Annotated in this window: 43 protein-coding genes and 1 pseudogene; 27 read left to right on the forward strand and 17 right to left on the reverse strand. The window is 61.9% G+C overall.

Annotated elements, in window-relative coordinates:
- The 4 genes from G3N59_RS34475 to G3N59_RS34490 all read right to left on the reverse strand — a co-directional run.
- Positions 1-599 (reverse strand): alpha/beta hydrolase (locus G3N59_RS34475; RefSeq protein ID WP_205987316.1); only part of this gene is annotated, 599 nt, incomplete at its 3' end.
- Positions 596-1,624 carry a M14 family zinc carboxypeptidase gene (locus G3N59_RS34480; protein WP_205987318.1) on the reverse strand — a complete coding sequence of 343 codons (1,029 nt, stop codon included), beginning with the start codon at positions 1,622-1,624 and terminating at the stop codon, positions 596-598. The genes G3N59_RS34480 and G3N59_RS34475, both read right to left, overlap by 4 nt.
- 362 nt (positions 1,625-1,986) lie before the next feature.
- On the reverse strand, positions 1,987-2,508 hold the full coding sequence (locus tag G3N59_RS34485; RefSeq protein ID WP_205987321.1) for a hypothetical protein: 522 nt from the start codon (positions 2,506-2,508) through the stop codon (positions 1,987-1,989).
- A 323-nt stretch (positions 2,509-2,831) separates the two neighbouring features.
- Positions 2,832-3,362 (reverse strand): hypothetical protein, encoded by a 531-nt coding sequence (locus G3N59_RS34490; RefSeq protein WP_205987322.1) that lies wholly within the window; start codon positions 3,360-3,362, stop codon positions 2,832-2,834.
- A gap of 734 nt (positions 3,363-4,096) precedes the next feature.
- Between G3N59_RS34490 and G3N59_RS34495 the strand changes: the two genes are divergently transcribed.
- From G3N59_RS34495 to G3N59_RS34585, 19 genes are all read left to right on the forward strand, one after another.
- A complete protein-coding gene (locus G3N59_RS34495; protein ID WP_205987323.1) occupies positions 4,097-5,200 on the forward strand; it encodes a hypothetical protein in 1,104 nt (367 codons plus the stop codon).
- A 194-nt stretch (positions 5,201-5,394) separates the two neighbouring features.
- A complete protein-coding gene (locus G3N59_RS34500) occupies positions 5,395-6,723 on the forward strand; it encodes an HNH endonuclease (RefSeq protein WP_205987326.1) in 1,329 nt (442 codons plus the stop codon).
- 538 nt (positions 6,724-7,261) lie between these two features.
- On the forward strand, positions 7,262-8,116 hold the full coding sequence (gene phnC, locus G3N59_RS34505) for a phosphonate ABC transporter ATP-binding protein (RefSeq protein ID WP_205987327.1): 855 nt from the start codon (positions 7,262-7,264) through the stop codon (positions 8,114-8,116).
- Between the two features lie 65 nt (positions 8,117-8,181).
- Positions 8,182-9,168, forward strand: coding sequence for a phosphonate ABC transporter substrate-binding protein (gene phnD / locus G3N59_RS34510; RefSeq protein WP_205987333.1), 987 nt, complete (start codon positions 8,182-8,184; stop codon positions 9,166-9,168).
- Between the two features lie 65 nt (positions 9,169-9,233).
- Positions 9,234-10,004, forward strand: coding sequence for a phosphonate ABC transporter, permease protein PhnE (gene phnE, locus G3N59_RS34515; RefSeq protein ID WP_241024781.1), 771 nt, complete (start codon positions 9,234-9,236; stop codon positions 10,002-10,004).
- Positions 10,005-10,188: 184 nt separating this feature from the next.
- Positions 10,189-11,025 (forward strand): EamA family transporter, encoded by an 837-nt coding sequence (locus G3N59_RS34520; protein ID WP_205987337.1) that lies wholly within the window; start codon positions 10,189-10,191, stop codon positions 11,023-11,025.
- Positions 11,026-11,598: 573 nt separating this feature from the next.
- Positions 11,599-12,768, forward strand: coding sequence for a porin (locus tag G3N59_RS34525; RefSeq protein ID WP_205987339.1), 1,170 nt, complete (start codon positions 11,599-11,601; stop codon positions 12,766-12,768).
- A gap of 156 nt (positions 12,769-12,924) precedes the next feature.
- On the forward strand, positions 12,925-13,164 hold the full coding sequence (locus G3N59_RS34530; RefSeq protein WP_205987341.1) for a YtcA family lipoprotein: 240 nt from the start codon (positions 12,925-12,927) through the stop codon (positions 13,162-13,164).
- A gap of 18 nt (positions 13,165-13,182) precedes the next feature.
- Entirely contained in the window at positions 13,183-14,244 is a 1,062-nt protein-coding gene (gene mdtN / locus G3N59_RS34535) for a multidrug transporter subunit MdtN (RefSeq protein ID WP_205987343.1), read from the forward strand.
- Complete coding sequence (locus G3N59_RS34540) at positions 14,241-16,364, forward strand: FUSC family protein (RefSeq protein ID WP_205987346.1); 2,124 nt, start codon at positions 14,241-14,243, stop codon at positions 16,362-16,364. Before mdtN ends, G3N59_RS34540 begins: the two co-directional genes overlap by 4 nt.
- The gene (locus G3N59_RS34545; RefSeq protein ID WP_205987348.1) at positions 16,361-17,815 is read left to right on the forward strand and encodes an MdtP family multidrug efflux transporter outer membrane subunit; all 1,455 of its coding nucleotides are present in this window, start codon (positions 16,361-16,363) and stop codon (positions 17,813-17,815) included. The genes G3N59_RS34540 and G3N59_RS34545 overlap by 4 nt, the downstream gene beginning before the upstream one ends.
- Before the next feature lie 35 nt (positions 17,816-17,850).
- A complete protein-coding gene (locus G3N59_RS34550; protein ID WP_205987349.1) occupies positions 17,851-18,444 on the forward strand; it encodes a hypothetical protein in 594 nt (197 codons plus the stop codon).
- Between the two features lie 81 nt (positions 18,445-18,525).
- Complete coding sequence (locus tag G3N59_RS34555) at positions 18,526-20,910, forward strand: arylsulfatase (RefSeq protein ID WP_241024766.1); 2,385 nt, start codon at positions 18,526-18,528, stop codon at positions 20,908-20,910.
- A 109-nt stretch (positions 20,911-21,019) separates the two neighbouring features.
- Positions 21,020-22,291, forward strand: coding sequence for an anaerobic sulfatase maturase (locus tag G3N59_RS34560; RefSeq protein ID WP_241024768.1), 1,272 nt, complete (start codon positions 21,020-21,022; stop codon positions 22,289-22,291).
- A complete protein-coding gene (locus G3N59_RS34565) occupies positions 22,288-22,953 on the forward strand; it encodes a paraquat-inducible protein A (RefSeq protein WP_205987351.1) in 666 nt (221 codons plus the stop codon). Before G3N59_RS34560 ends, G3N59_RS34565 begins: the two co-directional genes overlap by 4 nt.
- On the forward strand, positions 22,950-23,618 hold the full coding sequence (locus G3N59_RS34570) for a paraquat-inducible protein A (protein ID WP_205987353.1): 669 nt from the start codon (positions 22,950-22,952) through the stop codon (positions 23,616-23,618). The genes G3N59_RS34565 and G3N59_RS34570 overlap by 4 nt, the downstream gene beginning before the upstream one ends.
- Complete coding sequence (locus G3N59_RS34575) at positions 23,611-25,224, forward strand: MlaD family protein (protein WP_205987356.1); 1,614 nt, start codon at positions 23,611-23,613, stop codon at positions 25,222-25,224. The genes G3N59_RS34570 and G3N59_RS34575 overlap by 8 nt, the downstream gene beginning before the upstream one ends.
- A complete protein-coding gene (locus tag G3N59_RS34580; protein WP_205987357.1) occupies positions 25,221-25,850 on the forward strand; it encodes a PqiC family protein in 630 nt (209 codons plus the stop codon). Before G3N59_RS34575 ends, G3N59_RS34580 begins: the two co-directional genes overlap by 4 nt.
- 185 nt (positions 25,851-26,035) lie before the next feature.
- On the forward strand, positions 26,036-26,575 hold the full coding sequence (locus G3N59_RS34585; protein WP_241024770.1) for a YSC84-related protein: 540 nt from the start codon (positions 26,036-26,038) through the stop codon (positions 26,573-26,575).
- Between the two features lie 15 nt (positions 26,576-26,590).
- On the opposite strand, the gene G3N59_RS34590 is transcribed toward G3N59_RS34585, so the two are convergent.
- Positions 26,591-28,273 (reverse strand): PLP-dependent aminotransferase family protein, encoded by a 1,683-nt coding sequence (locus tag G3N59_RS34590; RefSeq protein ID WP_205987359.1) that lies wholly within the window; start codon positions 28,271-28,273, stop codon positions 26,591-26,593.
- A 131-nt stretch (positions 28,274-28,404) separates the two neighbouring features.
- Here G3N59_RS34590 and gabT point away from each other — a divergent pair, with 131 nt between their 5' ends.
- Together gabT and gabD are read left to right on the forward strand one after the other, a co-directional pair.
- Positions 28,405-29,697, forward strand: coding sequence for a 4-aminobutyrate--2-oxoglutarate transaminase (gabT, locus tag G3N59_RS34595; RefSeq protein ID WP_205987361.1), 1,293 nt, complete (start codon positions 28,405-28,407; stop codon positions 29,695-29,697).
- 140 nt (positions 29,698-29,837) lie between these two features.
- Positions 29,838-31,289, forward strand: coding sequence for an NADP-dependent succinate-semialdehyde dehydrogenase (gene gabD / locus G3N59_RS34600; protein ID WP_205987363.1), 1,452 nt, complete (start codon positions 29,838-29,840; stop codon positions 31,287-31,289).
- A 125-nt stretch (positions 31,290-31,414) separates the two neighbouring features.
- Here gabD and G3N59_RS34605 read toward each other — a convergent pair whose 3' ends face one another.
- Positions 31,415-31,996: a hypothetical protein gene (locus tag G3N59_RS34605; protein WP_205987406.1), complete on the reverse strand. Its 582-nt coding sequence runs from the start codon at positions 31,994-31,996 to the stop codon at positions 31,415-31,417.
- A 351-nt stretch (positions 31,997-32,347) separates the two neighbouring features.
- Between G3N59_RS34605 and G3N59_RS34610 the strand changes: the two genes are divergently transcribed.
- Entirely contained in the window at positions 32,348-32,578 is a 231-nt protein-coding gene (locus G3N59_RS34610; protein ID WP_205987365.1) for a hypothetical protein, read from the forward strand.
- Between the two features lie 343 nt (positions 32,579-32,921).
- On the opposite strand, the gene pcaF is transcribed toward G3N59_RS34610, so the two are convergent.
- From pcaF to cyoA, 5 genes are all read right to left on the reverse strand, one after another.
- Positions 32,922-34,124, reverse strand: a complete 1,203-nt coding sequence (pcaF, locus tag G3N59_RS34615; protein WP_205987371.1) for a 3-oxoadipyl-CoA thiolase — start codon at positions 34,122-34,124, stop codon at positions 32,922-32,924.
- 318 nt (positions 34,125-34,442) lie between these two features.
- Positions 34,443-34,760: a cytochrome o ubiquinol oxidase subunit IV gene (gene cyoD / locus G3N59_RS34620; RefSeq protein WP_205987372.1), complete on the reverse strand. Its 318-nt coding sequence runs from the start codon at positions 34,758-34,760 to the stop codon at positions 34,443-34,445.
- A complete protein-coding gene (gene cyoC / locus G3N59_RS34625; protein WP_205987373.1) occupies positions 34,760-35,371 on the reverse strand; it encodes a cytochrome o ubiquinol oxidase subunit III in 612 nt (203 codons plus the stop codon). Before cyoC ends, cyoD begins: the two co-directional genes overlap by 1 nt.
- A 3-nt stretch (positions 35,372-35,374) precedes the next feature.
- Complete coding sequence (gene cyoB / locus G3N59_RS34630) at positions 35,375-37,378, reverse strand: cytochrome o ubiquinol oxidase subunit I (protein WP_205987374.1); 2,004 nt, start codon at positions 37,376-37,378, stop codon at positions 35,375-35,377.
- A gap of 6 nt (positions 37,379-37,384) precedes the next feature.
- Complete coding sequence (gene cyoA / locus G3N59_RS34635; RefSeq protein WP_205987377.1) at positions 37,385-38,278, reverse strand: ubiquinol oxidase subunit II; 894 nt, start codon at positions 38,276-38,278, stop codon at positions 37,385-37,387.
- A 620-nt stretch (positions 38,279-38,898) separates the two neighbouring features.
- Between cyoA and G3N59_RS34640 the strand changes: the two genes are divergently transcribed.
- The gene (locus G3N59_RS34640; protein ID WP_205987379.1) at positions 38,899-39,723 is read left to right on the forward strand and encodes an IclR family transcriptional regulator; all 825 of its coding nucleotides are present in this window, start codon (positions 38,899-38,901) and stop codon (positions 39,721-39,723) included.
- A 35-nt stretch (positions 39,724-39,758) separates the two neighbouring features.
- Here the strand turns inward: G3N59_RS34640 and G3N59_RS34645 are convergent, their stop codons facing one another.
- Both G3N59_RS34645 and G3N59_RS34650 read right to left on the reverse strand, forming a co-directional pair.
- The gene (locus G3N59_RS34645) at positions 39,759-40,178 is read right to left on the reverse strand and encodes a carboxymuconolactone decarboxylase family protein (RefSeq protein ID WP_205987386.1); all 420 of its coding nucleotides are present in this window, start codon (positions 40,176-40,178) and stop codon (positions 39,759-39,761) included.
- Positions 40,112-40,585: a MerR family transcriptional regulator gene (locus tag G3N59_RS34650; protein WP_205987388.1), complete on the reverse strand. Its 474-nt coding sequence runs from the start codon at positions 40,583-40,585 to the stop codon at positions 40,112-40,114. Before G3N59_RS34650 ends, G3N59_RS34645 begins: the two co-directional genes overlap by 67 nt.
- A 136-nt stretch (positions 40,586-40,721) precedes the next feature.
- Here G3N59_RS34650 and G3N59_RS34655 point away from each other — a divergent pair, with 136 nt between their 5' ends.
- A complete protein-coding gene (locus G3N59_RS34655; RefSeq protein WP_205987389.1) occupies positions 40,722-41,228 on the forward strand; it encodes an AraC family transcriptional regulator in 507 nt (168 codons plus the stop codon).
- Complete coding sequence (locus G3N59_RS34660) at positions 41,225-41,638, forward strand: VOC family protein (RefSeq protein ID WP_205987390.1); 414 nt, start codon at positions 41,225-41,227, stop codon at positions 41,636-41,638. Before G3N59_RS34655 ends, G3N59_RS34660 begins: the two co-directional genes overlap by 4 nt.
- Before the next feature lie 18 nt (positions 41,639-41,656).
- Here the strand turns inward: G3N59_RS34660 and G3N59_RS34665 are convergent, their stop codons facing one another.
- From G3N59_RS34665 to phnF, 4 genes are all read right to left on the reverse strand, one after another.
- Positions 41,657-42,550: a LysR family transcriptional regulator gene (locus G3N59_RS34665; RefSeq protein WP_205987392.1), complete on the reverse strand. Its 894-nt coding sequence runs from the start codon at positions 42,548-42,550 to the stop codon at positions 41,657-41,659.
- A 104-nt stretch (positions 42,551-42,654) separates the two neighbouring features.
- Complete coding sequence (phnN, locus tag G3N59_RS34670) at positions 42,655-43,209, reverse strand: phosphonate metabolism protein/1,5-bisphosphokinase (PRPP-forming) PhnN (protein WP_205987397.1); 555 nt, start codon at positions 43,207-43,209, stop codon at positions 42,655-42,657.
- Positions 43,206-43,946, reverse strand: a complete 741-nt coding sequence (locus G3N59_RS34675) for a DUF1045 domain-containing protein (protein ID WP_241024772.1) — start codon at positions 43,944-43,946, stop codon at positions 43,206-43,208. Before G3N59_RS34675 ends, phnN begins: the two co-directional genes overlap by 4 nt.
- Positions 43,943-44,698, reverse strand: coding sequence for a phosphonate metabolism transcriptional regulator PhnF (gene phnF, locus G3N59_RS34680; protein ID WP_205987398.1), 756 nt, complete (start codon positions 44,696-44,698; stop codon positions 43,943-43,945). Before phnF ends, G3N59_RS34675 begins: the two co-directional genes overlap by 4 nt.
- A gap of 249 nt (positions 44,699-44,947) precedes the next feature.
- On the opposite strand from phnF, the gene phnG reads away from it, so the two are divergent.
- The gene (gene phnG / locus G3N59_RS34685) at positions 44,948-45,448 is read left to right on the forward strand and encodes a phosphonate C-P lyase system protein PhnG (RefSeq protein ID WP_205987402.1); all 501 of its coding nucleotides are present in this window, start codon (positions 44,948-44,950) and stop codon (positions 45,446-45,448) included.
- Between the two features lie 11 nt (positions 45,449-45,459).
- Positions 45,460-45,777 (forward strand): annotated as a pseudogene (locus G3N59_RS34690) (phosphonate C-P lyase system protein PhnH); the annotation flags it as partial.
- Positions 45,778-45,907 lie beyond the last annotated feature (130 nt).

Here is a 45,907-nt window from a genome sequence, read left to right on the forward strand (position 1 = left end):
GCGGAATTCGTGCGCGCCGACTTTGCCATCGTGTTGCGAATGCCTTGCCGATCGCGCGCGAATTTCGTGCCTTGCTTGCGCTTCACATGCGCGACTCCATGTGTCCGCATGCATTTTCTGATGTCGAGGTCGGCGGCGAGCGTGTCGCGGCGCGCGCAGGTGCGGGCGTGGATGGCAGACTCGGCGATGGTGTTCTCGCCGCGCGCCTGCCAGTGCCACGCCGCGCGCAGCAACGCGGGCCACGCGGCGGGCCGCAGGCGCTCGTAGAAGCGGCTATAGGGCCGCATGCTCGTGTTGATCAGCACGAGTTGCGCGATCTCGTCGGGATAGCGCAACGCCCAGGCGGTAGCGACCATGCCGCCCAACGACATCGCCAGTACCTTGTACGGCGCGCGCGCGCCCAGCCGTTGTACCTCGGCGCGCACGACGTCCACACAGGCTTCGACGGACGACGGCGACCGGGCCTGCGCGAGCGTGCCGTTGCCCGGCAAATCGACCGGCAGCACGGCGCCGCAGCGCGCGGCCAGCAGCGGCGCGAACGCGCCCCAGTGGCGCGACTCGCGCGTGAGCCCGCGCAGCAGTATCCAGGGCGCGCTCACGAGCCGGCCTGCGTGTACCAATGCCCGATGGCGCTTTGCAGCACCTGCTGCCGCGCCACGCCCTCCGGCAACCAGCGTTCGGACGAAAACGCCGCGCGCGTGAGGAAATCGAACAGATTGGCGTGCCGCCGCAGCACGCGCGCGGTGCGATGCTGCATCACCGGATTGAACATGCCCTGGCGCGAGAACAACTGACGCGGATTTTTCTTGATCCACAACCACGAGCCGAGTTCGAGCGTGAGCGGCAAAAACACATTGTTCGCGGGCGCACGGTCGTAGGCGCAATCCCAGAGATCGCCATGCAGCAGATATTGATGGCTCTGCGGCTCGAAAGCGTAGCCGTGGTGCGGATGAGCGCGCTCGAACATCGTCTTGAGCACGTACATTTCCGGCAGGTTGCGCATGAGCTGGCGCGTGCGCGCGTAGGGAAACCAGATGCTGTCGCGCCAGCCGTAGCCCGAGTGGCAATCGAGTGCAAACGCGAGCGGCCGATGCGCCAGTTCTTCGTCGACGATCCTGAGCAGCGCGCTCGCCTCGGTTTCCATCGCCGCGCCGCGCCGGCCGCGATACCAGGGCAGCCACGAACCCAGGCGCTGGCCGCCGGCGAGGAAAGGCACGCGCTCGTCGGCATCCTGCGGGGCGTTGCGCATGAGATCGACGCCGTTGGGATTGGCGCGGGTGGCGAGCCACATGCCGCCGGGGTTGACGATGGGCATCATCACGAGCCGCACCGATTCGAGCTGGCGCATCAGCAGTTCGTCCCATGCGAGACGGCCCACCAATGCGCGCATGTAATCGAGCACGAGTTGCGAGCCGATGCGCTCCAGCCCATGTATGCCGCCGAAAAAGCCGATTGCGGGCGCTTCGGGATCGCGCGAACCCACCGACGCCACATAAAGCGAGAACGGCCGCCCGCGCACTTCGACTTCGCCCGCGCTGCGGATGTCGAACCAGCGTGCGCCTGCATCGAGGAGCGTTTTCAGGTCCTCGTATTCCGCGAAGCTGTCGGGTAGGAAGCTATACATAACGCAATATATGTACGGGAGGATGGGCTGAAAGCCTTACCCGGCGTGGGCACGCACGCAGTCTGCCTTATGTTTGTTGCCGTTGCGCGCACAATGATGTGGCGCCAATTACTGATTGTCGGTGACCTGCCGAACGGAGTCGGGCAGGATTAGCACACTGGCTCCCCTTCGCCTCAGTGAGCGCCCACTGACCCTACGGCTTCGCCTTGATCAAGGGCGGTCGAACACGTCTTGCTGCCTTACACGGCACTATTGACTGGATGGCTCACGGTGCCAAGCGCAAGAACGAGTCTTGCGCTTGCCCGTAAGTGCACGATGTCGAAATGAGCTCTACAAGGGCATGTGACGGTAGCCAATGTCGGTCACTCAAAGTCTCCCGAAGAAGCGTCCACCTGGGCGAACTCAAACCCCTGATCGCCGCACCAAGCACTCAGACGAACCGTGTTCAGGTCCGCATAGCCAGTACCGTCTTCGCGTATGACGAGCAAGGTGTCGTGTCCGATAGGGCGAAGTTCCGTGTCGGTCCTACAGTAGGCGTGAGTGCCGACGAGCTCCGCGACCGCATCGTCAAGAACTACTCCATGTTTCTTGCGAAGAAATTCTGAGAGGGAGAGATCCAGCTTTAAGGGGCGCGGTTGCAAAGTAAGGGCCTTGGCCATGTCAACGGCTGCTGCTGAGAGCTGTCTCGGCTCCCAAAAAGCGCCCCCAGGGCGCACGAGGTCTTTCTCTGAAAAATCGCGCTCACTAAGCTTGAAGACACCCTTTCCGTTTATGGATTCGCCTCGCCCCACGAGGAGTTCCTTAAGGTCCTCATGATTTAGATCAGTGCCGAACGGCATCGGTACGCCGCCGATCAGCGAAATCTTGGTCCAAAGGAATTCCAAGAGGATCCGTGCGACATTGTCCCGGCCTGACGCTAGAAGGACCCATCCCTCATTTTGGGCACGGCACAGGTACGGCTGCCCCGTGCACTTCACCAGACACGAAACGAACGACACCATTCCGCCACACAACAAGAACAGCTCATTGACTGTACCGCGCGATGCGCTCCTTCTTGTCTGCGAAGGCTCGAATCGGTTCGTGCAACGGGTGGAGAATTTTATGAAACCCTTTGTGTAGGTTTCTTGCAATCCTCACAAGCCAGTTCATCAGCCTATGGCCGTCCTGCTGCGTCTACTGGATATGTTGCTTCAGTCGTACTGTGGTATCACCGCTCTCCTTTAGATACCGCTCGTCCACCTCGCAGCCGTTGTCTTCGTAAACGTGGCGTCGATGAAAAAGCCTCGACCCGACTTTTTGACTTTATATCAAAATATGCTCGATTAGAGAATATCGTCAAAAAGGCAAGAAGAAGAGAACAGAAAAAAATTCCAATTCTAAACCAAGTTCCGTCGCTAACCAAAATCTCCATTCCACTTCCATTTTTTTCAAACAAGGAAAGCTCAAGAAATCTATCAACTTTGCTGAATGCATAACCGGTGAAAAACGCAGACACCGTTTTTCCAATGCTCGTCAATCTACTTTTATCTACTGCGTCATATGGAACGGCATACATTCCAAGCGCCCATCCAATCAACGACCCAAGAATCGCAGAAAGAGCATTGAGTATTAATTGAGACGGACTTTGACCGGCGATACATAGCCATGTGATTGCAACGGCAAAAAGCACGGCGAATGCACAAGTAAAATATACAGTAAGATTATAAGATTCTCGTGGATTTGAATCACGTTCTGGCATATGAGCTCCTCACCAAGGTGCATCATCCGAAAGTGTAGATGATTTGACTTCGATCGAAAGTTTCAAAACTCTTGGTTTGCGGGCCACCGAGCAGTGCGATTTCGGAAAAGGCGAAACTGGAGCGCTCCCTAAGGCCCACGATCAGATCTCGAGAGCGTAGCCGCACCTGCCGCCAAAAGCGATGTGGCTAGTGTGTTCACACCTGACGTTGACAAACTTCAAAGCTAAATGACGACCGGATTGCAAAGTAAAGATCGCACAGCCGGTGCTTAACTTGACGTTAGTTAGCGAATTTATGTTCGTCGTTTATCTGCGAACAACTCAATGCTCGGGCCGCCTTCGACGCTCACAGAGCTTTCCAATGATCAGTGAAAAAATGATCTCAACGGCTGGGCATACTCGATTGCAAATTAATTCAATTTGCATGGAATGCGCGTACGTATGGTGCATGCGATACGCCTAACGATTCCAAACTGGCGTCAAAAATAATTTAATATTTACTTATTTCCCCAATAAGATAACGACCTCAAATTAAGCCCATGCAAAAATCACAAAAAAAACTATAGTTTGTGTTGAAACACACACAAACAATGTGAAATCAAACATATCACGCAAAGTATTTTTTTGTCACTATATTTCCGCAGACTAGCTTCTCAGACACAATGAACATGGCTCGACCAAGAATCATGTTGATCGGTTAGTTCGTCGTTTGTTAACAATGATAAGGAGCTGCCGTGAATATATTAAATGAGCGCATCATGCGAAATCTGCTTTCGCTTAGCGCGTCTACTATTTTGCTTTGCTCGTGTTGCGCCTTTAATCCGTCTTCGTGCAAGACATCGGCAACTGAAACACCTCCAGAGTTCTCAAACTTTGACAAATTTGAATCTGTAGTCGCAGAAAAACTAAGCGGAACCTCAGATTCGAAAAATTTTGTCATTTCTCCGACACCAGGCGGTGCGTATCCCATCGGCACACTTTTACCGTATGGACGTACAGTGGAGATCTTTGATGAATGCTCGATCAACCAACCTCCACTTTACAATGCAGATAATCTAAACGTGACATATACGCTCACGCGCGGCGTGGCACTTGATGCAGGTCTGAGCCAAGCGATCGGCCCTCTCGCATCGGCTGGCATAAGCATCGCGGATAACTCGTCAGTCTCTCTGGGTCTAGCAGATGCCAAAATTCAGCAATTGAGCTACGCTCAACTGAGCAATCTACTTTCCCAGCCGGCCTGTCGAACCAAGATTAGTGGTCAAAACTTATTGATCGTGCGAGGGTACGTTCAAGCAAAAAGAGTTTTTTCGACCAAAGCTCAGAAGAGTATTGAAGCTAAAGCTGATATCACAAAAATCGCAAATTTTGACGCGAAATTCGATGATGGAACTCAGACCTTAACGGTGAATGATTCCGCCCCAGCAAGCTTCCTTCAAATCACATCAGTAGTCTTCATTCCCGCTCCCACTGTGGGCACAACTCCGTCGCAGATTTCACTGTCGACGGTACTCGTGAATCCTACAGCGACGTCTATTGATCCACAGCAGAAGGGATTGGTCTATATCCAGATTGACCGAAACGATTCGCCATCCAACGGTGATAAGGTAAAGCAGCTTCTATCCGGAAAATTTACCGTCGCGAAGGATATTGAACGAATCCAAAGTGCCAAAATGCCAACGACGCCTCAAGTTCGCTATTTCAATGCCGCAGACAAAGCCGATGCGGATGCCGCTGTCGAGTTACTAAGAACGGTGTATCCCAATGCGTTTGCCAAGTACATAGGTTTGCCAGCGCCAGCGGGTCAGCTCGAAGTTTGGTTAGCACGTCAAGGCTAAACGGTAACGTCCCCGCATAGACAGAACAAAATCTATATCAATGCGGGGTCGAACAAAATTCGCGCAGTCTTAGGGCTTTCTGAGCGGTATAGTCAGGCAGGAGCAGATGTTGGACACACTGTTGGCAATCGCCGACAATATCCGCACCGACCTGCAATCGGCTCCGCCGCGGAGCATCGATCACCGACCGACACATGGCCACGCCCTCTCGCCCACAGTACTTTGCCATCAACACGGATCGCGACAGCTATCATAAAAATCATCCGCAAGACCCGACAGGAGATCCCTTCAACGTCTGGATAAAGCGCGGCTGCGGCTTTCTTACACCAACGCCCAAAAATCGGACTGACGTCGCGCGCTTTATGTCCGAGATCAAAACCGGCGATATGCTTTTTGCCTACGAGAGCAGCAATAGGCGGGGATTCATCGCAGTCGGTGTGGCGCTTGAACGGTGGGATCAAATTTCGTATCGCGGTCAATGCCGAGAGCTATTCCGCGATCCCGCCGAAACGTATTTCCAGATCAGGGTGGACTGGAACGTCAACTTCAACTGCTCACTCGACGAGCTTCAGGCCGTAGGCTTTGGCCCCCCTGGCGCCACGATCCTACCGATCCGCGCTGAAAAAAACTTCGATTTTTTGTTCCACAAACTCGCAGGCTTAAACGCTCGTCCCCAACTCGAGCGTCATCGTCCGGGAAAGGAACCCGACTCATTATCACCCGTTCTCGTCGACCCACGGAAGTACGCTCGCGAACTCATGGATGCTGCGGCTACCGCAGCGGTGGCGCTGATGGACGAACGCAGCGAAGAGCCTCTGCAGATCGCGTGGCATGAGCAGACACTTCCAGCTACTGCTGTCTTATCCTTGCCGCCCGGTGCAGCGCCCAGCGAAAACGACCTTCACGCAGTCTCGCTCGCTGGCGCGACGCTTCGCTGTTTGCCCGATCCGATCGATCTAGAACTAGACTCTCTTGCACAACGCGACGATATAAGCACAGAAACTAGGCGCGAAATTACCGCCCGCATAGGTCAAGGTCGATTTCGTGCGGCGTTACTGCAGCTTCACGGGCGATGTGCTGTGACCGGAGTCGCCACTCGCACGGTGCTGCGCGCTGCGCATATTCATCGCTGGGTCGACTGCGCTGACACGCCAGCTGCGCGCCTGGACCTTGAAAACGGCCTTCTACTAACCGCTAACTTGGACGCGCTATTTGAAGCCGGGCTTATTACCTTCGATGATGACGGCCTTATCACCATCTCGTCTCGACTCGATGCTGACGCACAGAAAAGTCTTGGAATCCATGCACATATGCGTCTCTATCGCACGCCGTCGCCCATGCAGCGCATGTACCTACAAAAGCATCGCGCGCGAACGCACGCCGCTCGTGAATCCTATGAAAGCGATCCTTGCACCACGGGCGCTGAAGCTCCTCGCATCAATCTCAAGTCGTGCATCGGGTCGCCGGTTGATCACGGCTTCACGCTGCATATTGATGGGTCGGCCGCCAGCCGCGCACTTTGATCGTCGTTCGGCTCATGCGTAACTGCCGTTTTGACTCGATAGCCGCGATCAAGGCAGAGCCAATTCGAAAGACTGACGGTGGTTGTATGCAAGCTCCCCCGCAGAGCGGTTGATGCCGTTGCTAAGCACCACTGCGGGCGACGGCTTCTACTCGGGCTCGACAAGCAAACTCTCAATCTCGGAGGGCCTCGTCTCCCATCGAATATACAAATGTTTCCTAAGCTCAATGCCTGCATGGCGGCGCGGTTCGTGAGTGTTTTGTTGCGCGTCAGTCCCACAATATATCCGCTTCGTCGTGCATTGAGCGTGACACGTGTGCGGCGTCACACAGATGTCACGCGCGCGAAAGGAAAGATGTCACAACAACGACATCGCCCCGCACATCCGATCTGCGCCAGAACGGCCGCGAACGCATCACAGATTGTGTAGTCGTCTAGACGTCGCGACAGCTTCACTCAACCGTCACAGTCGCTTCCTAGAATGGCACCGACTCAACCGTGACTCGCGGCACAGCGCCCGACTCATATGACGAATCGGAATGGAAGCCACGATGGACGCGATACTTATCGAACGCCTCTCGAAGACCTTTAACGGGGGCGCATCTGCCTGCGGCCGCAAGGCGCTCGACGAAATCAATCTGCGCGTGGGCAGCGGCGAAATGGTTGCGCTGATCGGCGCATCGGGTTCGGGAAAATCCACCTTGTTGCGCCATATCGCAGGCTTTGTAGCCTCCGACCCGCAACCTTCGCAGATCGAAATATTGGGCCGGCCGATCCAGCAGAACGGCCGCATCGTGCGCGAGGTGCGCCGCATTCGTCGCGACATCGGCTTCGTCTTCCAGCAGTTCAATCTCGTGCATCGCCTGACGGTGGAGACCAATGTGCTGATCGGCGCTCTCGCGCGGCTGCCGCTGTGGCGCCGTCTGACCGGCCGTTTTCCGCGCGCCGAACGCGATCTGTCCGCTGCGGCGCTGGCGGAAGTCGGCATCAGCGACAAGGCTGGCGAGCGCGCCGCGAACCTTTCGGGCGGCCAGCAGCAGCGCGCCGCGCTTGCCCGCGCACTCGTGCAACGCGCACGCCTGATTCTCGCCGATGAACCCATCGCCTCGCTCGATCCGGAATCGTCGCGCCGCGTGATGGACATGCTGCGCATGCTCAATCGCAATCATGGCCTGACCGTGGTGGTCTCGCTGCATCAGGTCGATATCGCCATGCAGTATTGCCCGCGCACCGTCGCGCTGCGCGATGGCCGCGTGGTGTACGACGGGCCGTCCGCGGCGCTCACGCCTGTGCTTTTGCAACAGCTTTACGGCAGCGCTGCGCGCGAACTGCTCGAAACCGATGCAGATCGCGCAGCCATGCAGCACTTTGGCGCACAGCCGAACGCTGCGTGAACACGATCATTCGTTGTCCATAACACGCAAACGTTTACCTTCTCACGAACCGGATCGACTCTCACATGAAACTGCTCCGTTCCATGCTTTCCTGGTGCGCCACCGGCGCCGTTGCGTTCGCCTCGCTCGGCGCTTCGACTGCCCACGCGGAAGACCTGAATTTCGGCATCATTTCGACCGATTCGTCGGCGGTACTCAAACAGCGCTGGCAACCGTTCATCGACGATATGAACCGTCAGACGGGCCTGAACATCCATGCTTTCTTCGCCACCGATTACTCGGGCATCATCGAAGGCATGCGCTTTAACAAGGTACAGATCGGCTATTTCGGCAATGCCTCGGCGATGGAAGCCGTCGACCGCTCGAATGGCGAGATCTTCGCCAAGGTGCTCTACGCCAACGGCGACGCGGGCTACAAATCGGTGCTCATCACCAACGTCAACAGCCGCGTCAAAACGCTCGACGATGTATTCAAGAATCCTAAAGACCTCACGCTCGGCTGGGGCGATCCGAATTCGACTTCCGGTACGCTGATTCCCGGCTATTATCTGTTCGCGCAACACGGCCTGAGCGTGAGCGCCACGACTTTCAAGACCGTTCTGCCGTCGAGCCATGAAGCCAATCTGCTCGCGGTGGTCAATAACAAGGTCGATATCGCTACGAATAACACCATCGAGCTTTCGTCGCTGGAAAAGAAGCATCCTGAGCGTTTCGCCCAGGTGCGCGTGCTCTGGACCTCGCCGCTGATTCCGTCCGATCCGCTCGTGTGGCGCAAGGACCTGCCCGAAGCCACCAAACAGAAGCTGCGCGACTTCTTCTATCACTACGCGAGGACCGATCCGCACGAAAAGGCCGTGATGGCCGCGATCACCGGTTACGCCGGTTTCGCGCCCGCTACCGACGCACAACTGCTACCGATCCGCCAGATCGCGCTCAACCAGCAGAAAGAGAAAATCACCGCCGACACACATCTCTCCGACGACGACCGCAAGAGCCAGATCGCGGCCATCGACGCGAAGATCGGCGCGCTCAACGCTGCGGCCAAGCCGTAATGAGCACGATGGACTTCGAGGCTTCTTCGACGAAAACAGCGCAATCGCAGGCAGCCGCAGCGGCGATGGCAGCGGGAAAAAGCAAACGTAGCTGGTCCTCTCTCGTGCTCTGGGCGATCGTGTTCATGTTGCTCGGCGCGGCGTGGCAGGGCGCGGACATGCGCCCGCTAGACCTGATCGCCGATTCGTCGAATATGGGCACGTTCGCGCGCGACTTCTTCCCGCCCGACTTCACCGAATGGCGCACGTACGTCCACGAAATGTGGGTCACGGTGGCCGTCGCGCTATGGGGCACGGTGCTGGCGATCGTCTGCGCGGTGCCGTTCGGGCTGATGTCCGCGCACAATCTCGCGCCGCGCTGGGTGCTGCATCCGGTGCGCCGTTTGATGGACGCATGCCGCGCGATCAACGAAATGGTGTTCGCGATGCTGTTTATCGTCGCGGTGGGACTCGGTCCGTTCGCGGGCGTGCTGGCGTTGTGGGTCCACACGACTGGCGTGCTCGCCAAGCTCTTTGCCGAAGCCGTCGAAGCCATCGATCCGCGTCCCGCCGAAGGCGTGCGCGCAACCGGCGCCACGCCGCTCGACGAAATCATCTACGGCGTGCTGCCGCAAGTCATGCCGCTGTGGATCTCCTACGCGCTCTATCGCTTCGAATCGAACGTGCGCTCCGCGATGGTCGTGGGGATGGTGGGCGCGGGTGGCATCGGCGTCGTGCTGTACGAGGAGATCCGCTCGTTCGACTACGCGCAGACCTGCGCGGTGTTGATCATGGTGATCGCTGTCGTGACCGCAATCGATCTGATTTCCGCCCGCCTGCGTGCCCGCGTGACCTGACGCACGCCGCTTTCCATCGCATCTCTTGGCAGGCGCGAACCGCATCGTTCAAGCGGTTCGCGCCTCGTCGCATTTCTGGCAGCGCAATGGCGTTCGCTAAAATAATCGATCAAGTCAACATACCCTTTGCGGACGCCAGCCTTGCGCGCCGCTTTTTGCTCTTTCGTTCTTTCGCTAACGCTCAATGGCAAGCTTCGTCGTTCTGCTGGTTCTGCTCTCTGCACTCATGCACGCGAGCTGGAATGCCTTCCTCCACCTCTCGGGCGACCGCGTCTGGCTGCTCGGCATGTTCTCGATCCCCTATCTGCTGGTGAGCGCTGCCGCCGTGTGCGTGCTGCCGTTACCGGCGGCCGGGGCATGGCCGTATATCGGCGCGTCTGCGCTGCTGGAATTCGCCTATTGCTTCACGCTGATCCGCGCCTATCGCAGCGGCGATTTCGGCCTGATCTACCCGATCGCGCGCGGCCTGTCTCCGTTGCTGATTTCCGCAGGTGCGTTCGTGTTCGCGCACGAAAAACTGCATGCGACCGCCGCTGCCGGTGTCGTACTCGTGTCGCTCGGCATCATGTCGCTGGCGTTGCGGCGCGGCATGCGCTTCTCCGGCGAGAGCGTGCCGTGGGCGCTGCTCACGGGTCTCTTTATCGCGGTCTATTCGCTGGTCGATGGACTGGGCGCGCGCGTCGCGGGCAATCCGCTCAGTTACATCATGTGGGTCTATCTGCTCTGGAACGTGCCGCAGTTCATCGTCGTCTGCACACTGCGCGGCGGCGTGACGCAGATGTTCGTATCGAAGGCCAACGCAGCGCGCGGCATGCTCGCGGGCGTGCTCGCGCTGATCGCCTATTGCCTCGTTATCGAAGCGTTCCGCTATCTGCCGATCGCGATGGTGTCCGCACTGCGCGAAATGTCGTCGATTTTTGCAGTGCTGATCGGCTGGCTCTTCATGAAGGAACAACTGACCGCGCGCCGCATGGTCGCATGCGCGCTTGTGACCTGCGGCGCCGTGCTGATTCGTCTCTAGAGCACGCTATGCTTCCCTGATCCGGCGCTGTCTATGCGCGCCGGATTCAAGCGCACGAAACGCACGCCCCGTTTGTCTGGATGAACGCACATCGCAAAAGGTCTTTGTATAGGGCGCACGCAATAAAACCCCTGCGCGATCACACTATTTTTTAGCATCGATCAAGTTCGGTTAAATCCAGCGCACGCTTATCCGACAGAATTAATGCGAGCGCCTATCCCGACAAGAACCCCTTCTTGTCGATATAGACACCGCATAATTATCGCCATGAGTCAAAACAAGACAATATGCATACGACTCAATGACACTCCATTTCACAAAGAAAAATTAAGTCATTGATTTAACTACATCAATTTAACAAAAGCGTTTTCATTTAACACATGATCGACATAAGTTGTCATCTCAAATAAAGGTAAAATCCGGCCGACAGATTAATCTTATTTATATAAATCTACTTGACCATCTATAGTCGAATTCCGACTGCCTCTCCTGTTTTTCCGCCAGCGCAACCAGGTCAGATTTTTCACAACATTTGCTTGTGATATTTCCACCCTTCAATCAGGACAACTATCGATGAACAAGAAAACTCTCGTCTTTGCAGCGGCTACGACCACCCTTGCGAGCGCCGCGCACGCCCAGAGCAGCGTGACGCTGTATGGCCTTGTCGATGCCGGTCTGACCTATGTGAGCAACGAAGGGAACCGCAATTCGCCGGTCTCGCCAACTGGCAGCCTCACCGGCGGCAAGGCGATGTTCGGCATGACCAGCGGCAATCTGCAGCAAAGCCGCTGGGGCCTGCGCGGCGTCGAAGATCTGGGCGGCGGCCTGAAAACGGTCTTCAACCTCGAAAGCGGCTTCAACGTCACGAACGGCAGTTCCGCGAGCAGCGCGCTCTTCAATCGCCAGGCTTTCGTGGGTCTGTCGAGCGACTACGGCACGCTCACGCTCGGCCGCCAGTACGACTCGATGGTCGACTACATCGCGCCGATGTCGGCAACCGGCACGTTTGGCGGCACCTACTTCGCGCACCCGGGCGACAACGACAACCTCAACGCGTCGTTCAGCATCAGCAACGCAATCAAGTATCAGAGCGCCAATTACGCCGGGTTCTCGGCCAACGCGCTCTATGGCTTCTCGAACCGTGCAGGCGGTTTCGCCGACAACCGCGCCTACAGCGTGGGCGCGGGCTACACCAACGGCGGTCTGCGCGTGGGCGCGGCCTATTTGCAACTGCAAGGCCTGAATTCCGGCAACGGCAACGGCGCAGTCCAGAACCTGCCTACGTTCACCACCGCCAACCTGCCGGGCATCCAGAACCAGCGCACCTGGGGCCTGGGCGCGAGCTATGACTTCGGCCCGGCACTCGTTGGCCTCGTGTTCACGCAGAGCCGCTTCCAGGACAACCTCGCAGACGCTTCGGTCAAGTACAACAACATCGAAGTCAACGGCCGCTACAACTTCACGCCGGCGTTCTACGTGGGCGCGGCTTACACGTACACGCAAGGCCTGCGCAACACGCCGGCTAGCGGCACCTCGAACAACCTTTCCGCGCACTGGAACCAGTTCGGGTTGCTGGCCGATTACTCGCTGTCCAAGCGTACCGACCTCTACGCGGAAAGCGTCTTCCAGATCGGCGCCAACAACCAGAACGGCACCAACATGGCGCAAATCAACGGTACCGATACGCCGTCGACGAGCCGCGCTCAGGCCGTCGTGTCCGCCGGTATTCGCCATCGCTTCTAAGCGTTCGAGATTGGGAGCCTGGGCGTAGCGATGCGATCCATCCCGCTACGCCGCACGCGCTCGCGCTCCACAATCAGGTCACTCCCGGTCCGTCGCGCCACGGCCAGCGCGATGGACCCTCTACCCCATCCGCCCAAGATGAGAAAGCCACTTCTTTTGTCCATCGCGCTTCTGGCAAGCGTGGCCGGCTGCTCGAAAGCCCCATCCATTCCCGTTAGCGGTGCTTACTTTCCAGACTGGATTTTCTGCATCCTCGCAGGCGTTCTGCTGACCTGCGTTCTGCGCGCTGCACTGTCGCGCGTGCGCAGCGGCATGCCTCCCGCTCTGCCTTTGCTCGTCTGGCCGGCCTTGATCGTGCTGCTTTCGCTGCTGTGCTGGCTGATCGTCTTCAACTGATTTTCCCGGATTGCACTCATGCCGAGCACGTCGTCTCCCGCTTCGAAGAGCAAGTGGCCCGCTCTCCTTCTTGTCATCGTGACCGTCGCGTTACTGGTGTTCGTCTGGTGGCGCGTGGACACCGCGCCATCGACCGATGACGCCTACGCCTATGCAGACACGATCGACGTCAGCGCCGAAGTACCCGGCCGTATCGTCGAGATGCCGGTGCGCGACAACCAGGCGGTCAAGAAAGGCGACCTCCTGCTGCGCATCGACCCGCGTCCGCTCGCCGACGAACTCGCGCGCGCGCAGGCGTCGCTCGCGGCGCTCGACGCGCAGATCGCGCTGATGCAGCGCGCCATCGACGCCCAGCGCTTCAACGCGAAGTCCGTGCAGGCGGTGAGCGAAAAAGCGCGCGCCGCCGCCGCGCTCGCCGCAAAAACGCTGCGCCGCACCGAACCACTGCTCGCGCCCGGCTATGTCTCCGCCGAAGACGTCGATCGCGCACGCACGGCACACGCCGCCGCGCAAGCCGACTCAAATGCCGCGCAACTGCAGTTCCAGCAGGCAAGCGCCGCTGTCGGCAGCGTCGACGCGCTGGTTGCGCAACGCAGCGTGATCGAAGCGGAGATCGCGCTCGCGCAGCATCGGCTCGACATGGCGAGCGTTCGCGCGCCATTCGACGGCCGCATCGTGTCGCTGAAAACCACGGTTGGCCAATACGCCACGCCCTTGAAACCCATCTTCACGCTGATCGATACGGAACATTGGTACGTCGTGGCGAATTTCCGCGAAACTCAACTCAAGCGTATTCGCACGGGCACGCCCGCCACCGTCTATCTGATGACCGACAGCGGTAGACGCTTTCGCGGCACGGTCGATTCGATCGGCTATGGCGTATTGCCCGACGATGGCGGCCTCGTGCTCGAAGGCCTGCCGCGCGTACAACGCTCGCTGAACTGGGTGCATGTAGCGCAGCGCTTCCCGGTGAAAATTCGCGTCGATGCGCCGGATAACACGCTCTTTCGCATCGGCGCATCGGCAGTCGCCCGCCTCGATCTGGACGCCGACAAGCGCAATGGCGCGACCGCACGATGACGCGTTTCGCCACGTCTGACCGCAACCGGGCGCCTACGCTCCCCGATTCCTGCCGCGAAATTCTGCACGCGGAACTAGCACCGTACCCCGGCCGCGCCAACTTCATGCTGCGCATGCTGATCGCGAACCTGCTGGTGATCGTGATCGGCATGACCCTGCAATTGCCGATGACGATCCTCGCGGTCGTCTCCGTGATCGGCACGATTCAATCGAACACGGTACTCACGCGCCTGATCGGCGTGCTGACGCTGGTGGCGCTGGCCATGGCGATCGGCACGACGCTCGTGCTCGTGAAGTTCACCTACGACTATCCGCTGCTGCGCATCGCGCTCGCGTCGCTGATCTATCTGGGCTGCATGTACCTGATGCGCGCGATGAAGCTCGGCATCATTTTTTCGGGCGTCGGGCTCGTGGTGATGTACGCGCAATCGATGCTCGATTCGGCGATGCCGCCGGAACTCGTGACGCGCGAAATCCTCTGGGCGATGGTCGCAACGGGTTACGGCACGATCGTCGCGCTGTTCGTCAATCGCTGCGTTTTGCCGCGCTCGCCCGCGAAGCAGATGAGCGACGAAGCGCACGCGCAACTCGCGCAGGCCAATGCGCGTCTCACTGCCTGCGCAATCGGCCGCACAGAAGGTCTCGCGCCGCAGACCCTGCGCACGCTGCGACTCGGCTTCGACAAGCTGCAGAAACTCGCGCAATTTTCCGCCATGGACGCACCGCACGACGATGCGGGCAAGCGGTATCGGCAAAGCTGGCTGGGCGTGGTGTCGCGTGTGCGTTACGGCGCCAATGCGCTCGCTGCGAACATCATCCTGAGCGTTCCCGCTTCGTTGCTGCGCCATCTCGTGCGGCAGATCGAGGCGCTCGATACGGCCATTGCCGCTCAGGCGCCGTATTCGCTCGATTGCACGCCGGAGCAGCGCGCCGCGCTCGAACGCAATCCTGAAACCGGCGCGATCGTGCGTGCGCTCGATGCTTTCGCCCAGTTCAGTTCCAGCGGCAGAAAGCCGCCGGCCGTCGAAGCCAACACCGCCGACGCCATGTGGCTGCCGGACGCCCGCACCAATCCGCACTACCTGCAGTTCGCGCTCAAAGCGTTGATCGCTTCGCTGATCGCCTACGTGTTTTATACGGCGACGCAGTGGGAAGGCATCCACACGATCATGATCAGCGTCTCGCTGCTGCTTTATCCGACGCTCGGCATGTCGCTGCAACGCATGCCCTTGCGCCTTGCAGGCGCACTGTTCGGCGCGTTGCTCGCGATCCTGCTGACGGTGCTCGTGATGCCGCATCTGGACAGCATCGTCGGGCTTTTGCTGATGCTCGCGCCGGTGTTTCTGGTCGGCGGCTGGATCGCAGGCGGGCCCGAGCGCAGCAGCTATATCGGCGTACAGATGATCGGCACGTGTTGCCTGCCGCTGGTGGAAGGTTTCGGCCCGAGCTACGACCTGACCGAAGTGCGCGACCGCGCGGTGGGCATCGTGCTGGGCATCGTCATCAGCGCGGTGGTGTTTTCGTGCCTTTGGCCGGAGAGCGAACGCGCGGCCATGCGCCAGCGTCTTGCGGCGCTGCTTCGGCAGATCGCGGATCTGATGCGCCCGGGTCAGCAGCAACGATCGGCGATCGAGCGCCAGGAGCCGCTCGTACAGGCGTGGACGACGCTCAACGAATGCGAAGCGATGTACGAACGCATCGTCTACGAACGCGATTTCCGCAGCGGTCCGCAAGCCGATCTGGCGCAGCGCGCTCGCACACTGCTCGATCAGGCACGTCTGATCCTGGTCGCGCAGGACGATCTCTACACTGCGCTCGCTGCAATAGGTGTGCTGCCGCCAGACGGCACCACGGTCATCGCGAAGGTGCTCGATCAAACCGGCGATGCGCTCGATCACTACGCCGAGGCCGTCGAGCGCAGCGCAGATGCCCGCGCCGCGCGACCGGATTCATCGATCGTTGCTCTCGCAACTGTCTTCGAAAAACTCAATCTGCCGCAGCAGGAAAAAGACGCGTTGATGGCGCGTCTGCGTCGGCTGCTGGAACGCGTCGCCGGTTTACCGGAGAACCCGCTCAAGTCGCCGGCGGCCTCGCCCCGCGTTGAAGGACCCGCTCAATGATTGTCAGGAACCTGAGTTTGTCGGTATGCGCCGCGGCCTTGTTTGGCGTTTTCGCAGGCTGTGCCTTGATCCGCGACGACAGCGCGCCGCACGCGCAGCTTCAGTTATCGACGCCGATCGCCGCCGACATGCAGTTGCCCGCAGGACCGTGGCCCGCCGCGCAATGGTGGACGCGTTACCACGACGCGCAACTCAATACGCTGATGGAGCGCATGCTCAGCGGCTCGCCCACGATTGCCGCCGCGCGTGAACGCATCACGGCCGCGCGCGCGCAAACCGATCTCGCCGGTTCCGGCCTGCTGCCGCATCTGGGCGCGGGCGCGGTCATCAACGTTCAGCATGAATCGTCCAATGGTTTGCTCGGCCCTTATGCGCAGAATTTGCCACGGCTGGGGATAGACGGTCCCTGGTACACCGAAGGATTGATCGGCGTTGGCGGCAGTCTTGAGATCGATCTCTGGGGACGGCATCGCGCCCAGGTTGACGCAGCGATGGGCATGCAACACGCCCACGAAGCCGAACTGGCCACCGCCGAACTCGAACTGACGGCAGACGCGGCACGGCTCTATTACGCCGTTCAAGCGGGCTATCAGCTGATCGATCTGCTCAAGGCATCGCAAGCGGCGCTCAACTACGCGGTCCAGGCGCATCAGGGCAAGCAGGCGCGCGGTCTCGAAGCGCAGCTGCCGGTACTCGCTGCGCGTAGCGAATTGCTTGGCGTGCAGCGTCAGATCGTGGCCGCGCAGGCGCAGGTCGCGCAAAGCCGCGAGGCGTTGCGCGCGCTCGTGCACGCCGCCAGCGACGATCCCTTCGTGCTGCAACCCGTGCCGTTGCCCGTGCCCGCGGCGGGGCTGCCGCCCGATCTGCCGTATCGACTGCTGGCGCGCCGCCCCGATCTTCAGACCTTGCGCTGGTATGTGCAGGCTTCGCTCAGTCAGGTCGACGCCGCCCGCGCCGCGTTCTATCCCAGTCTCGATCTGAAAGCGCTGTTCGCGCTGGACAGCCTGCACATGAACAAGCTGTTCAGCGCCGCGAGCCAGCAATTCAACCTGGTGCCTGGCCTCTATCTGCCGATCTTCGACGGCGGCCGCCTGAACGCCAATCTTCGCAACGAGCGCGCGGCCAGCAACATCCTGATCGAACAGTACAACCAGGCCGTGCTCAACGCCGTGCGCGACGTCGTCATCAACGGCAATCAATTGCAGGCGCTCAACGCCGAACGTTCCTTGCAGGACGAAAAGGTACGCGCCGCGCGTTTCGCGCTGGACGCCGCCAGCGCGTCGCATGAACGCGGCCTGGCCAGCCAGCTTGTCGTCGAGCAGGCCAGCCTGCCGGTAATCGCCGAACGCATCGCCCTGCTCGCGCTCGACGAGCGTCGTCTTGGCGGCGACATCGCCCTGATCAAGGCACTGGGCGGCGGCTATGACGGCGCCCCGCCGCTTTCCCAATGACCATTCCGGTCGATAACCCTGGAGTAGACGAAACCATGCAGAAGTTCACCTACCACGTTGCGCAGGTCCTGTCGGCAACGGCCGTATTTCTCGCCATCCCGGCCGCGCATGCCGACACGCAACCGCAATCGGCAAGCGCCAATGCCATCGGCGCCGAAGGCGCCATCAACCTCAGCGCGAAGATCACGCAGATCTACCCGGAGACCAACAGCGTCGCCGTCAAAGGCCCCAAAGGGCACACCGTCGTGTTCGACGTCGATCCCGCCACGGCCGACGTGCACAAGCTGAAGGTCGGCGACGAAGTGGACGTCGCCTATCGCGCGGCGCTGCTCATGGCCGCCGACAAGGCCGACCCCAAGGGCGCGCGCGCACGCGCAACGGCGGAAACCACTGCGCCGGCCTCGAACGGCGTGGTCGTGAAGACGCGCACCGTGCAGATCGTCGCGACGATCCAGGCGCTCGACGTCAAGACGCGCGAAGCGACGCTGGCCGGTCCGCGTCAGACGGTCACGATGGCGGTCTCGCCCGATGTCGATCTCAGCAGGTTCAAGGTCGGCGACAGCATCGCCGCGACTTATGCCGCCGCCATGGCGATCAGCGTGACGCGCAACGGCGCCGTCGTGAAGTAAGCGCACGCAACAAGCGATCCAGAGACGCCCGTAAAAAGGGCGAAGGCTATCCGGCATTGCGCCGTAGCTAGAGAGGGACGAATGAAACAACTCAAAGCGAAAAAGACCGCGCTCGCCGCGATCGTGAGCATGGCCGTGTTCTGCATACCGCTCACGACGGCGCAAAGCGCACCGCCGGCGGGCACACCGGGCGCCGGGCAAACGGCATCCGTGCTGCCGTACCCCGACTTCCATTTCACCGGCAAGATTGGCGAAACCTTCAAGGACTCGGACCCCGCCACCTTCCCGCAGCCGGTGCGCCCGCCCAAAGGCGCGCCCAACGTGCTGCTGATCATGCTGGACGACGTCGGCTTCGGCCAGTTCGACGTGACGGGCGGCGCGGTGCCCTCGCCTGCGCTCGACAAGCTCGCGCACGAAGGCCTGCTGTACAACCGCTTTCACACCACCGCGATGTGCTCGCCGAGCCGCGCGGCGCTCATCACCGGGCGCGATCCGCACGTGGTCGCCAACGGCATCCTGACCGAAATGAGCACGGGCTACGACGGCTACACCAGCCTGATTCCGCGCTCGGCCGCTACGGTGGGCGAGATCCTGCGCCAGAACGGCTACGCAACGGCGTGGATCGGCAAGAACCACAACACGCCGCCGTGGGAAACCAGCGAAGTCGGCCCGTTCGATCACTGGCCGACCGGCTGGGGCTTCGAGTACTACTACGGCTTTAACGCAGCCGATTCGAGCCAGTTCCAGCCGATCCTCTACGAAAACCACACGCGGGTGCCAACGTCCACGGACCCGAAGTATCACCTCACGACCGACTTCGCCGATCACGCCATCGCGTGGATCGAGAAAGAAAAGGCCATTGCGCCGGACAAGCCGTTCTTCCTCTATCTCGCGCCGGCCGCCACGCACGCGCCGCACCAGCCGCCCGCCGACTGGATCGACAAGTACAAGGGCCGCTTCGACATGGGCTGGGACGAGTACCGCAAGGAAACGCTCGCGCGCGAGAAGAAGCTGGGCGTCGTGCCGCAGAACACCGATCTCACCGCACGTCCTGCCGAGATTCCCGCATGGGATTCGCTCGATCCGAAACAGAAGAAGCTGTACGCGCGCATGATGGAAATCTTCGCCGCCTACGGCGCGCACGCCGACTTCGAAATGGGTCGCGTGATCGACGTGGTGAAGCGTCTGCCGGACGCCGACAACACCATGATCATCTACGTCGTGGGCGATAACGGCGCTTCCGGCGAAGGCGGTCTTGCGGGCATCACCAACGAGCTCATCACGGTCAACGGGATGAAGCAGGACTGGCAGGATGTCTACAAGGTCATGAACGAACTGGGCGGACCGAAGCACTTCAACCACATGCCGATCGGCTGGGCGCATGCGATGGACACGCCGTTCCAGTGGACCAAGCAGGTGGCGTCGCACTTTGGCGGCACGCGTAATCCGCTGATCATCGACTGGCCGGACGGCATCCGCCAGGGCGGCCAGATCCGCACGCAGTTCAGCCATATCACCGACATCATGCCGACCATCCTCGAAGCCGCGCACATCACGGTGCCGACGAAGGTGAACGGGGTCGACCAGACGCCGCTCGACGGCATCAGCCTGGTGTACTCCTTCAACGATCCGAAGGCGGCCGACCGGCGTCACGAGCAGATGTGGGAACTGCTGATCAACCGCGGCATGTACAAGGATGGCTGGATGGCGTCGTCGCTGGCGTTCAATCCGCTTCAGGTGGTGCGTAAGGACGTGGACATCAACAAGGTGCCCTGGGAGCTTTACAACATCGACGAGGACTTTTCGCAGGCGCACAACATCGCCGCTCAACACCCGGAGAAGCTGAAAGAACTCCAGGCGATGTGGTGGGAGCAGGCGAAGACGCACAACGTACTGCCGCTGGACTGGCGCGGTCCCGAGCGTTTCTCCGACGATCTCACCGGCCGCCCGAATCTTGCGAAGGGCCGCACGAAGTTCGTCTACGACTATCCGCTGGTCGGCTTGCCGGAAGGCTCCGCGCCGGATCTGAAGAACCGCTCGTTCACGGTGACGGCGCAGACGCAGATTCCGCAAAGCGGCGCGAACGGCATGATCTTCACGCAGGGCGGCTTTACCGCCGGCTGGGGCTTCTATACCCAGAAGGGCAAGCTGGTGGTCACGCACAACTTCGTGGATATGGCGCGCTATCGCATCGTCTCGACCGGCAATGTGCCCACGGGCAACGTCACGCTGTCGTTCCACTTCCAGTATGACGGCGGTGGCCTTGGCAAGGGCGGCACGGTGACGATGTTCGCAAACGGCAAGCAGATCGGCGAAGGACGCGTCGAAAAGACCGTGCCGATGAAGTACACGTCGTTCGAATCGCAGGATATCGGCGAAGACGCGGGCACGCCCGTCGACAACACCTATACGCCGCCGTTCAGGTTCAACGGCAAGATCGACAGGCTGACGGTCGATCTGCAGTAAATCTCGATAGTCAGTCTCGATGCCTGACGAACGCACATTGGCGTTCATGGGCGGCCGCGCGGCTTTTCGCAGTGCGGCCGCTCAACCGTAACCGGATGAGCCCTGAATCATGAATCACACACACGTCGATGACGGTTTTCACGCCATGGCGAAACCCAGTGGATCGGATTGCAATCTCGATTGCTCGTACTGCTTTTATCTCGAGAAAGCCGCGCTGTATCGCGATAGCAACCGGCATCGCATGAACGATGATGTCCTCGAAGCCTATGTGCGCGACTATATCGCCGCAACGCCGCCGGACCATGAAGTCGTGTTCACGTGGCAAGGCGGGGAACCCTCGCTGCTGGGCCTGGCGTTTTATCAACGCGCGATAGCGTTGCAGCAGCGCTATGGCGAAGGTCGGCGCATCGCCAATAGTTTCCAGACCAACGGTCTGTTAATCGACGAAGCGTGGTGCGACTTCTTCAAGCAGCACGATTTTCTGATCGGGTTATCGCTCGATGGACCCGCGCATCTTCACGACGCGTATCGCTTGACCGTGGGCGGACAGCCTTCGCATGCGCTCGTGATGCGCGCGCTGGACAGGCTCAAGGCGTGGGGCGTGCGGTACAACGTGCTCGCCTGCGTCAATCATCGTAGCTCGCAGGCGCCGCTCGAAGTCTATCGATTCCTGCGCGAGCACGGCGTTGAGTATATGCAGTTCATTCCTGTCGTCGAGCGTGCGCCAGGCGAGCAGGAGCGGGAAATCGGCCTCACCTTGCGCGGCCCTGGCGGCAAGGTGCTGTCGGCAGCCGCACGGCCGCAAGCCGACACATCGGTTACCGATTGGTCAGTGCGCCCCGAGCACTACGGCACATTTTTATCGACGATTTTCGACGAATGGATCGAGCGCGATGTCGGCAAGATCCATGTGATGAACTTCGAATGGGCGCTGGCGAATTTTATGGGCCGCCCCGGCGCGTCATGCCATCACCAGCCAACCTGCGGTAAAGCCGTGGTCGTCGAGCATAACGGCGATGTCTATGCTTGCGATCACTATGTTTATCGCGACTATCGGCTGGGCAATCTGGCGCAGAACGATTTTGCGTCGATGCTCGATTCGCCGTTGCAGCAACGCTTCGGCCAAGACAAGTTCGAGGCGCTGCCACAGCAATGCCTGCGCTGCAATATGCTCAAAGGTTGCTGGGGCGGTTGCCCGAAACATCGCTTCACGCGCTCGACGCAAGGCGAGCCCGGCCTCAACTATCTTTGTCAGGGCTACTACCATTTCTTCAGCCACTGCGTTCCGTGGCTAAAGGCGCTTGCGCAGATCGTCGAAAGCGGCCGGCCGGCCAGCGATATCCTGCAGATGAACGTAACGTTTTCTCGTGCCGTCGAATGATCGCCTGTCACGAATGCGACACGCTCCACCGCAAACCCCGTCTGGCCAGCTGCCGCAGCGCGCGCTGCGCGTGCTGCGGCGCGACGCTTTACCGTAACGCCGCGTCACAACTCGACCGCATCAGTGCGATCACGGTCGCGGCGCTCGTGATGTTTATCATCGCGCAGTCGTTTCCCATCATCGAGCTCGACGCCAACGGCATCCTCTCGACGTCGAGCCTGTTTGGCGCAATCGCCGTGCTGTGGCGCGACGACATGCAGATCATTGCCGCGATGGTCTTTTGCGCGACTGTGCTGTTTCCGCTCACGGAGATGCTGGCGCTTCTCTATGTTTTGCTGCCCGTGCGCCGTGGCGTTATCCCGCCGGGCTTCACAAGGGTGCTGCGCACGATCCAGTTCGTGCGGCCGTGGGGCATGCTCGAAGTGTTCATGCTGGGCGTGCTGATCACCATCGTGAAAATGGTGAGCCTTGCGCGCGTGATTCCCGAAACCGCGTTATTCGCCTTCGGCGCGCTCACGCTGATGTTCACAGTCGTTGCGACATTCGATGCGCGCCTGCTGTGGGACATCGCCGACGCCTTGCGCGATGCCGCACGCGATACATCGCGCGCACACGACCAGCACGCGCAGCGAAACAATCCGCTGCCGGAACCGCCACAATGAAATATTTAACCGCCGCCCAAGCCGGCTATTTTTCCTGCCACGCGTGCGGGCGTGTCCAGGCGCAATCGCAAGTGCATGGCCACGCGCACCCGCGCTGCCACCGTTGCGGCTCGGCACTGCATCCGCGCAAGCCCAACAGCCTGATGCGCACGTGGGCCCTGCTCATCGCCGCCGCGCTGCTTTATATTCCCGCGAACCTGCTGCCGATCATGCATACGGAGTCGCTCGTCGGCAACGAGGACGACACCATCATGAGCGGCGTGGTCTATTTCTGGACTTCGGGCTCGTGGCCGCTCGCGGTGATCGTTTTCATCGCCAGCATTCTCGTGCCGATGCTCAAGCTTTCCGTGCTCGCCCTGCTGACATTGACCACGCAGCGGCGCTCGACGTGGCGGCCGATCGAACGCACGAAACTCTATCGCCTTGTCGAATTCATCGGGCGCTGGTCGATGCTGGACGTGTTCGTCGTCACGCTGACCGTTGCTCTGGTACGCTTCCAGTCGCTTGCGGTGATTACGGCTGGGCCTGGCGCCATCGCGTTCGGCTCGGTCGTGATCCTGACGATGATCGCTTCGATGCAGTTCGACCCACGCCTGATCTGGGACGCGGTGAACGAAAACAAACAAGAATCTACGCAACACTTCCAGGATCATCCGCATGAATAGCCCGCAAGGATCGCTGCCGCCCAACCTGCCCGATCCCGAGATCGTCAAGCCAAAACGCTGGCTGCCTTCGCTCGTGTGGATCGTGCCGCTCATCGCCGCGCTGATCGGCGTCGCGCTGGTGGTGAAATCGGTTGCCATGCGCGGCCCGACCATCAGCATCAGCCTGTCGAGCGCCGAAGGCCTCGAGCCCGGCAAGACCAAGGTGAAGTACAAGGACGTCGAGATCGGCGCGGTGCGCGCGATCAAACTCTCGCCTAATCTCTCGCACGTGATCGTGACGGTAGAACTCACCAAGGATGCCGAACGATTCGCGGTGAAGGACAGCCGCTTCTGGGTCGTGCGTCCGCGCGTGGGCGCGAGCGGCGTATCGGGCCTCTCCACGCTGCTTTCGGGTTCGTACATCGGCGCCGATGCCGGTCATTCGTCCGATACGCAAACCGATTTCGTCGGGCTCGAAGCGCCGCCCGCCGTGACCATCGACCAGAAGGGCCATCGCTATACGCTGCACAGCGCGGCGCTCGGTTCGCTCGACATCGGCACGCCGATCTTTTTCCGCCGTATTCAGGTCGGCCAGGTGACGGATTTTTCGCTCGACAAGGATGGCACCGGCGTTACGGTGCAGGTGTTCGTGAGCGCGCCCTATGACCAGTACGTGGGCGCCAATACGCGCTGGTGGCACGCAAGCGGCGTGAACGTGCAGCTCGATTCGAGCGGCATCAAGATCGATACGCAATCGCTCGCCACCATCGTGGTCGGCGGTCTCGCGTTCGGTGCGCCGCCCGGCCAGGTGATGGGGCCGCTTGCGGCCAACAACGCCACGTTCGATCTGGCCGCCGACGAATCTACCGCCATGCACGAGCCCGACGGCACGCCGCTGCATGTGGTGATGAACTTCAACCAGTCGCTGCGCGGTCTCGCAGTGGGCGCGCCGGTGGACTTCCGCGGCATCGTGCTTGGGCAGGTGACCGCCATCGGCATCGAATACGACCGCAAGGAGCGCAACTTCACCATGCCGGTGACGATGGACCTGTATCCGCTGCGTCTCGCGCGCCGCGCTCGCGGCGATACCGATACGCCTTATACGTCGCAGAATCACGCGCTGCTGCGGCAACTCGTGGATCACGGTTTGCGTGGGCAATTGCGCACCGGCAATCTCATCACTGGCCAGCTATATGTGGCGCTCGACATCTTCCCGAAGGCGGCGCCAGCCAAGGCCGATTTCGACCGCGATCCGGTAATGCTGCCGACCATTCCGAACTCGCTTGAAGAACTCCAGCAACAGGTCGCCGAGATTACGAAAAAACTCAATGCGATGCCGTTCGACAAGATCGGCAAGAACCTGAACGAGTCGCTGCAGAACGCGAACCAGATGTTCGCCAAGGTCAACAACGAATTGATGCCGCAGATGCGCAGTACGCTCGACGAAGCGCGTCAGACTTTCAGCGCCGCGCAGTCCACGCTGCAGCAGGATTCGCCGCTGCAGTCGGACGTGCATCAGGCGATGCAGGAACTCACGCGTACGTTGCAATCCCTTAACGCGCTTTCCGACTACCTGGAGCGCCACCCGGAATCGCTGCTGCGCGGCAAGTCAGGAGACCAGCCATGATGTTCCGACGCGTCCCCTCGATGGCGGCAACCCTGCTCGCGGCCGCCGCGCTGGCCGGTTGCGGATCGCCCGCCACGCGCTTTTATACGCTCAGCCCGGGCACGCCCGCCACGAGTGCCACGATCGCGAGCAACCCGCCGTGGCTGATCGAACTCGCGCCGGTGGACGTGCCGCCGCAAGTCGCGAAATCGCAGTTCGTGGTGCAAACCGACGCAAACCAGGTGCGCGTGCTCGAACACGATCGCTGGGCCTCGCTGCCCGGCGACGAGATCCGCCACGCGCTTTCGGGCGACCTCACGCAGCAGCTTGGCACCATCGACGTATATGGCGCGCCGCATGCCGCGGGCGTACCCGTTTATCGCGTGAGCGTGAACGTGCAGCGCTTCGAATCCTGGCCGGGTTCGCACGTGCTGATCGATGCCGTGTGGAGCGTGCGCGCGCTGGGCGCGCAAACCGCCATGGCCTGCCGAAGCGTGCGCAACGAAGCGGTTGGCGAGGGCTATGACGCGATTATCGACGGACATCGGCGAGCCATCGAGGCGCTCTCGCAATCGATCGCCAGCGGCGTGCGCGCGCTCGCGGCTGCGCCGCGTTCGGGCGCGCGGGCAAGCATCGCCTGCCCGTAAATCGCAGCTGCAGGACGACGACTCGATTTCGATCGAGTCGTCGTCTCTTTCGCCGCCTGGCGTGACGGTGCGCAAAGACCTGAACAGTTCGCTTTGCTAATGTGGTTCATTCCAGAACCGCAAAACGCAAAGCCAATATGTCATCCCAATACGTAGGCATACTGATCATTTCAACGGCGCTGCTTATGTCTGCCTGTTCGACACAGAACGGCAGCATTTTGCCCACGAGCAGCACAACCGGCAATGCAGCGTCGCACGCGCAACTCGAACGCGACGCTCGGGTTGCACTGAACACGCTCTACAAGAGCGTACCGAACGCCCGATCGCTGGGTTCGCGCGCCAACGCGATTCTGGTCTTCCCGGACATGCTGAAAGCGGGCCTGCTGGTCGGCGGCGCGAGCGGCAATGGCGTGCTGTTCTCGCGCGATGGCCAGGTGCTCGGTTATTACAATTCGAGCTCGCTGTCGTACGGGTTGCAGGCCGGCGCGCAGAGTTTTGCCGAAGCGCTGTTCCTCATGACGCCCGCCGCGCAAACGTACCTCGATAGCTCCGATGGCTGGTCGATTGGTTCGGGCCCGAGCGTTGTGGTCGCGAACTCGGGCGCGGCGGAAGACTATTCGAGTACAACTCTGCGCTCGGACGTCTACGCCATGATCTTCGCTCAGGCGGGCTTGATGGCAGGCATCGGCGTGCAAGGGCAAAAGATCACGAAGCTCAGTCCTTGAGCGTTGCAGGTCGCGCTACGCGAAGGCCGGCAGCGTAGCGTCAATCGCCTGCGCGAGCGTGTCGAAGGACGGCGCGATTTCCTCGTCCGGCACACACGCATAGCCGATCAACAAACCCGACGCCGCGCGTTCGCGCTCCGAGTAATAGCCCGACAGCGGACGCACGACGATATTGCGCGCCAGCGCCGCTTCGGCCACGGCGCGGTCGTCGCTGCCTTCGGGCAACTGCATGACCACGTGCAGGCCCGCGTCGCCGCCCATCGCGGGCAACGCGTCGCCGTAGCGGCGCGCGGCGGCGTCGAGCAAAGCCTGACGGCGCTGGCCGTACAACGCGCGCATCTTTCGGATGTGCGAAGTGAAATGCCCCTCGGCGATAAATTCCGCCAGTACGGCCTGCTGCAAAAGCTGGCCTTCGCGATAAAGCTCGGCGCTGGCGGTCGCGAAGCTCTCCGCGAGCGATTCCGGCGCCACCAGGTAGCCCACGCGCAAGCCCGGAAACAAGGTCTTGCCGAAGCTGCCCACGTAGATCACCTGCCCGGCTGTATCAAGACCTTGCAGGGACGCGAGCGGCCGGCTGCCGTAGCGGAATTCGCTGTCGTAATCGTCCTCGATGATCCAGCATTGGTGCTGGCGCGCGTATTCGAGCAGCGTGCGGCGGCGCGCAAGACTCATCACCATGCCAAGCGGATATTGATGCGACGGCGTGACCAGAATCAGCTTCGGCGGCGGCGCGGCGAAATCGGCGGCGGAAGGGTTGATGCCTTCGCTATCGACGGCAATCGGGCGCGGGTTGAGCCCCGAAACGTGCAGCACGCTGCGCACGCCCCAGTAGCACGGGTCTTCGGTCCAGATGGTGTCGCCGGGATCGGACAGCAGACGCACCGCCAGGTCGACCGACTGGTGGATGCCCGTCGTGATGATGATCTGCTCGGGCGAGCAGCGCACGGAGCGCGAGGTGCGCAGATAGTCGGCCAGCACATGGCGCAGCAAGGCCAGACCGCCGCCGGGCGCGTAGGTCAGCAGATCGGGGCGCAACGTGCGCCAGTATTTGTTGTGCAATCGGGTCCAGATGCGCGCGGGAAAGCGCGAGACATCGGGCACGCCCGGCATGAAGGCGCCGCCCTGGCGCTTGGACACGCCCGCGCCCGCGATCAGGCGTGCGCCTCGCGCCGATAGCGCGCGGGCTCCCGGACGGTGCGGCTGCGGCAACTGCGGTGGCTGTATCAGGCCTTGAGTCTGCTCGCCAAGGTCATCGCGCAGATCGGTAGCGACGGAAACCGGCGAAATCGGGCCGTTCGACCGCTCCGGATCGGGCTGAGTCCGGCTGTTAGTTGCAATGCTTGAAGATTGGCCCGCAATGGAACCTGATTTGATCGGGGTTTTCACCGATCCGATAGAGCCAATTTCCGCCGCACCGACGATCTCATCGGGCGAAGTATCGGCGACAAAGGTGCCGCGCCCCGTCGCCGAGGTGACATAGCCTTCGAGCACCAATTGCTCGTAAACCTGCGTGACCGTATTGCGCGCGATTCCCAGCTCAGCCGCCAGCAGCCTCGATGACGGGACTCTCGCGCCGGCCGGCAGCTCGCGCGAGTGGATCGCCTGCTGCAGAAGTTTGTGCAGTTGCCGGTACACGGGCTGGCCGCTGCCGCGATCGAGCCGCTGGGCCAGCCAGTCGGACAGGACACTCGCTCGCATGGAAATTGGCTCCTAAAGATTGCACTGAATGGCTCTGAATATTAGAGCCAAACGTGAGTATAGTCGCGGCATGGACGGATGCACGACCATCCGGTCCGCCAGTCAACCCAGAACCGAAAGCATTGAAGGAGATGAACGTGAGCAAGAACGCCGATCTGCAGGCCCGCAAGAACGCAATTACCCCGCGCGGCGTGGGCGTGATGTGCGACTTCTACGCTGAGCGCGCTGAAAACGCGGAACTGTGGGACGTCGAAGGCCGCCGCGTGATCGACTTCGCTGCCGGTATCGCCGTGTGCAACACGGGCCACCGCCATCCGAAGATCGTCGCTGCGATCAAGGACCAGCTCGAGCGCTTCACGCACACCGCCTACCAGATCGTGCCGTACGAGTCGTATGTCTCGCTGGCCGAAAAGGTCGCACAACGCGCTCCGGGCAGCTTCGCGAAGAAGGCCGCGTTCTTCACGACCGGCGCTGAAGCCGTCGAAAACGCCGTCAAGATCGCCCGTGCGTCGACTGGCCGTCCGGGCGTGATCGCCTTCGCAGGCGGCTTCCACGGCCGCACGATGATGGGCATGGCGCTCACCGGCAAGGTCGCGCCGTACAAGCTGAACTTCGGCCCGTTCCCGGCCGACGTCTACCACGCTCCGTACCCCAACTCGGTTCACGGCATCAGCACGGCTGACTCGCTCAAGCACATCGAAATGCTGTTCAAGGCCGATATCGATCCGAAGCGCGTCGCCGCGATCATCTTCGAACCGGTTCAGGGCGAAGGCGGTTTCTACCAGGCACCGGCGGACTTCGTGCGCGGCCTGCGCAAGATCTGCGACACGCACGGCATCCTGCTGATCGCCGACGAAGTGCAAACCGGCTTCGCCCGCACCGGCAAGCTGTTCGCGATGGAACACTACGACGTCACGCCGGACCTGATGACGATCGCCAAGAGCCTGGCCGGCGGCATGCCGCTGTCGGGCGTGGTCGGACGCGCGGAAGTCATGGACGCCGCAGCGCCTGGCGGCCTCGGCGGCACGTATGCGGGTAACCCGCTGGCTGTGGCTTCGGCGCACGCGGTCATCGAGATCATCGAAGAAGAAAAGCTCTGCGAGCGCGCCACGAAGCTGGGCGACAAGATCAAGGCCAAGCTCACGGCGATGAAGGCCGAAGTGCCGCAAATCGCCGACGTGCGTGGCCCGGGCGCGATGAACGCCGTCGAATTCTGCAAGCCGGGCACCAACGAAGCCGACGCCGACTTCACGAAGCGCGTGCAAACCGCCGCGCTGAACCGCGGCCTGCTGCTGCTCGTGTGCGGCGTGTACTCGAACGTCGTGCGTTTCCTGTTCCCGCTGACGATCCAGGACAACGTGTTCGACGAAGCGCTGGCGATCCTCGAAGAATCGATCAAGGAAGCCGTGGGCGTGCCGGCGTAAGCCTCGCCTGAGCACCTCAGCGCTTTGATCTGAGTCCCGAAACGGCACACCGGCGTTTGCCGCTGTGCCGTTCGTCGTTGTGCCTCGCGCCGGCGACATACCGAATCGAACTGAATAGAAGCATTGCCCGGAGTTCCCAGATGAACCTGAAAGACGCATCGCTGCTCAAGAACGCGGCCTATATCAATGGCGAATGGCAAGGCGCGGAAGACGGCGCCACGCTCGACGTGGTCAATCCCGCCACCGGCGCGCTGATCGGCACGGTGCCGCGCATGGGCGCGGCTGAAACGCGCCGCGCGATCTCCACCGCCAACGCCGCCTGGCCCGCGTGGCGCGCCAAGACCGCGAAGGAGCGCAGCGTCATCCTGCGCAAGTGGCACGATCTGATGATCGAAAACGCCGACGACCTCGCGCTGATCCTCACGACCGAACAAGGCAAGCCGATCGCCGAAGCCAAGGGCGAAATCGGCTATGCGGCCTCGTTCCTCGAATGGTTCGCCGAAGAAGGCAAGCGCGTCTACGGCGATACGATCCCCACGCCCGCCAACGACAAGCGCATCGTGGTGACGAAGGAAGCGATCGGCGTGTGCGCCGCCATCACGCCGTGGAACTTCCCGGCTGCGATGATCACGCGCAAGGTCGGCCCCGCGCTCGCGGCCGGCTGCCCGATCGTGCTCAAGCCCGCTGAAGCCACGCCGTTCTCGGCGCTCGCGCTGGCCGTGCTGGCCGAACGCGCAGGCGTGCCCGCCGGCGTGTTCAGCGTCGTCACCGGCGACCCGAAGGCGATCGGCGGCGAACTCACGAGCAACCCGATCGTGCGCAAGCTCTCGTTCACGGGCTCGACGCCGGTTGGCCGTCTGCTGATGAGCCAGTGCGCCGCCACCGTGAAGAAAGTCTCGCTCGAACTGGGCGGCAACGCGCCGTTCATCGTATTCGACGACGCCGATCTCGACGCCGCAGTCGCGGGCGCGATCGCCTCGAAGTATCGCAACAGCGGCCAGACCTGCGTCTGCACGAACCGCTTCTACGTGCACGACGCCGTGTACGACGCGTTCGCCGCGAAACTGCGCGACGCCGTAGAAAAGCTCAAGGTGGGTCTGGGCACCGAAGCTGGCGTGACGCAAGGCCCGCTGATCAACGAAGCAGCCGTGCTGAAGGTGGAATCGCACATCGAAGACGCGCTCGGCAAGGGTGCGCAGGTGCTGACGGGCGGCAAGCGCCACGCGCTCGGCCACGGCTTCTTCGAACCGACGATTCTCACGGGCGTGACGCCTGCGATGAAGGTCGCGCGCGACGAAACCTTCGGCCCGCTGGCGCCGCTGTTCCGTTTCTCGTCGGATGAAGAAGTGATCAAGATGGCCAACGACACCGAATTCGGCCTGGCTGCCTACTTCTACAGCCGCGACATCGGCCGCGTCTGGCGCGTGGCGGAAGCGCTCGAATACGGCATGGTGGGCATCAACACCGGCCTGATCTCGAACGAAGTCGCACCGTTCGGCGGCGTGAAGCAATCGGGCCTGGGCCGCGAAGGCTCGCACTACGGCATCGACGATTACGTCGTCATCAAGTACATGTGCATGGCCGGCATGTAAGCCGCCGGAAAAACGACGGGCGCCACCCAGGCGCCGCGTGGAACTGCGCCAAACCGGCGCGTCGCGAATGGATCGCGACGCGCCGGTTTGTATTTGTACGCGAGCTTCGAAGTTGACGCTGACGCTTACTGCGTGGCTTCGACCGGCGTGACCTGCGTGGCGTAAGCGGAAACGAACACGGCGTGAATGGTATCGCCGACCTTGAGCGTCTTGAGATCGATATCGGGCGTGGCCTCGAGGGTCACGGTCTGATAGGCGCCGCGCAGCGTAACCTCGCGCTTTTTCGCGTTGATGTGCTGCACGGTGGCCTGCACCTCGACCTGGCGCGCCGCGCTATAACCCGACGAAGCCGGCATATAGACGCTGGTATCGACACGCTTGCGAATGCCCTTGTCCTTCCCGGTGACCTTTTCCGCGGTCACGAGCAGCGCGTTCTTGTAGAGCACATCGACGGTATCGCCGATATTCAGTTGATCGAAATTACTGACCTGCTCGCTCAGACCGATATCGATATCGTTACCGCGCGGACCGCGCAGCGTGACGATACGCGCACCGCGATCGATACCGACGATCTTCGCTTTGAGATGAACGGGCGCCGCATTGGCGATAACCGACTGCGCCTCGCCGGCGAGCGCCGTTTGCGCGGCAGGCGCCGAAGCGGGCTGCTCGTTCTGCGCGAACGAAGTGTGCGAAACACCGAAACCCATCAACAGCGCGGCCATCCATACCGAAGTCTTGGTCACTTGCGATCTCCTCATCACGATGAATTCGATTCGTTCAACCAGGCGGGTTGCACGGGGATGTGGAGCGATTCTACGCGGGCGATCGAAAACGGGGATGCAAGTTGAACGGGCGTTGACACAGATTATTCGCCGCGAATTTCGTTAGATTTCGTTTCGCATAAATCGAGAGATCGATATTGAAACGATCACGAGAATTATTGCGCCTTGCGCAACCCAACGAACCCCACCAATATCTCGAATTCCTTCGATATAGCGAGCGAATCGGACTCCCTATCCTGATACCTGTCCTGAAACAACACGTACTGGAGAGATGCCATGAGCCCGCTTTCACTGCTGATCGATCATTCGCAACTGATGAACCGAGTCCAGACGCTGTATTCGTTTGCGCCGAGCGAAGCAGGCAAAGTCGAGGACGAACAAACGGTATCGAAGAAGGAAGACGCAAAGCGAGAGGAGCGCCTTGTCCAGATCAAGGGCCTGGTGGGCGGCACCTTGCTGTTCATGCCGTTCCTGATTGCATACGTCGTAGCCTGCGCGAGCCGTTAAAAGGCCACGAGGTGTGAAAGTTATGCCCCACGGCGCGCGCAGCGTCGCCGGGTGTGCGGGCGCCTTGTCACAGAGTTGGGTGGTGCGAAGAGCCGGATGCTCCTACACCATTCCCCGCATAAGGCAGATTGTGGACTGCGTCACACTGGCGGTGTGAGCGGCTTTCTTTTGCTTACTTTTCTTTGCCGCGGCAAAGAAAAGTAAGTGCCGCCCCGCACAGGGGCAACGCTCATAGACCGACACGAAAACAAGGAAATGCCCAAACAAAAAGAGCCGCGACCCCAAAGGCTCACGGCTCCGATCACACCACATCAAACAGCGCAATCAAGGCAAAAAAACAGCCTTAAACCCGCTCAATAGCAATAGCAATCCCCTGCCCGACGCCAATACACATCGTGCAGAGCGCAAAACGCCCGCCGGTGCGATGAAGCTGATACATAGCGGTAGTCACGAGACGAGCTCCGCTCATCCCCAGCGGATGCCCGAGCGCGATTGCGCCGCCGTTCGGATTAACACGAGGATCGTTATCCGCGACACCGAGCATACGCAGCACCGCGAGCCCTTGCGAAGCAAACGCCTCATTGAGCTCGATCACATCGAACTGATCGATGGTCATACCAAGACGGGCGAGCAGCTTCTGCGTAGCCGGACCAGGCCCGATACCCATAACACGCGGCGCAACGCCAGCCGTAGCAACGCCGATCACACGCGCCCGCGGCGTCAACCCAAAACGCTTCGCATTCTCTTCATTCGCGAGCAACAGCGCACAAGCACCATCGTTCACACCCGAAGCATTCCCGGCGGTAACAGAACCCTCCGCCCCAACCACGCCCTTAAGCTTGGCAAGCGCCTCGAGCGACGTCTCACGCGGATGCTCATCACGCGAGAACACCAGCGGATCGCCCTTCTTCTGCGCGATCGAAACCGACACGATTTCCTGCTCGAACGTACCATCGGCGATCGCACGCGCGGCCTTCTGCTGGCTGTGCAGCGCAAACGCATCCTGATCGGCGCGGCTGATCTTGTAATCAACGGCGACGTTCTCAGCCGTTTCCGGCATCGAATCGACGCCATACTGCTGCTTCATCAGCTTGTTGACGAAGCGCCAGCCGATCGTCGTGTCGTAGATCGCCGCATCGCGCGCAAACGCGGTGTTGGCCTTGCCCATCACGAACGGCGCACGGCTCATGCTTTCCACGCCGCCGGCAATCATCAGACCGGTTTCGCCCGACTTCAGCGCGCGCGCGGCAATACCCACGGCATCCATGCCCGAACCGCACAGACGGTTGACCGTCGAACCCGGCACGACTTGCGGCAGACCCGCCAGCAGCGACGACATGCGCGCAACGTTGCGGTTGTCTTCGCCCGCCTGGTTTGCGCAGCCGTAGATCACATCGTCGATTGCGGTCCAGTCGACATCCTTGTTGCGCTCCATCAGCGCCTTCAGCGGCACGGCGCCGAGGTCGTCGGCGCGAACCTGCGCAAGGGTGCCCGCATAGCGGCCGATCGGCGTGCGAATCGCGTCGCAGATGAATGCTTCCGTCATAAGAGTCTCCTGTCGATTGCGCGCGCCAAGATCAGCGTCGGACGCAATCCCATGCTAAACCGGTTGGGATCGACGGACTGCGCGGGCGAAGAATGGGGTATCGAACGCGCACGTCCTCGTGCGAATTGTTCGAATTGCGAACTCATGGTCGATAATCGAACATTTGGCGCCCATGATAGGCGTCGCGGCGCGCGAGTGTCAAGCAGGGGTAACCGCAGGTGAAGTCTGGGGGCGTGGGGGGATGGGCGGTGCAGAAATGACAACGGCCGCGTGAGACATGGGTCTCGCGCGGCCGTTGGCCTGATCAGGCCGGGTGAATCATCGCGACATCATATTCATCGTCACGTTATGCATGACCCACATGGTTCCGAAGATCAGGAACGCCGCAGCCAGTACCGTATAAGCCAGCGACAGCACGTTCCAGCCCTGCCCCGGCGAATTCAGATGCAGGAAGAACAGCAGATGCACGATCACCTGCACGAAGGCGAGCACGGCAAGGATCGTCATGCCCGTGCCCGGCGCGAACGAGCCATGCAGCACCACGCCAAACGCGCCTGCCGTCAGCAGCACCGAGAGAATGAAGCCCGCAGCATAGCTGCCGAGAGAACCATGAGCTTCGCTATGAGAATGAGCCATTAGAGCGCGCTCCCGAGATAGACAAAAGTAAACACGCAGATCCAGACCACGTCCAGGAAGTGCCAGAAGAGGCTCAGGCACGTGAGGCGGCGCACTTCGCGCTCGTCCAGTTGCGGGCGGCGCAGCACCTGCATCATCAGCACGGCCATCCAGACCAGACCGAAGAACACGTGCAGACCGTGCGTGCTGACCAGCACGAAGAACGACGAGAGAAACGCGCTGCGCTGCGGACCAGCACCATCGGCGATCAGGTGCGAGAACTCGCGCAGTTCGAGCACGAGGAACAGCACGCCGAGGATAAACGTCACGCCAAGCCAGCCGAGCACCGCGCCGCTCTTGCGCTGCTGCGCGCCGAGCATGGCGAAGCCGTAGGTGATGCTCGACAGCAGCAGCACGGCCGTTTCGATCGCCACGCCGCCGATATCGAACAGATCCTTGCCTGACGGGCCGCCCGCGTACTGGTGCGCCAGCACGGCAAACGTGGCGAACAACGAAGCGAACAGGACGCAGTCCGTCATCAGATACACCCAGAAGCCGAACACCGAGTTCGACGGCGGATGATCGTGATGATCGAGGTCGGCCAGATTTGCCGTATGGGTTTTCTGTAGCATGGCTTAGCCCTCCACTTCCGCCAGTTCGCGCTCGACGGCAACCGCCGCGCGATGGCGCTTCTCTTCGATTTCGCGAACCTTCGCGGCCGGAATGTAATAGCCGTCGTCGTCGCTGAAGCTGCGCGCGGCGATCGTCACGACGATCGCGGCCAGCGCCAGCACGGCCAGCCAGACGATATGCCACACGCCCGCGAAACCCAGCGCCAGGCTGAACATGCCGATGAGGAAACCCGCCGCGGTGTTCGACGGCATATGAATATCCGTGTACTTCGCGGCGAGCCCCAGACCGCGGCCCGTTTCCTTCATATGCGTGAAGGCGTCGATTTCGTGGACTTGCGGAATGACCGCGAAGTTATAGACCGGCGGCGGCGAAGAAGTCGCCCATTCGAGCGTGCGGCCATCCCACGGATCGCCCGTGACGTCCTGGCATTCGGCCTTGTTGCGATTGACGAAGGCCATCACCCACTGCAGCACCTGGAACACCACACCCGCCGCGATGATCGCCGCGCCGATTGCCGCAACGATGAAGTACGGCTGCCACGCGGGATTGTCGTAGTGGTTCAGACGACGCGTCGCGCCCATGAAACCGAGTACGTAGAGCGGCACGAAGGCCACGTAGAAACCGACGAACCAGCACCAGAACGATGCCTTGCCGAGCTTTTCATTCGGCTTGAGGCCGAACACCTTCGGGAACCAGTAGTGCAGGGCCGCGAGGTAGCCAAACACCACGCCGCCGATGATGGCGTTGTGGAAGTGGGCAATCAGGAACAGCGAGTTATGCAGCACGAAGTCCGCGCCCGGGATCGCCATCATCACGCCCGTCATACCGCCGATCGAGAACGTGACCATGAAGCCGATCGTCCAGAGCACCGGCGCCGTGAATTCGATGCGGCCGCGATACATCGTGAACAGCCAGTTGAAGATCTTCACGCCCGTGGGGATCGCAATCACCATGGTCATGATGCCGAAGAACGCATTGACGTCGGCGCCCGAACCCATCGTGAAGAAGTGATGCAGCCACACGAGGAAGGCCAGCACCATGATCGCGCACGAGGCGTACACCATGGTCTTGTAGCCGAACAGCGGCTTCTTCGAGAACGTGGCCATGACTTCCGAATAGATACCGAACGCAGGCAGCACGAGGATGTACACCTCGGGGTGGCCCCATGCCCAGATCAGGTTCAGATACAGCATGGCATTGCCGCCGCCGTCGTTCGTGAAGAAGTGCGTGCCGACATAACGGTCGAAGCCCAGCAGCGCGAGCGCGATCGTGAGAATCGGGAACGTGGCCATGATCAGCACGTTCGAGCACAGCGCCGTCCACGTGAACACCGGCATCTTCATGAGACTCATGCCCGGTGCGCGCATCTTCAGGATCGTCACGAAGAAGTTGATGCCGGTAATGAGCGTGCCCACGCCCGAAAGCTGCAGCGACCAGATGTAATAGTCGACCCCCACGCCCGGACTGAACTGCAATTCCGACAGCGGCGGATACGCGAGCCAGCCCGTTTGCGCGAACTCGCCGACCACGAGCGACAGGTTAATGAGGATCGCGCTGATCGCCGTCATCCAGAACGACAGCGAGTTCAGGAACGGGAAAGCCACGTCGCGCGCGCCGATCTGCAGCGGCACGACGAGGTTGAACAGGCCGACCATCAGCGCCATCGCCATGAAGAAGATCATGATGACGCCGTGCGCCGAGAAGATCTGGTCATAGTGATGCGGCGGCAGATAGCCGGGCGCGTCGAAGGCGATGGCCTGCTGGATGCGCATCATGACGGCATCGGCGAAACCGCGCACGAGCATGAGCACCGCCACGATGATGTACATCACGCCAATGCGCTTGTGGTCCACGCTCGTGATCCAGTCGGACCAGATGGTTTTCCACTTGCCGGTCACGGTCACGAGACCGAGCACGGCGACCACGATCAGCGCCATGAACGCCGCGGCGCCCATGATGATCGGCTGATCGAACGGGATCGCCTCTAAGGTGAGTTTTCCGAACATGACTGCTTACCCCTTGGTCACGCACGACGGATCAGTGAAGTCCGTGACGTGGCCGTTGTTGTACTTCGCGATGATGTTGTTGAAGAGCTTCGGATCGACGGTCGAGAAGTACTGCACCGGCGCCTTCTCGGTCGGCTGCGAGACGCCCGCGTATTGGTCCATCGACAGGCCGTCGTGCGAGGCCTTGACCTTCTGCACCCACGCGTCGAAATCCTGCTGGCTGGTGGCGAGCGTGCGGAACTTCATGTCCGAGAAGCCCTTGCCGCTGTAGTTGGCCGAAATGCCTTCGTAGTTGCCGGCTTCGTCCGCGACCAGGTGCAGGCGCGTCTGCATGCCCGCCATGGCGTAGACCTGGGTGCCCAGTTGCGGGATAAAGAACGAGTTCATCACCGAATCCGACGTGATGCGGAAGTTGACCGGCGTGCCCACCGGCACGGCCAGCTGGTTCACCGTGGCGATGCCAAGATCGGGATAGATGAAGAGCCACTTCCAGTCGAGCGCAACGACTTCGACGTTGATGGGTTTCACGTTCGACTCGAGCGGCCGGTAGGGATCGAGTTCGTGCGTGGTCTTCCAGGTGAGCACGGCGAGGAACAGGATGATGACGGCCGGAATGGTCCAGACCACCACTTCGATCGCCGTGGAGTGCGCCCACTTGGGCGCGTAGGTGGCGTTGCGGTTGGACGCGCGGTAGCGCCAGGCGAAATACAGCGTGAGCAGGATCACCGGCACGACCACGAGCAGCATGGCCCACGTGGCCGTGGCGATGAGGGATTTTTCGGCCACGCCCACGCTGCCCTTGGGATCGAGCACCGTCAGATTGCCGCTGCATCCCGCGAGCGTGGCGACGAGCCCGCCGCCGAGGGGGATTAACCACCTTTTGAAGGCTTTTCTCTTCATGTTTGCCTGCTATTCCGTTTAACCACTTTGAACGCCTTTACGCACCCGCATCGCTAAAACCGCTATGCAAAATGCACCCGTACCGTTTTTAGCGAAATTCTACGGAAACGACTTATCTGAAAATTTGATCCAGATTAAGGTTTATTCAGGGCGTCAAAGCGCATCCGCCCAGCCGCGACGGAACGACACATATATCTTTCGAATAGCTTTCGTGCGCGAAACAACCCCGCGCGGCAAGGCGTCGCAGGCGTTGGAGCAGCCTTGCCAGGCGAAAACGAGTATGAATGCGGCATCGCGCAAGACACCGTTCAGCAGCCGACTCACTCCTGTCACAAGCACGGCACACGATTAACCGTCTTGCTTTCGTGAAATCGATCTGCTAATGGGAAATCCGATTTAATTCACGCGGTAAATAATCAAACCAAAATCCTCAATCCGATTAAGCCGCGGGTTAATTGCGAAAAATCAAACAACACGTTTGAACGGCTGCGCCGCAGCGCTTGCTTTTTCCGTCGAGCCGCGCCTCGCGCCGGGTGCCGGTTGGCGAAACAAAGCGCTTGCGCTATCGTCATGGGTTCCTTTCGCGCCGCCTCCAGCCCTTGATCCGACGCCACGACGCCATGAACCCCGCTAACCGCGCCTCGCCCGCCCCCTCCGACGAGCAGACGGATATCCCCGAAAAACCGGGTGACTCCTACGTGCAGTCGTTCGCACGCGGGCTTTCCGTGATCCGCGCGTTCAACGCCGAGCACCCCGAGCAGACGCTCACCGACGTCGCCGCGGCCACCGGCCTCACGCGCGCCGGCGCGCGCCGCATCCTGCTGACGCTGCAGACGCTCGGCTACGTGGAGGCCGACGGCCGGCTGTTCCGCCTCACGCCCAAGATTCTCGACCTCGGTTTCGCCTATCTGACGTCGATGCCGTTCTGGAATCTGGCCGAGCCGGTCATGGAAGAACTGTCGGGGCAAGTGCACGAAAGCTGTTCGGCAGCCGTGCTCGACCGCACCGAGATCGTCTACGTGCTGCGCGTGCCCACGCACAAGATCATGACGATCAATCTGTCGATCGGCAGCCGCCTTCCGGCTTATTGCACCTCGATGGGGCGCGTGCTGCTGGCCGCGCTCGACGAAGACGCGCTCGACGCCACACTGGGCGCCTCGCCGCTTTACGCCCACACGCCGCGCACGGTCACCGACAAGGACGAACTCAAGAAGATCATCGCCCAGGTGCGCCAGCAGGGCTGGGCGATCGTCGATCAGGAACTGGAGGGCGGGCTGATCTCGATTTCGGCGCCCATTCGCAATCGCCAGGGCCGCGTAATCGCCGCGATGAACATCAGCGGCAATGCGCAGCGCACGTCGGCGAAACAGATGGTCAAGACGTTCCTGGAGCCGCTGCAGCAGGCGGCCCAGCGCGTTTCCGGGATGGTGTCGCGGCGCACCTGAGCGCGCCAGCGCGCTATTTCGACCAGCGCTTACGCTTAATCGACCAGCGCCTCTGCGTCCTTCGCCGCGAACACCTCGCGCGCGGCGAACAGCGCATTGAGCGCCGCCGGAAAACCGGCGTATAGCACCATCTGCATGAACACTTCGACGATCTCGTCGCGCGTGCAACCCACGTTGAGCGCGGCTTCGATGTGGATCTTCAGTTGCGGCTGCGCGTTGCCGAGCGCGGCCAGCGCCGCAATCGTGGCGATTTCGCGGGCGCGCAGGTCCAGCTGCGGCCGGCTATAGATATCGCCGAAACCGAACTCGATCAGCAGACGGCCAAAGTCCGGCGCAATCGGCGCGAGCGCCGCCACGACCTTTTCGCCCGCCGCGCCGTCGATCTGCTTCAGTTTTTGCCAGCCCTGCGCGTAGCGGTCCTGTTGCGCGGGCGTTGCGTGATGTCGGTTGTCCATGGCGAATCCTCTTCCTGTCGATGGGTGGATGAATCTTCGTCATGTCGCACTGCATTCTCGTACCAGGCGATCTTGTCCGTGATCGCCGCCAGGTTCGCCTGCAGTGCCTCGATCCGCGCCAGCACCTCGCTGCGATGTTCGACCAGCATTGCGCGCCGCGCGTCGTAGGTCGATTCGCCCTGCGCGCGCAGTTCGGCGAACGCGCGGATGGCCGAGATCGGCATCCCCGTCGCCTTGGCGCGTATGACGAACTGCAGCCAGTCCAGATCGGCGGGCGAATACAGCCGGTGACCGGCGGGCGTGCGTCCGATGGCGCGCAGCAAGCCGGCCTGCTCGTAATAACGTAGCGTATGGGCGGTGACGCCGGTGGCCGTAGCCACCTGACCGATCGTCAGAAGGTTTGACATGACGGATCTCAGGTTAGGACTTCGAGTGCACTCTAAGTCAAGCGTCGTCCGCTGTCAGCCTCGAGTCAGCCTTGAATCAGCCTCGAGTCAGCCTTCGATCACTGATGTCGACCAGGTCGCTTCGAAATCAAAACGCATGTCAGCCAGCCTTCCGCCACAAGACCCCGCCCTGCTGCGCCGCCTGCTGCGCGCCAAAGACCGCATCGACGCCGCCTCGCACGAAGCCTGGCCCGTCAGCCGTCTGGCCGAAGTCAGCGGCGTCTCCGAAGCCCACTTCGCGCGCGCCTTCAAACGCGCGTTCGGCATTCCGCCGCACCGCTATCTGCTCACGCGCCGCATCGAGCAGGCCACCACGCTCCTGCGCGACACCGCGCTCAGCGTCACGGACATCGCCTTCGCAACCGGCTGGGAGAGCCTGGGCACCTTCGGCCGCACGTTTCGCGATATCACCGGCCTGAGCCCCAGCGAAGCCCGCCATCAGGCGCAAGCCGATGCCGATACCGCCCGCCTCGAGCGCGTGCCCGCCTGCGTGCTCAAGGCCGCGCAGCGCCCCGATCTCACCAGCGCAGTTTTGGAGAAGCGCCGCCGCGCGGCCGGCGATACAGTGCGGCCATCGACCCACCCAATAAGGAAGAAATCATGAGCGAAGGGATCAATGTCGTTGGTATCTACGTGGACGATCAGGACGCGGCGCTGGCGTTTTACGTCGACAAACTGGGGTTTCGCGTCCACACGGACGTGCGCAACGGCGCGTATCGCTGGCTGACGATCCAGCACCCAGATCAGCCGTCGTTCCAGCTCGGCGTGTTTACGCCGGGGCCGCCCGTGCACGACGAAGCCACCGCGCAGACCTTGCGCGCGATGGTCGCCAAAGGCGCGATGCCGCCGCTGGTTCTGACGGTCGCCGACTGCCGCGCGCGTTACGCCGAATGGAAGGCCAGGGGCGTCGAGTTCACGCAGGAGCCGGTGGAGCGCTACGGCAGTATCGACGCGGGGTTTCGCGATCCGGCGGGCAACGGCTGGAAGCTGATTCAGGCGGCGCAACCGGCGTAGGGCTCGCCGCAGAAACGCTCAACCCACATCCGCAAACACCAGCGCGAGCCAGTCCGCGAAGGCGCGCACGCGCAGCGATAGCTGACGCGCCTGCGGAAACAACACGGAAACCGGCATGGGCGGCGGCGGCTGGTCGGGCAGTACGACGCACAGCTCGCCGTTCGCCAGTTGCTCGCGCACGCGGTAGCGCGGCACCTGCACGATCCCGAGCCCGGCGACCGCGCCCGCCGTGTAAAGCTCGGCGCCGTTCACCGCCACCGGTCCCGGCAGCGTGACGTTGCGCACGCCATCGGGCATCGCGAATTCAAGCGGATGCGCGCGGCCCGAGGCCGGCGAGAGATAGTTGACGGCGCGGTGGCCGTCCGCGAGCGCGTCGATCGAAGCCGGATCGCCGTGCCGCTCCAGATACGCGGGACTCGCCACCGTCACCTGTTCGAGCAGCGCCACGCGCCGCGCGATCATCGACGAATCGCTGAGTTCGCCCGCGCGCAGCACGCAGTCGATCCCCTCGCGCACCAGATCGACGAAATGGTCGCCCGAGCCGATAAACAGCTCGATGCGCGGATAACGCGCGAGAAACTGCGGCAGGCGCGGCATGACGAAATACTGCGCGAGCGTGCCCTGCATGTTCACGCGCAGGCGGCCTTGCGGATCGGTGTCGCGAAAGGCTTCCTCGGTTTCCTCCAGATCGGCGAGCAGGCGCGTGCAGCGCTGATAGTAGGCTTCGCCGTCGGGCGTGGGCTTGACCTGGCGCGTGGTGCGCTCCAGCAGGCGCACGCCCAGGCGCGTCTCCAGACGCTTGATCGAATTCGTGACGGTGGCGCGCGGCAGGTTCAGGTCTTCGGCCGCCTGCGTGAAGCTGCGGCGATCGACGATGCGCGTGAAGATCTGCATCTCCTGGAAACGGTCCAAGGGCGGTCTCGTTGGGTTTTCAGAGCGGTTTGGGGGTCGTCGTCATCTTCTCACGAGCCTGTGAGCCGACAAAAATGACCCGCGCCGGGTCCGGCCGTGCCGGATCAGCCCTTGAGCACGACGCGCTGCACCGCTGCGACCAGCGCCGCGCCCGCATCTTCGAGCCGCCCGGAATTGTCGATCTGCACGAAAGTGGCGCCTTCGGGCACGACAAAGGGCGCGCGCCGCGCGAGCCGTTCCGCCACCTGCTCCGGCGTTTCCCGCGCCCGCGACGCGAGCCGCGCGGCCAGCACATGCTGCGCGGCGTTCACATGCACGAGCGTCATGCGCGGATAACGCGCGAGCGCTTCGCTCACATAGGCACGCGAGCCGTTCACCACGACCGTGCAGCCCAGCGCGAGCCACTGCTCGATTTCCACGCCGACGCCATAGCGCAGCGCATGGCTGCGCCACTCCAGCGCGAACAGGCCCTGGCGCGAACGCGCCTCGAATTCGGCTTCGGTCAGGGCGATGTGGTTCTCGCCGCCGCCCTCTTCGCGCGTGATGTAGCGATGCGCGAACACCACGCCCTCCACCGCGAGCCGCTTGCGCGCGTAGCCGAGCAGCGTGTCCTTGCCCGCGCCCGACGGGCCCATCACGTAGACCAGCCGCGAGGTCATGGCTGCACCTGCGCCGGAAAATCGACGCGCTGCCAGAGCACGAAGGGCGCGCCCGGCTGCGGCTCGGCGTAGATCGCCACGCCGTCGACCGGCAGCGCGCCCGCATCGCGCATCTGTGCGTTCCAGGCGTGCATGAGGGCGGCGCGCGTCGGCGCGTCGTCGAGCGAATCGGAGAGCGTCATATGAAAGCGGAATTCGTCGAACACATACGGATAGCCCCAGGTTTCGACGTAATCGCGCTGGCGCGGCGTGAGCGGCGCGTCCAGACGCTTCGCCAGTTCCGCGGGCGTCTGCGCGGCGCGCAGCGATCCGAGCGTGCGCAAGGCGTCGCCAGCGAGCGACTGGAGCGCCTGCGCGCCGGCTTCGTCGGCAGCGCGCACGGCAACGAAACGGCCGAGCGTGGCGGCTTCGCCCGGCACTTCAAAGCGCGCACGCCGCGCGGCCCACGCCTGCGTGGCGGCGAGCAGCGCCTGCGGCGTCACGCCATCGGCCAGCCGGAATGGCGGCACCAGCGTGCCGTGCCAGCCGTAGCGCGCGGGCGCCACGGCGAGCGAGGCGAGCGGTTTTTCGATTTCGGCAGGCTGCGGCGGCGCGAGCGTGGCACCGCTTTCAGGATCGCGGCCCAGCCACGCGCAACCGGCGCGCCACCAGACGCTTGCGCGCGGCGGCGCGTAATAGAGCGCGAAGCGCGTGGCCGCGCTCCAGGCTTCGTGCGGCGTGGTCATCGCGTCGCTCATATCTCGTGTTCCACCATCAGTTGCACGCGATCGGCCGCGAAGTGCGTCACGCCGTATTTGATCGCCACGCCTTCCAGATCGACGTCGACGTTTTCGACCCACAGCACCGGCTGCTGCCGGTTGATATTCAGGCGCCGCGCCACTTCCGGCTCGGGCAGCACGCTGCCGATACGGCTCCATTTGCGCAGATAGTCGCTCACGCCGAATTCGGCGAGCGCCTTCGAGGTGCTGTCCACGCGCTCCATGACTGCGGGCAGATCGGCGAAACGCGCGGCCGGATACCAGCTACGCGCATACGTGAGCGGCACGCCGTCCGACTCGTGCAGCGTTTCCAGCCGATAAACCAGCGCGCCCGCGCGCAGCCCCAGCGCCTTGGCGACCGCAGGATCGGCTTTCACGCGCGACGCAGCCAGCAGCTTGCCCACCGCCGAATGCTGATGGCGCTGCAGGTTTTCGGTAAAACGCGTGCGCTTGCCGATGCTGTAGTCGATCGCGCCGGGCTGCACGAAGGTGCCGCGCCCCTGCTCGACGCTCACCAGACCTTGCGCGGCCAGCCCCAGCATCGCGCGCCGCACCGTATGGCGGTTGACGTCGAAGCGCTTCGCCAGTTCGCCTTCGCTCGGCAGGCGGCCGTCGTCGCCGAAACCTTTCGCGGCAATTTCCGCCGCCAGAATCTGCTCGATCTGGCGCCACACCGCCAGCCCTGCGCCGCGTTCGAGGGTGCTGTGTGCCGCGTCGTCATTCGATGTCATGGTGCTGTCATTCCCCTCGGTTTCAATAGCGTTTTGCGCATTGTAGTGGCCAAGGCGTGATGGAAATATGAAACGCCTCCCGAGCCCGTGTGGGCTGACTGTAACATGAAACGTCTAGACGTTTAGATGAATAGATGCTTCAATGTTTGCACGTGGCGGCGTCCTGCGGCACGCGCAATCCAGTATCCGGTTCACCCGCTTTTGTCCGTTTTTCCGCGGTTCAATTCCGTTCATGACACAGGAACTCCGATGAACGCATCCTCCGCCCCGTCCACCGCTGCCGCGTCTGCCGCACGCCGCGCCTGGATGGCGGTTCTCGCGCGCACGCCGCGCGCCGAGCTCGAAGCGGCCTTCGCCGCGGCGCTCGGCGACGAGCCGGCGCCTTCTTTCGACTGGCTGCGCACCCCGCAGATCGGCCTCGCGATGGTGCGCGGGCGCGTCGGCGGCACCGGCAACGCCTTCAATCTGGGCGAAGCCACTGTCACGCGCGCCACGCTGCGCCTGCGTGCGGCGCAAGGCCAGCAAGGCGCCACGGTCGGCGTGGCCTGCCATCTGGGCCGCGACAAGCGCCGCGCCGAACTCGCCGCGCTCGCCGACGCCGTGCTCCAGCAACCCGAGCGCCACGCCCGGCCGCACGCCCCGTCGATCGAGCCGCTGGCCGCGCGCCAGGCGCAACGACGCGCCGCGCGCCGCACCGACGCCGCCAGCACCAAGGTCGAGTTCTTCACGATGGTTCGAGGTGACGCATGAACGAACGCGCCATGACTGCCGATATCGCCGGCACCGCCGTGCACCTGACGCTCGACGTCCTCGCACCCGGTTTCGCCGATCCGGTGCACGACACGCAAGCCGTGTTCCGCACGCTGCTGAACGCGCTCGCGCGCCCCGGCACGATCGAATCGATCGACACGCTGCTGCCCGCCGCAGATGCCGCCACCGATGCCGACGGCACACCGCGCGCCGGCCTCGCGGCCTTCGCCGCGCTGCTTTCGCTGGCCGATTACGCCACGCCGATCTGGCTCGCCCAGCCCGACGCCGCGCTGGCCGCCGCCCTGCGCTTTCACGCCGACGCGCCGCTGACCGCCGCCAGCATGATATTGAAATTCCCCGAGACAGTGACCAGGTAGCCGGCGACCCCCGGCCCTATGGCAAGACCCACTCCGATACTTACACAGACGAGTGCGAATAAACGTCCAGCACGATCAGAAT

Origin of the sequence: Paraburkholderia sp. Ac-20340, assembly GCF_017104965.1 — a bacterium.
Lineage (GTDB): Bacteria > Pseudomonadota > Gammaproteobacteria > Burkholderiales > Burkholderiaceae > Paraburkholderia.

Excerpts from the sequence above, each read along its gene's own strand:
- G3N59_RS34480 (WP_205987318.1), bottom strand. The coding sequence starts at position 1,624 with ATGTATAGCTTCCTACCCGACAGCTTCGCGGAATACGAGGACCTGAAA.
- G3N59_RS34490 (WP_205987322.1), bottom strand. The coding sequence starts at position 3,362 with ATGCCAGAACGTGATTCAAATCCACGAGAATCTTATAATCTTACTGTA.
- G3N59_RS34500 (WP_205987326.1), top strand. The coding sequence starts at position 5,395 with ATGGCCACGCCCTCTCGCCCACAGTACTTTGCCATCAACACGGATCGC.
- phnC (WP_205987327.1), top strand. The coding sequence starts at position 7,262 with ATGGAAGCCACGATGGACGCGATACTTATCGAACGCCTCTCGAAGACC.
- phnD (WP_205987333.1), top strand. The coding sequence starts at position 8,182 with ATGAAACTGCTCCGTTCCATGCTTTCCTGGTGCGCCACCGGCGCCGTT.
- phnE (WP_241024781.1), top strand. The coding sequence starts at position 9,234 with ATGGCAGCGGGAAAAAGCAAACGTAGCTGGTCCTCTCTCGTGCTCTGG.
- G3N59_RS34520 (WP_205987337.1), top strand. The coding sequence starts at position 10,189 with ATGGCAAGCTTCGTCGTTCTGCTGGTTCTGCTCTCTGCACTCATGCAC.
- G3N59_RS34525 (WP_205987339.1), top strand. The coding sequence starts at position 11,599 with ATGAACAAGAAAACTCTCGTCTTTGCAGCGGCTACGACCACCCTTGCG.
- mdtN (WP_205987343.1), top strand. The coding sequence starts at position 13,183 with ATGCCGAGCACGTCGTCTCCCGCTTCGAAGAGCAAGTGGCCCGCTCTC.
- G3N59_RS34540 (WP_205987346.1), top strand. The coding sequence starts at position 14,241 with ATGACGCGTTTCGCCACGTCTGACCGCAACCGGGCGCCTACGCTCCCC.
- G3N59_RS34545 (WP_205987348.1), top strand. The coding sequence starts at position 16,361 with ATGATTGTCAGGAACCTGAGTTTGTCGGTATGCGCCGCGGCCTTGTTT.
- G3N59_RS34550 (WP_205987349.1), top strand. The coding sequence starts at position 17,851 with ATGCAGAAGTTCACCTACCACGTTGCGCAGGTCCTGTCGGCAACGGCC.
- G3N59_RS34555 (WP_241024766.1), top strand. The coding sequence starts at position 18,526 with ATGAAACAACTCAAAGCGAAAAAGACCGCGCTCGCCGCGATCGTGAGC.
- G3N59_RS34560 (WP_241024768.1), top strand. The coding sequence starts at position 21,020 with ATGAATCACACACACGTCGATGACGGTTTTCACGCCATGGCGAAACCC.
- G3N59_RS34565 (WP_205987351.1), top strand. The coding sequence starts at position 22,288 with ATGATCGCCTGTCACGAATGCGACACGCTCCACCGCAAACCCCGTCTG.
- G3N59_RS34570 (WP_205987353.1), top strand. The coding sequence starts at position 22,950 with ATGAAATATTTAACCGCCGCCCAAGCCGGCTATTTTTCCTGCCACGCG.
- G3N59_RS34575 (WP_205987356.1), top strand. The coding sequence starts at position 23,611 with ATGAATAGCCCGCAAGGATCGCTGCCGCCCAACCTGCCCGATCCCGAG.
- G3N59_RS34580 (WP_205987357.1), top strand. The coding sequence starts at position 25,221 with ATGATGTTCCGACGCGTCCCCTCGATGGCGGCAACCCTGCTCGCGGCC.
- G3N59_RS34585 (WP_241024770.1), top strand. The coding sequence starts at position 26,036 with ATGTCTGCCTGTTCGACACAGAACGGCAGCATTTTGCCCACGAGCAGC.
- G3N59_RS34590 (WP_205987359.1), bottom strand. The coding sequence starts at position 28,273 with ATGCGAGCGAGTGTCCTGTCCGACTGGCTGGCCCAGCGGCTCGATCGC.
- gabT (WP_205987361.1), top strand. The coding sequence starts at position 28,405 with ATGAACGTGAGCAAGAACGCCGATCTGCAGGCCCGCAAGAACGCAATT.
- gabD (WP_205987363.1), top strand. The coding sequence starts at position 29,838 with ATGAACCTGAAAGACGCATCGCTGCTCAAGAACGCGGCCTATATCAAT.
- G3N59_RS34605 (WP_205987406.1), bottom strand. The coding sequence starts at position 31,996 with ATGGGTTTCGGTGTTTCGCACACTTCGTTCGCGCAGAACGAGCAGCCC.
- G3N59_RS34610 (WP_205987365.1), top strand. The coding sequence starts at position 32,348 with ATGAGCCCGCTTTCACTGCTGATCGATCATTCGCAACTGATGAACCGA.
- pcaF (WP_205987371.1), bottom strand. The coding sequence starts at position 34,124 with ATGACGGAAGCATTCATCTGCGACGCGATTCGCACGCCGATCGGCCGC.
- cyoD (WP_205987372.1), bottom strand. The coding sequence starts at position 34,760 with ATGGCTCATTCTCATAGCGAAGCTCATGGTTCTCTCGGCAGCTATGCT.
- cyoC (WP_205987373.1), bottom strand. The coding sequence starts at position 35,371 with ATGCTACAGAAAACCCATACGGCAAATCTGGCCGACCTCGATCATCAC.
- cyoB (WP_205987374.1), bottom strand. The coding sequence starts at position 37,378 with ATGTTCGGAAAACTCACCTTAGAGGCGATCCCGTTCGATCAGCCGATC.
- cyoA (WP_205987377.1), bottom strand. The coding sequence starts at position 38,278 with ATGAAGAGAAAAGCCTTCAAAAGGTGGTTAATCCCCCTCGGCGGCGGG.
- G3N59_RS34640 (WP_205987379.1), top strand. The coding sequence starts at position 38,899 with ATGAACCCCGCTAACCGCGCCTCGCCCGCCCCCTCCGACGAGCAGACG.
- G3N59_RS34645 (WP_205987386.1), bottom strand. The coding sequence starts at position 40,178 with ATGGACAACCGACATCACGCAACGCCCGCGCAACAGGACCGCTACGCG.
- G3N59_RS34650 (WP_205987388.1), bottom strand. The coding sequence starts at position 40,585 with ATGTCAAACCTTCTGACGATCGGTCAGGTGGCTACGGCCACCGGCGTC.
- G3N59_RS34655 (WP_205987389.1), top strand. The coding sequence starts at position 40,722 with ATGTCAGCCAGCCTTCCGCCACAAGACCCCGCCCTGCTGCGCCGCCTG.
- G3N59_RS34660 (WP_205987390.1), top strand. The coding sequence starts at position 41,225 with ATGAGCGAAGGGATCAATGTCGTTGGTATCTACGTGGACGATCAGGAC.
- phnN (WP_205987397.1), bottom strand. The coding sequence starts at position 43,209 with ATGACCTCGCGGCTGGTCTACGTGATGGGCCCGTCGGGCGCGGGCAAG.
- G3N59_RS34675 (WP_241024772.1), bottom strand. The coding sequence starts at position 43,946 with ATGAGCGACGCGATGACCACGCCGCACGAAGCCTGGAGCGCGGCCACG.
- phnF (WP_205987398.1), bottom strand. The coding sequence starts at position 44,698 with ATGACATCGAATGACGACGCGGCACACAGCACCCTCGAACGCGGCGCA.
- phnG (WP_205987402.1), top strand. The coding sequence starts at position 44,948 with ATGAACGCATCCTCCGCCCCGTCCACCGCTGCCGCGTCTGCCGCACGC.